Origin of the sequence: Janthinobacterium sp. LM6, assembly GCF_002002885.1 — a bacterium.
Taxonomy (GTDB): domain Bacteria; phylum Pseudomonadota; class Gammaproteobacteria; order Burkholderiales; family Burkholderiaceae_D; genus Janthinobacterium; species Janthinobacterium kumbetense.
In genome coordinates this window covers 6,176,299-6,233,969 of record NZ_CP019510.1, presented here as the reverse complement: position 1 = coordinate 6,233,969, position 57,671 = coordinate 6,176,299, and the positions used below count along the sequence as shown (strand labels likewise).

The following is a 57,671-nucleotide window of genomic DNA, read 5'->3' as shown; positions in this document are numbered from 1 at the left end:
GCCAAGCGCAATGGCGCTACCCTGATCGCCATCGACCCCTATCGTTCGCTGACGGCCGAAAAATGCCACCAGCATATCGCCTTGCTGCCGGGCACCGACGCCGCCCTGGCGCTGGGTTTGATGCATGTCTTGATTGTGGAAGATATGCTCGATCATGATTACATCGAGCGCTACACTATTGGTTACGAGGCCTTGAAACAACGGGCCCTGGAATGGCCGCCCGAGCGCGTGGCCGAGGTGTGCGGCATCACGGCCACGGAAGTGGTTGACTTGGCGTGCCTGTACGGCCAGGCATGCCGCTCCGGCGAGGGCGCCGCCATCCGGGCCAATTACGGTGTGCAGCGCGTGCATGGCGGCGGCATGGCCGTGCGCAACATCGCCTGCCTGCCGGCCCTGACGGGCGCCTGGCGCCATCCGGCTGGCGGCATGCAGCTGTCGAGTTCGGGTTCCTTCCCCATCAACCGCAAGGCCCTGCAGCGTCCCGATTTGCTCAAAGGCACGCCGCGCACCATCAATATGAGCACCATCGGCGACGATTTATTGAAAGAAAGTTCCGCCGATTTCGGCCCGCAAGTCGAGGCCGTGATCGTCTACAACTCGAATCCCCTGGCGGTGGCGCCCGATTCCTCGAAAGTGGCGCAGGGCTTTGCCCGCGAAGACTTGTTTACGGTCGTGCTCGAACACTTCCAGACCGATACCGTCGACTACGCCGACATCGTGCTGCCCGCCACCACGCAGCTGGAACACGTCGATACGCATGCCACCTATGGCCACCTGTACATGATGGCGAACAATGCGGCTGTGGCGCCGCTGGGCGAAGCGAAGGCGAATACGGAAATCTTCCGCCTGCTGGCCCAATACATGGGTTTTGATGATCCATGCTTCCAGGAAAGCGACGATGCGCTGGCGGCCAAGGCGTTCGACAACACGGATGCGCGCGCCGTGCATTTTGACTGGGAATCGCTGAAACGCACGGGCTGGCAAAAGCTGGCCATGGCCGAGGCGCCATTTGCCGAGGGTGGTTTCCCTACGCCATCGGGCAAGTGCGAGTTGTATTCGGAAGCCATGGCGCAGGCGGGACTCGATCCCTTGCCGGCGTATATCGCACCGCACGAGTCGCAAGCCAGTAATCCCGCGCTGGCGGCCCGCTATCCGCTGGCCATGATTTCCCCGCCGGCGCGCAATTTCCTCAATTCCACCTTTGTGAACGTGAAAAGCCTGCGCGCGGCCGAAGGCGAGCCGCACCTCGATATCCATCCCGACGATGGCGCCGCGCGCGGCATCGTGGCCGGCGACATGGTGCGCATCTTTAATGACCGCGGCAGCTTTGTGGCCAAGGCCAGGGTCACGGACAAGGCGAGAAAAGGCCTGGTGGTGGGCTTGTCCGTGTGGTGGAAGAAACTCGCCAGCGATGGCAAGAACGCCAACGAAGTGACCAGCCAGCGCCTGACGGACATGGGCCGTGCGCCGACCTTCTACGATACGCTGGTCGAAGTGGAAAAGGCTGCCTGACCATGGCGCGCTGGCCGGCCCGCTTGCTTGTCAGCACGGCGTGCCTGCTGCTGGGCGGCTGCACGCAATTGCGCTACTACACGCAAGCGGCGCAGGGGCAATATGCCCTGTGGTCCGGCGCGCGCCCTATCGGCGAGTGGCTCGATGACCCGGCCACCGAGCCGCGCCTGAAAGTGCGTTTGGCCAAGGCGCAGCAAATCCGCCGCTTTGCCGTCAGCGAGCTGGACTTGCCCGACAATGGCAGCTACAAGAACTATGCGGCGCTGCGGCGCCCGTTCGTGCTGTGGAACGTGGTGGCCACGCCGGAATTGTCGCTGCAGCCGCTGCAATGGTGTTTTCCCATCGCCGGCTGCGTCAATTACCGCGGCTACTACAGCAAGGAGGAGGCGCTCGCGTATGCCGACGAGTTACGCGCCCAGCATTACGACGTGCAAGTGGGCGGCGTGCCCGCGTATTCCACTCTGGGCTGGTTCGACGACCCGTTGCTGTCGACCTTTATCAATTACAACGATGCGGAACTGGCGCGCCTGATCTTCCATGAACTGGCGCACCAGGTGGTGTACGTGCCTGGCGATTCGGCCTTCAACGAGTCGTTTGCCAGTGCCGTGGAAGAGGCTGGCGTGCAGCGCTGGCTGGCGCGCGAGGGCAACGATAGCATGCGCGCGGCGTACGCCCAGTATGCGGCGCGGCGCCAGGATTTCCTGGCCTTGCTATTGAAATACCGGGGCGAACTGGAGTCCGTGTATGCGAGCGACGCCAGTGACGCGGAGAAGCGCGCGCGCAAGGCGCAGGTATTTGCGGCATTGCAAGATGCCTACCAGGTACTGAAGAAAAACTGGGGTGGTTTTGCCGGTTACGACCGCTGGTTCGAGCAGCCATTGAGCAATGCGCACCTGGCTTCCGTGTCTACCTACAATGAATTTTTGCCTGCCTTCAAAAAATTGCTGGAAGAAAAAAAGAACTTTCGTGCTTTTTATGCTGCAGTGCACACAATGGCCCAGATCAAGAAGCCTGAGCGCAGGCAGGCGCTGGAGCAATTGTCCAGCCCGTGACCCGTAAAGATTGTCCCGGACGTCAAGGCGAACGATCCTGCAACAGCGTATTTATCATGTTGCAGTGCAGCACAAAATACCCCTAGAGTTGCCGCTCGAATACTGTTGAAAGCGCTTGCATGGAAGCCCGGCGCCCGATAGCATCGCATTAGTAGCATAGAGCAATTGCTCGTCAGAATGCTCAAACTGACTGCAGGACGACAGAATCCGCAGCAATGATCCGCGCCGGCAGGGTGCGCCGGCTCCCCCACGATTATTCGAGACAAGAGGCACAGGATGGAAAAAATTTGGCTGAAGTCGTATCCTCCCGGCGTCCCCGCCGACATCGATCCTGATCAATATCGTTCGCTGGTGCATTTGCTGGAAGAAGCGTTTCAAAAATATGCGGACCGCAATGCCTATGTCTGCATGGACAAATTTCTCACCTATGCCGAACTCGACACTTATTCGCGCCAGCTCGGTGCCTGGCTGCAAAGCCGCGGCCTGAAGAAGGGGGCGCGTGTCGCCCTGATGATGCCGAACGTGCTGCAGTATCCGGTGGCCATCGCCGCCGTCCTGCGCGCCGGCTACACGGTGGTCAACGTCAATCCCTTGTATACGCCGCGCGAACTCGAGCATCAGCTCAATGATTCGGGCAGCGAAGCCATCATCGTGCTGGAAAACTTCGCCCATACCCTGGAGCAAGTGCTGGGCAAGACGGCCGTCAAGCATGTCGTCGTCGCCAGCATGGGCGAGATGCTCGGTGGCTTGAAGGGCATGATCGTCAATTTTGTCGTGCGCAACGTCAAGAAGATGGTGCCCGCGTATTCCTTGCCGAACGCCATGCGTTTCAAGCAGGCGCTGGCGCTGGGCAGCCGCATGAAACTCACGCCCGTCGAGCTGGGCATCAATGACCCTGCCTTCCTGCAATACACGGGCGGCACGACGGGCGTGTCGAAAGGCGCGACCTTGAGCCACCGCAATGTGATTGCCAATGTGCTGCAAAGCGAAGCGTGGTCGGGCGCGGCGCTCGACCAGAACAGCAAGGAACAGATGATCATCGTCTGCGCCTTGCCGCTGTACCATATCTTTGCGCTGACGGCGTGCGCGATGTGGGGCACGCGCGTGGGCGCGCTGAATATCCTGATCCCGAATCCGCGCGATATACCGGGCCTGATCAAGGAGCTGGGCAAGTACAAATTCAACCTGCTGCCAGCGGTCAATACCCTGTATAACGCGCTGGTGAATCACCCCGATTTCGCCAAGCTCGACTTCTCGGGCCTGAAGATCGCCAATGGCGGCGGCATGGCGGTGCAGCAAGCCGTCAACGACAAGTGGCTGCAAGTGACGGGCGTGTCCATCATCGAAGGCTATGGCTTGTCGGAAACGTCGCCTGTCGCCACCTGCAACCGCGCCGACAGTACGGCGTTTTCCGGCACCATCGGCTTGCCGATTCCGTCGACCGAGATCGCCATCCTCGACGACGACGGCAAGGAAGTGCCGCTGGGCCAGACGGGCGAAATCGCCATCCGCGGCCCGCAAGTGATGAGCGGCTACTGGAACCGTCCCGACGAGACGGCCAAGGTCATGACCCCCGATGGCTACTTCAAGTCGGGCGACGTGGGCATCATGGACGAGCGCGGCTACGTGAAGATCGTGGACCGCAAGAAAGACATGATTCTCGTCTCCGGCTTCAATGTGTATCCGAACGAAGTCGAAGCCGTCATCGCGGCCCATCCTGGCGTGCTCGAATGCGCCTGCGTGGGCGTGCCTGACGAACACTCGGGCGAAGCTGTGAAAGTGTTTGTCGTGCGCAAGGATCCGAACCTGACCCAGGCAGTGCTGGCCGCGTACTGCAAGGAACAATTCACGGGTTACAAGCGGCCGAAATACATCGAGTTCCGCGATGAACTGCCGAAGACCAACGTCGGCAAGATTTTGCGTCGCGCCCTGCGTGACGAAACAAAGATAGCAGCATAAACAGTGTGGGATGCGCCAGGAGGCGCGTCCCTTTTACAGATAAAGATGAGGCGAGATGGACAAGATTTGGTTGAAGTCGTACCCGGACAGCGTTCCCGCAGAGATTGATTGCACGCAATACCGTTCCGTCACGCATTTGCTGGAAGAGTCGTTCCAGAAATATGCGGACCGCAACGCTTTCGTGTGCATGGATAAATTCCTCACCTACCGCGAGCTTGACCAGCTGTCGCAGCAGATGGGCGCCTGGCTGCAAAGCAAGGGCCTGCAAGCGGGCGCGCGCGTGGCGATCATGCTGCCGAACGTGTTGCAGTATCCGGTAGCCATGGCGGCGATCTTGCGCGCTGGCTACACCGTGGTGAACGTCAATCCGCTGTACACGCCGCGCGAATTGCAGCACCAGTTGATCGATTCGGGCAGCGAAGCGATCATCGTGCTGGAAAACTTCGCCACCACGGTGGAACAGGTATTGCCGCACACCCAGGTCAAGCATGTGATCGTCGCCACCATGGGCGACTTGCTCGGTGGCTTGAAGGGCGCCATCGTCAACTTCGTCGTGCGCAAGATCAAGAAAATGGTGCCGGCGTTTTCCTTGCCGGGCGCCATCAGCTTCAACAAGATGCTGGCCGAGGGTTCCCGTTTGACCTTGACGCCGGTGCAGCAGGGGCATGACGATATTGTCTTCCTGCAATACACGGGCGGCACGACGGGCGTGTCGAAGGGCGCGATGTTGTTGCACCGTAACGTGATCGCCAACGTGCTGCAAAACGAGGCGTGGATGTCGCCCGTGATGACCAAGGAAATGCGCGCCACCTCGATGGGCTTCATGTGCGCCTTGCCCCTGTATCACATCTATTCGCTGACCGTCAGCGCCCTGATGGGCATGCGCCTGGGCGGCATGAGCGTGCTGATCCCCAACCCGCGCGACATCCCCGGTTTCGTCAAGGAATTGAGCAAGCACAAGATCGTCGTCTTCCCAGCCGTCAATACTCTGTACAACGCGCTGCTGAACAACGCCGACTTCGCCAAGCTCGATTTTTCCAGCTATAAAGTGTGCAATGGCGGCGGCATGGCCTTGCAGCGCAATGTGGCCGAGCGCTGGCTCAAATTGACGGGCTGCCCGCTGATCGAAGGCTATGGCATGTCGGAAACGTCGCCCGTGGTGACGGGCAACCGCGTCGATATCACGGAATTCACGGGCACCATCGGCTTGCCTTTCCCCTCGACGGAAGTGGCGATTTTGAATGACGATGGCGTGGAAGTGCCGCTGGGCGAACCGGGCGAAATCGCCGTGCGCGGCCCGCAAGTGATGGCGGGATACTGGCAGCGTCCGGACGAGACCGCCAAGTCGATGACGGCCGACGGCTATTTCAAGACGGGCGACGTGGGCGTCATGGACGAGCGCGGCTACGTGAAGATCGTGGACCGCAAGAAAGACATGATCATCGTGTCCGGCTTCAATGTGTATCCGAATGAAGTGGAAGACGTGGTCGCATCGTGCCCGGGCGTGCTGGAATGCGCCTGCATCGGCGTGCCGGATGCCAACGCGGGCGAAGCCGTGAAAGTGTTTGTCGTACGCAAGGATCCGAACCTGACGGTGGAACAGATCCGCGAGCATTGCAAGCATGAATTGACGGCCTACAAGAAGCCGAAATACATCGAGTTCCGCGATGAATTGCCGAAGACCAATGTCGGCAAGATCTTGCGCCGTCAATTACGCGACGAAAAGAAAGTCGCCTAATTCGCCGCCAGGGCCGTGTCCGCCGCCACGGCTTGCCGTGGCCGGGCGGGCAAGCCGAAGCAGGGGCGCAGCCAGTTCACTTTGCTGATCAGCAGCGAGGTCCCCAGCCAGCAGGTCGCCACCGTGCCTGCCAATATCAGCAGCGGTTCGAGCACGGGGCCCAGCTTTAACGGCACCAGCCAGTAGGCCAGCAGCACGATGGCGCTCTGGTGCAATATGTACCAGGGAAAGACGGCCTGGCGCGCCCATGGCAGCCAGGAAAATGGTTTATTCAGCAAGGTGTGCGACCAGCCCAGGATGGCGCAGATGGCCAGCCACATGTACAGGTTGCGCATGGGCCAGGAGCCGGCTGAGGCCCAGGTCAGCAGGTTTTCCGAAGCCACCAGGTCAAAACCCAGATACACGGCAAACGCGCAGGGCGCCAGCAGCAGCGCCTGCCAGCGCAAGCGCGCCAGTTCCTGCCACACTCCCTTGTCATTGCCCAGCCACCAGCCATACAGATACATGGTGAAATAGATGGCGTGCGCGTACCAGTCTTTCACCAGCGCATGGGTTTCCGGATAGCGCAGCTTCAGGAAGGCCGTTGCCGCCAGCGCTGGCAGGGCGGGCAGAATCAGCAGGCGCCAGCCGCGCAGCCCCGCAAACAGCGGTCTTGCCTTGGCCAGCAGCGGCTGCAAGGCCACCAGCACGATGGTGTACAGCAACAGGTACACCAGATACCACAGATGGTTCCACGTAAAACTGGTTTTCCAGCCCGTAAATGCGCCGGCCGGCCAGGCGTAGCCGCCAAAGTAATGCAGCAGGAATGCTCCATAGCCAGGCTCGACCAGGCCATTCGTGACGCCTTCGCAATACGGCTGCACGGGTATCACCACCAGTACGCCAAACAGCAAGGGCAGCAACAGGCGATGGAGCCTGCGCCGCAGGAAGGCCCCTCGGGACGAGTGCGTCATCATGGCGCAGGACACGCCGGAAATGAGGAATACGATTTCCATGCGCCACCGGTTGATAAAGACCATGGGAAAATTCAATGTTTCCGTCAAGTAAGTACTTTTCATGTGGAAGGCGGTGCCATCCAGGTACAGCATGGCCGTGTGGTAGACGATCAGCAGGCTGAAGACCAGAAAGCGCAAGGCATCGATATCGTAACGGCGGGAATCTGTGGTCATGGTCGCGGGATCCGTTGGTAAGGGAAGGCCCCAGCATAGGCAGGCCGCGCGGGACGAACCAGCGAAAAGTGATCAACGGCGGGCTGTTTGTGACGAGCGGTGATGCCGGGACTGCTTTGGGACCTTACAATCGTGCAACTAATTCACCGTCCGACACCATGCGCCTGTCTTCCACCGATTTATTGCAACGATATCAACGCTGGCGCCAGATTGCCGAGCCAGCTTTCTGGATCGTCCTGTATCTGCTGCAAACGTCGCTCAACTGCTGGATCAGCTGGGCCGACCGCCAGCGCGCCGGGCTCGCTACGCCTTTCTGGGAAGTGGCCGTGTGGGAGTGGAGCAGCAACCTGGTGTTGCTGGCGCTGGTACCGCTGGTGATCCTGGCCAACCAGTTGCGGCCGCTGCACCTGGTGTTCCAGCGGCAGAACCTGCGCTGGCACCTGGCCGCGTCGCTGGTCTACAGCCTCGTGCATGTGCTGGCCATGGTGGCCTTGCGCAAACTGGCGTACTGGAGCGCCGGCAGCGCTTACGATTTCGGTAACTGGTGGCGTGAATTGCCGTATGAATATGTCAAGGATGTGCGTACTTACTTCTCCATTTTATTGTTCACGGGTTTTTACCAGTTGCTGCTGATGCGCTGGCAAGGCGAGGCGACCCTGCTGGGCGAACCCGATGAAGGCCCGGCCGTGGAACCGGTACAGCAGCCGGAACGTTTCCTGGTGCGCAAACTGGGCAAGGACTTTTTGCTGCCCGCCGTTGAGATCGAATGGATACAGGCCTGGGGCAATTATGTGAATTTGCACGTGCGCGGGCACGATTACCCGCTGCGCTCGACCATGGCCGCCATCGAGCGCCGCCTGGACGGCAAGCGCTTTGTGCGCGTGCACCGCAGCTATATCGTCAATCTTGATTTTGTGCAGGCAATCACGCCGCTGGAATCGGGCGATGCGCGTGCCGTGCTGTCCACGGGCGGCGAAGTGCCCGTCAGCCGGCGCTACCGCGATGCCTTGAAAAGCATTTGCTAGCGTTCCTGCAAGCCAGCCTTGCCGTCGCGCACGACAAAGCTGGCCAGTGTCGCGATGGTCGACGTGCTGTCGCGCACGTTCTCCAGGCCCTGGAACAGGGTCGTGGTTTTCTCCGGTGTGATGTCCAGCAACATATAGCCGCGCTTGTCGCTGCGTCCGTAGCGGATGTGCGGGTTCATCGCCACGTACTGCTCCGTGCGTGCTTGCGGGCGGGAACTCGAGGTGATTGAGGTACCGCAAAACTCGGTGGCCAGCACGGGATTATCCTTGCTGGTGGGGCGCATGGCATTGCGGCTCAGTTCCGCGGCATAAAAGGTATGCACGTCGCCCGACAGTACCAGCGGGTTGCTGGCCTTGCTGCTGCGCAAGGCGTCGAGCAAGTGCTGGCGCGCCATCGGATAGCCATCCCAGCCATCGGTCCAGATGCGTTCGTCGCCGGGCCGCAGGATGGGCACCTGGCTCGATTGCGCCATCAGGGTTTGCTGGGCCAAAATGTTCCAGCGCGCGGGAGAATCATCGAGGCCGGCTTGCAGCCAGCGCTGCTGTTCCTCGCCCAGCATGGTGCGGCCGGGTTTGCGCAAATCGGGGCAGTTGCGCATGGTGATGGAATTGGAGCCGCCGCGGCCCGGCCTGGCGCACGCATGGTAGGCGCGGTATTGCCGGTCGTCCAGCACGTGGAAGCGCGCCAGGCGGCCCCAGTCATAGCGCTGGTAGATGCGTATGTCGACAAAGCCGCGCCGGCCCAGCGGCAGCAGGCGCAGCGGCATGTGTTCATAAAATGCCTGGTAGGCGGCCGCGCGGCGTTCAAGAAACGATGGCGTGAGCAACTCGTCGCGGTCATTGCCGTAATCGTTGGCCACTTCATGGTCGTCCCAGGTGACGATCCACGGCGCGGCCAGGTGCGCACCCTGCAAGTCGCGGTCGCTCTTGTACTGGGCGTAGCGGGCGCGGTAGTCGTCCAGAGTGAAACTTTCATGCGTGCGCACGGCCCGGCTCGGGTGTTGCAGCTGGTATGGACCCCATTCGTAGATGTAGTCGCCAAGGAAGGCCACCAGGTCGGGCGCGGCGGCGGCGATGTGCCGGTGCGCCGCATACGCGCCGAATTCCCAGTGCTGGCACGAGGCGACGGCCAGTTTCAGCGAGGCAGGCATGGCGCCGTGTTCGGGCGCCGTGCGCGTGCGGCCCACGGGGCTGACGGCGTCGCCAAGCATGAAGCGGTACCAGTACCAGCGTCCGGGCGCCAGGCTGCCCACATCGACGTGCACGCTGTGCGCGAGGGCGGGCGTGGCCGTGGCTTGCCCCTTGGCGGCGATGCGCCGGAACGCTTCGTCTTCGGCCACTTCCCAGCGGACGTTCAGGGCGATGGCGGGCGTGGCGCTGGCATGCAGCGGGTCGTAGCAGATGCGCGTCCACAGCACGACGGCGTCGGGCAAGGGCGAGCCGGAAGCGACGCCGAGTGCGAACGGGTAGCCGGCGCCATTCAGGCGCGTGGCGGCGCTCGCGCTGGAACCGGACAGCACGCTGCCGGCGGCGGCCAGCGCACCGATGCGGGCGGCGCTGTGCAGGAAGATGCGGCGCTGACTATCCATGCCGTCTGAAACGTGGGATTAATACGACAATCAGGACGCCAATAAGGTCTCGATCGGCGGCACCTTGCGCGGTTTGCGGTCGGAGTCCGTCGCCACGTAGATCAGGGTCGCTTCCGTGACTTTCACGATGCACGCCTGCAGGCGGTTGCGTTCTGCATACACCTCGACATTGACGGTGATCGAGGTATTGCCAACCTTGACGATGTCGGCGTAGAAGGAGAGCAGATCGCCGACGAAGACGGGGTTTTTGAAGACGAAGGAGTTGACGGCGATGGTGGCGACACGGCCGTTGGCGCGCCGCGTGGCCGGCAGGGAACCGGCGATATCGACCTGCGCCATGATCCAGCCGCCGAAGACGTCGCCGTACACATTGGCGTCGGACGGCGCGGGCATCATGCGCAATTCCGGCATTTTTCCGGCGGGCAGGCCGGAAGCGAGGCAGTTGTCGGGGCGGTCGGGGGAGGTGCTCATCTTTTATTCTCATGAAAGGCTACAATTGCCCCGATTGAACCATAAAAAGCCGACCTTCGCCATGCGCCGTTCCCAGACTCCCCCTCCGCCCCGCTCGCCAGCCTCCGCCAGCCACAGCGATTTCGCCACCATCAAGACCTTGCTGCCGTATCTCTGGGTCTACAAATGGCGAGTGCTGCTGGCGCTGCTATGCCTGGTGGGCGCCAAGCTGGCCAACGTGGGCGTGCCCCTGATCCTGAAAAAACTCGTCGACGCCATGACGATCACGGCGGCGCATCCGCAAGCACTGCTGGTGTTGCCGGTCGGCTTGCTGGTGGCGTATGGCTTGCTGCGCCTGTCGACCACCCTGTTTACGGAGTTGCGCGAATTCCTGTTTGCGCGGGTCACGCAGCGGGCCGTGCGCACCATCGCCCTGCAAGTGTTCCGCCACCTGCATGCGCTGTCCCTGCGTTTCCACCTGAATCGCCAGACGGGCGGCATGACGCGCGACATCGAACGGGGCACGCGCAGCGTCGGTTCGCTCATTTCTTACACCCTGTTCAACATCCTGCCGACCTTGGTGGAAATCACCCTCGTGCTCGGCTACCTGGTCTTGCACTACGACATCTGGTTCACCGTGATCACGGCCGTGGCGCTGGTGTCCTATATCGCGTTTACCGTGCTGGTGACGAACTGGCGCACGCATTTCCGCCGCACCATGAACGACCTCGATTCGAAGGCAAATACCAAGGCCATCGATTCGCTGATCAACTATGAAACCGTGAAATATTTCGGTAACGAGGATTACGAGGCGAAGCGCTACGACGAGGGCTTGCAGCGCTACGAATCGGCGGCCGTCAAATCGCAGACTTCCTTGTCCTTGCTCAATACGGGCCAGTCGCTGATCATCGCCACGGCCGTGACATTAATTCTCTGGCGCGCCACCGTGGGCGTCATCAACGGCACGATGACTCTGGGCGACCTGGTGCTGGTGAACGCCTTCATGATCCAGCTGTATATTCCCCTCAATTTCCTGGGCGTCATCTATCGTGAAATCAAGCAAAGCCTGGCCGACATGGAACGCCTGTTTTCCTTGCTGAACGAGAACCGCGAAATCGCCGATACGCCGGAAGCCAAACCGCTCGTCACGCGGGGCGCGGCCGTGCGTTTCGCGCATGTGGATTTCAGTTATGAAGCCAAGCGGCAAATCCTGTTCGACGTGGATTTCCAGATTCCCGCCGGCACCACGACGGCCGTGGTGGGGCATAGCGGCTCGGGCAAGTCGACCCTGTCGCGTTTGCTGTTCCGCTTCTATGAAGTCGATGGCGGCGGCATCACCATCGATGGCCAGGATGTGCGCGCCATCACGCAGGATTCCCTGCGCGCAGCCATCGGCATTGTGCCGCAGGATACGGTGCTGTTCAACGACACTATCGAATACAACATCGCCTATGGCAAGCCGGGCGCCAGCAAGGAAGCCATCGTGGCGGCCGCGAAAGCGGCGTCGATCCATGATTTTATTGAAAGCTTGCCAGATGGCTACAATTCCATGGTGGGCGAGCGAGGCCTAAAACTGTCGGGCGGCGAAAAGCAGCGCGTGGCCATCGCCCGCACCTTGCTGAAAGACCCGGCCATCCTGATCTTCGACGAAGCCACCTCGGCGCTCGATTCCAAGGCCGAGCAGGCGATCCAGTCGCAGCTGAAGGACATCGCCAAAAACCGCACCACCCTGGTCATTGCGCACCGCCTGTCGACGGTGGCGGACGCCCAGCAAATCCTGGTGCTCGACCATGGCCGCATCGTCGAGCGGGGCACGCATCCGCAATTGCTGGCGCTCGATGGCCTGTACGCGCAGATGTGGCAACGCCAGCAGGCAAATATGGACGACGAGGCGCAAGAGGACGAGTTGGCGGGGCTGGCGCCGGCAAAATAAATCGGGAAGGCGAAATCAGTAGGAAAAATGCTACAGCCGCGCCGATTCAGGCGCGCGTATAGCGCCTATTTGCGGGCAATCGCAGAAAACGGCTAGTCCAGCGCTGAAAATGAAATAAAATTAATTCTATTGGTGGCGTCTGCACCACAGTTGTTTCGTTCGGAGTCCATCCGGTTTGTCCGCCCAGGAGAATTTATGAAATTGACCAAAATCATCGCCACGCTGCTCAGCGTCGGTGTCATCAGCAGCATGTCGCCAGTCCAGGCTCAGGAATTGACCGGCACCTTGGCCAAGATCAAGAAAGCCGGTTCCGTCACCCTCGGTGTGCGTGACGGTTCCGTTCCCTTCTCCTATCTCGATGACAAGCAGCAATACCAGGGGTATTCGATCGACCTGTGCATGAAAGTCGTCACTGCCTTGCAAAAGCACCTGGGCCTGAGCGAACTGAAAGTGGTGATGAGCCCAGTCACGTCGGCCAACCGCATCCCGCTGATGGCCAACGGCACCATCGACCTCGAATGCGGCTCGACGACGAACAACCTGGAACGCCAGCAGCAGGTGGCATTCGCCCCTACCATGTTCGTCATTGGCAACCGCGTGCTGTCGAAAAAATCCTCGAATATCAAGACCCTGGAAGATTTGCGCGGCAAGACCCTGGTCGCCACGGCCGGCACGTCGACCATCAAGCAGATGACCATCCTGAACAAGGAAAAAAACCTGGGCATGACGATTGCCGTCGGCAAGGACCACCCTGAATCGTTCCTGATGCTGGAAACGGGCCGCGCGGTGGCCGAAGCCAACGACGATATCCTGCTGGCGTCGCAAGTGGCCAACTCGAAAAACCCGAACGACTACGAAATCACCAAGGAAGCGCTGTCGGTCGAGCCGTACGGCATCATGCTGCGCAAGGGCGATCCCGCCTTCAAGAAAGTGGTCGACGACGCGCTGATTCGCCTGTACAAGAGCGACGACATCAACCGCATCTACGCGAAATGGTTTACCTCGCCGATCCCGCCGAAAAACATCAACCTGAAATTCCCCATGCCGCCGCAATTGAAGGCGGTCTTCACGAATCCGACCGATTCGGGCGACCCGGCTGCTTATGCGGCCGTACCGGAAGCGCAGAAGACCTCGGACAAACGGAAAAAATAACAAGAGTGCGTAACAAATCGGGGGGCGCAAGCCTCCCGTTTTATTTACGGGACGGGTGGCGGACAAGCCGCTTTCCTTGAGCTGCATGGAAGGATGATCATGAATTACAACTGGAATTGGCGCATTTTCTGGGAGATTTCTCCCGATGGCGTGGGCACGTATATGGACACCCTGTGGTCCGGTCTCGTCTGGACCCTGGCCACGGCCGGTGCGGCGTGGATCATGGCGCTGATATTGGGCCTGGTGATCGGCACCATCCGCACCCTGCCGAACAAATGGCTGGTGGGCGTGGCCAATGCCTACGTCGAATTGTTCCGCAACGTGCCGCTGCTGGTGCAGATGTTCCTCTGGTATTTCGTCATGCCGGAGCTGCTGCCGCCTGACCTGGGCGCCTGGGTCAAGTCGCTGCCGAATGCGCCTTTCGTCACGGCCGTGCTGTGCCTGGGATTCTTTACTTCCTCGCGCGTGGCCGTGCAGGTAACGACGGGCATCGAGGCGTTGCCGCGCGGGCAGAAACTGGCCGGCACGGCGCTGGGTCTGACCCTGCCGCAAACCTACCGCTTCATTTTGCTGCCGATGGCCGCGCGCGTCATCATGCCGCCGCTGACCAGCGAATTTTTGAACATCATCAAGAACAGTTCCGTGGCGCTGACCATCGGCCTGATCGAACTGACGGCCAGCGCACGCGCCATCCAGGAGTTTTCCTTCCAGGTGTTCGAGGCGTTTTCGGCCGCCACCATCATCTACGTCGTCGTCAACCTGCTGGTGGTGGTGCTGATGCACCTGATCGAGAAAAAGGTCGCCATCCCGGGCTTCATCGTCGCCGGCGCCAAGACGGGAGGACACTGATATGTTCGGTAATTTCGACTTCGATGTCATCTCCCGCTCGTGGGTCTACCTGTTCCAGACCGGCATGGTCTTCACCCTGAAGCTGACGGCGCTGGCCATGGTCGGCGGCATCGTGCTGGGTACCCTGCTGGCGCTGATGCGCTTGTCCGGCAATCGCATCGTCTCTGGCGTGGCATCGAGCTACGTCAACCTGATACGTTCGATCCCGCTGGTGCTGGTGATCTTCTGGTTCTATTTCCTGGTGCCGTATATCGCCGCCTGGGTCATCGGCGCGAACGAACCCGTGAAAGTGGGCGCGTTTTCTTCCGCGCTGATCACCTTCATCATGTTCGAGGCGGCTTACTATTGCGAGATCATGCGCAGTGGCATACAGTCGATTCCCCGCGGCCAGGTGTGGGCGGGCCAGGCGCTGGGCATGAACTACGCGCAGACCATGGGCAGCATCGTGCTGCCGCAGGCCTTTCGCAACATGATCCCCGTGCTGCTGACGCAGACCATCGTGCTGTTCCAGGACGTGTCGCTCGTCTACGTGCTGTCGATCCCCGATTTCGTCGGCGCCGCATCAAAAATCGCGCAGCGCGACGGCCGCCTGGTGGAAATGTATGTGTTTGTCGCCGTCGTGTATTTCGTGCTGTGCTATGCCTTGTCGTTCCTGGTAAAACGCCTGCAGAAACGCGTCGCCATCATTCGCTAACCGTAAAAGAAAGAACAAGATGATTGAACTCAATAACGTCAGCAAATGGTATGGCCAGTTCCAGGTACTGACCGACTGCACCACCCAGGTCGCCAAGGGCGACGTGATGGTCATTTGCGGCCCTTCCGGCTCCGGCAAGTCGACCCTGATCAAGACCGTCAACGGCCTCGAGCCGATCCAGCAGGGACAGATCATCGTCGACGGCATCAGCGTCAACGATCCGAAAACGAATTTGTCGAAACTGCGTGCGCGCATCGGCATGGTGTTCCAGAATTTCGAGCTGTTCCCGCATTTGTCGATCCGCGAAAACCTCACCATCGGCCAGATCAAGGTGCTGGGCCGCAGCGCTGATGAAGCCAATGCCAAGGGCTTGAAATACCTGGACCGCGTGGGCCTGCTGTCGCAGCAGGATAAATTCCCGGGCCAGCTGTCGGGCGGCCAGCAGCAGCGCGTGGCGATCGCCCGCGCGCTGTCGATGGACCCGATCGCCATGCTGTTCGACGAACCGACATCGGCGCTCGATCCGGAAATGATCAACGAAGTGCTCGACGTGATGGTGGGCCTGGCGCAGGAAGGCATGACGATGATGGTCGTCACCCACGAAATGGGCTTTGCCAAGCGCGTGGCCAACCGCATCGTCTTCATGGACCAGGGCAAGATCATCGAGGATTGCAGCAAGGATGACTTCTTCAACACGACGCGCTCGGACCGCGCGCGCGACTTCCTGGCGAAAATCATTCACTGATCCCTGGTTTTATCGATAAAAGCGGCCGGTCTTCACCGGCCGTTTTTGCGTTGACAGTACGCCTGTGCCCGGTTTTCCTCTGGCAGCCTGGCCGCTAAGGCAGCCCCGCGGCTGGTAAAATGGCGCTATTCGCAATGACCGCCTGAGAGCAGCCGCCATGTCCACACTCGATCACACCCCAGCCTCCATCACCATCACCCGTCCGGATGACTGGCATTTGCATCTGCGCGACGGCGCCGTCATGGCCAGCGTGCTGCCGCACAGCGCGCGCCAGTTCGGCCGCGCCATCGTCATGCCGAACCTGAAGCCGCCCGTCACCACCACGGCCGATGCCGCAGCCTACCGCGAGCGCATCCTGGCCGCCGTGCCGCAAGGTGTGAACTTCGATCCGTTGATGGTGCTGTACCTGACGAACAACACCTCGCCCGACGAAATCCGCCGCGCGCAGGACAGCGGCATCGTGCAGGCCGTCAAATTGTACCCGGCCGGCGCCACGACGAATTCCGACCTGGGCGTGACGGATTTGAAGAATTGCTACAAGGTGCTCGAAGTGATGCAGGAAGTGGGCATGCCCTTCCTCGTGCACGGCGAAGTGACGGATCCGGAAATCGACATTTTCGACCGCGAAGCCGTCTTCATCGAGCGCGTGATGCGTCCGCTGCGCAGCGCTTTCCCGGCCCTGTCCGTCGTGTTCGAACACATCACCACCAAGGATGCGGCGCAGTACGTGGCCGAAGCGGAGGGCCCGATCGCCGCCACCATCACGGCGCACCATCTGCTGTACAACCGCAACGAGATTTTCAAGGGCGGCATCCGTCCCCATTACTACTGCCTGCCCATTCTCAAGCGCGAAGAGCACCGCCTGGCGCTGATGACGGCGGCCGCCAGCGGCGACGAGCGCTTCTTCCTCGGCACGGATTCGGCGCCGCACGCGCAAGGCGCCAAGGAAATGGCCTGCGGCTGCGCCGGTTGCTACACGGCCTTGCATGCGATGGAAATGTATGCGGAAGCGTTCGAACGGGCCGGCGCGCTCGATAAACTGGAAGCGTTCGCCAGCTTCCACGGCCCCGCCTTCTACGGCGTGCCGCGCAACACGGATACCATCACCCTGAAGCGCGAAAGCTGGACCTTGCCGGCTTCGCTGCCGCTGGGCGACAGCCATGTGATTCCGCTCAATGCGAGCGAGCAGATTAACTGGAAAATGGTGTAAATACTCCATGCTGCCATCGATAGACTGGACCCGCCCCTGGTTTGCCACGGTGCTGCCGGCGCGACGGCAGCTGGACCTGCAGCGCGACACGGTGATTGCCGCGCTGAACGGACGGGCGCGGGCGCTGGACTTGCGCAATCCATCCGGCCTGCCGCTGGCTTTCGTGCCGCAAGCGGACCTGCCCGAAGGCGTCGCCTACGAGGAGTTCATCGGCGCGACGGGCGGCGTGCCCACGCGCGACAATCTGCACGATTTTTTCAACGCGCTCGTGTGGCTCACCTTTCCCCGCATCAAGCGGCAGTTGAACGCGCTGCAGGCGGCGCAGATCGCGCTGTCCGGCGTCGGCAAATCGCGTGGTCCTGCGCGCGACGGCGCGACGATTTTCGACGAAAATTCCGCCCTGCTGGTGCTGCGCGACAGCGATGCGGGACGCGCGCTGGATGCGGCGCTGCGCGGGCATGACTGGCGCAGCGCGTTCATTGCGCAGCGCGACAAGTTTGACGCGGGCGGCGACGCCGAAGTCTGGCTGTTCGGCCACGCGCTGATGGAAAAACTGGTGGCGCCGCGCAAGGCCATCACGGCGCATACGCGCGTGATCTTCGCCGGCGACGCCTATTTCACCCTGGACGATGCGGCACGCCGCGCCTGGCTCGACGAGCGGGTGGCGCAGGATCTGGCGCAGCAAGGCCTCACCACGGCGGACTTCACGCCGCTGCCTGTGCTCGGTTTGCCCGGCTGGTGCGAGGGCCAGGACGACGATTTTTACAATGACGCGGCGGTGTTCCGCCCGAAGCGCAAGGTGGCTGGCGCAGAAAGAGATCAATAGCATGGAAAATACCATCCGCTGGGGCATCCTCGGCACCGGCAAGATCGCCCGCGCGATGGCCAATGGCTTGCGCGACGCGCCTGGAGCGCAGCTGGCGGCCGTCGCCTCGCGCAGCGCCGCCGGCGCGCAAGCCTTCGGCGCCGAATTCGGCATCGAACGCTGCCACGGCTCCTACCAGGCGCTGGCTGACGATCCTGGCGTGGACGTGATCTACATCGCCACGCCGCACACCCTGCATGCGGAAAATGCCCTGCTGTGCCTGGCCGCCGGCAAGCACGTCGTGTGCGAAAAACCGTTCACCATGAATGCGCGCGAAGCGCAGGCCGTGGTCGACCTGGCGCGCGACAAAAAACTGTTTTTGATGGAAGCCATGTGGAGCCGCTTCCTGCCCGCCGTGCAGGAAGCGCAGCGCATCATCGCCAGCGGCGAAATCGGCGTGCTGCAGCAGGTGCAGGCCGATATCGGCTTTGTCGCCAATTTCCCGCCCGAGCACCGCATGTTCAATCCGGAACTCGGCGGCGGCGCGCTGCTCGACGTGGGCATCTATCCGCTGTCGATGGCGGCCTTCTTCCTCGGCCCCGTATTGCAGGTGCAGGCGCTGGCCGAAATGGGCGCCACCGGCGTCGATGAGCAGGTCGTGTTTTCGCTGTTGCACGCGGGCGGCGGCACCTCGTCCTGCGCCTGCAGCCTGCGCGCGCAAACGCCGACGGAAATGACCATTTCCGGCAGCCTGGGGCGAATTCGCCTGCCCAACCGTTTTTACAAGCCCGATCATCTGATCGTCGAAACGATGGATGGCGCACGCCGCGTCGTCGCCATGCCGCACCTGGGCAATGGCTACGCGCACGAGGCGATCGAAGCGATGCGCTGCATCCGCGCCGGCCTGCTGGAAAGCCCCGTCATGCCGCATGCGGACAGCGTGGCGCTGATGCACAACCTTGACACCATGCGTGGCCAGATCGGCCTCGTTTACAGCGCCGACCAGGCGTCATCAGGAATCCCATGACATTGCACTCATCGCGTCCCAGCCTGAAAACCGTCCTGATCGCCAGCGGCATCGTGCTGACCCTGGCGATGGGCGTGCGCCATGGCCTGGGTTTCTGGATGCAGCCGATCTCGCAAGCGAATGGCTGGACGCGCGAAACGTATTCGCTGGCGCTGGCCATGCAAAACCTGATGTGGGGCGTCTTCGGCCCGTTCGCCGGCATGGCGGCCGACCGTTTCGGCACCATGCGCGTCGTCATCGTCGGCGCCATCAGCTACATGGCGGGCCTGGTGTGGATGGCGCTGGTGACGCAGCCCACCCTGTTCATCGTCGGTTCCGGCATCTTCATCGGCCTGGCGCTGGCTTGCACCGCCTTTGGCGCCATCAGCGGCATCATCGGCCGCAGCGCGCCGCCGGAGCAGCGCTCGTGGGCCTTCGGCATCTCGTCGGCGGCCGGCTCGTTCGGCCAGTTCCTCATGATGCCGGTCGAGCAGCAACTGATTTCTGCCGTGGGCTGGCAGAACGCCTTCTATGTGCTGGCCGCGCTGGTGTTGCTGGCCATGATTCCGATGGCCTTCTATTTGCGCGAGCCGCCCGTCTCGCACACCAGCGGTCCGCAGCAAAGCGTCGGCGCGGCCTTCGGCGAAGCCATCGCCAGTCGTTCGTTCTGGCTGCTGCTGGCAGGGTATTTCGTCTGCGGTTTCCAGCTGGTCTTCATCGGCGTGCACTTGCCCGCCTACCTGAAGGATCAGGGCCTGATGAATCCGAACATCGCCGTCACGGCGCTGGCGCTGATCGGCCTGTTCAACATCGTCGGCTCCTATTACGCAGGCAAACTCGGTGGCAAGATCGCCAAGCGCTATCTGCTGTCGGCCATCTACGTGACGCGCGCCGTGGTCATCACCGTGTTCCTGCTGGCGCCATTGTCGGCGTGGTCCGTGTACCTGTTCGCCGCCGGCATGGGTGTGCTGTGGCTGTCGACCGTGCCGCTGACGAACGGCATCATCGCCGGCATCTTCGGCGTGAAGCACCTGTCGATGCTGGCGGGAATGGTGTTCTTCTCGCACCAGGTGGGCAGTTTCCTTGGCGCGTGGCTGGGCGGCTATCTGTACGAACACCAGGGCAGTTATCACATCGTGTGGATGATCACCATCGGCCTGGGGCTGCTGGCCGCGCTGATCAACCTGCCCATCGACGAGCGCGCCGTCAAGCGCGTGGCGGTAGCCGCGTAATGGCCAGCTGGCGCACATGGTTATGGCGCCTGGCTGGCGCCGCGCTGCTGGCTCTCGTCTTCCTGGCCTATCTGCGTCCCGATTTCATGCTGGACCTGGCGAACCGCTTCTGGATGTGCATGTAGGGCGCTCCTAGACTTTCAGGAATTCCTCTTTCCCGCCCAGCCAGCGCGCCAGGTGCGCTTCCACGGTGGCTGCGGCAGCCGCCGTGGTGGCGTGCAGTAAATCGTGCGCCACGTCGCGCGCCTGGTCTACCAGCCATTGATCCGTTTCCAGGTCGGCGAAGCGCAGCATGGCCTGGCCGGACTGGCGCGCGCCGAGAAATTCGCCGGGGCCGCGGATTTCCAGGTCGCGGCGGGCAATTTCAAAACCGTCCGTCGTCTCGCGCATGGTCATCAAACGCTGGCGCGCCACGCCGCCCAGCGGGCCCTGGTACAGCAGCAGGCAGACGCTGGCTGCCGATCCGCGTCCCACGCGGCCGCGCAACTGGTGCAGTTGCGACAAGCCGAAGCGCTCGGCATGCTCGATCACCATCAGCGAGGCGTTCGGCACGTCGACGCCCACCTCGATGACGGTGGTGGCCACCAGCACGTGGATATGCCCGGCGATGAAGGCGTCCATTACCTCCTGCTTTTCCGCCGGCTTCAGGCGGCCGTGCACGAGGCCCACCTGCAGCGCGGGCAGGGCCTCAGCCAGCATCATGTAGGTGTCGGTGGCCGTCTGCAGCTGCAGCGCTTCCGATTCCTCGATCAGCGGGCAGACCCAGTACACCTGCCGGCCTTCCAGCGCGGCCGCGTACACGCGGGCGATGACTTCGTCGCGGCGGTTCTGGTCGATGGCGCGCGTGACGATGGGGCTGCGTCCGGGCGGCAGCTCGTCGATCACCGACACTTCCAGGTCGGCGTAATACGTCATGGCCAGGGTGCGCGGAATCGGCGTGGCCGACATCATCAGCTGGTGCGGCACGGCGGCGCTGTCGCCCTTGTTGCGCAAGGTCAGGCGCTGGCCCACGCCGAAGCGGTGCTGCTCGTCGACGATCACCAGGCCCAGTTTCGCAAACAGCACGTTATCCTGGATCAGCGCATGCGTGCCGATCACCAGCTGCGCTTCGCCCGATTCGATCAGGGTCAGCGCCGCCGTCTTTTCTTTTTTCTTCAGGCTGCCCGTCAGCCAGGCCACCTTGACGCCCAGCGGCTCCATCCAGGCGGCGATCTTGCGGAAGTGCTGCTCGGCCAGAATCTCCGTGGGCGCCATCAGCGCGGCCTGGTAGCCGCTGTCGATGGCTTGCGTGGCCGACAGGGCGGCGACGACCGTCTTGCCGCTGCCGACGTCGCCTTGCAGCAGGCGCTGCATCGGGTAGGGCTGGCGCAGGTCGGCGCGGATTTCCTCGAGCACGCGCGCTTGCGCGCCCGTCAGCTTGAAGGGCAGGGCTGCGCCGAAGGCATCCGACAGCGTGCCGACGACGGGCAGCGAGGCGGCGCCTTTCGAGCGGCGCGCGCGCTGGGCGCGTTTCAGCGACAGCTGCTGCGCCAGCAGTTCATCGAACTTCATGCGTACCCAGGCCGGATGCGAACGGTCCATCAGCGCGCTTTCATCGATGTCCTGCGGCGGATAGTGCAGCAGGTGCACGGCGGCGCGGAAAGGCGACAGCTGCATGTCGTGCAGCAGCTGGTCCGGCAAGGTGTCCTGCCAGTCGATGCGGCGCATGGCGTCGGCGATTTCGCGCCGCAGGACGTGCTGCGACAGGCCTTCGCCGGACGGGTACACGGGCGTCAGGGCCGTGGGCAGCGGCGCGCCCTCGTTGACCACTTTATACGTCGGGTGCACCATCTCGGCGCCGAAAAAACCGTGTTTGAGTTCGGCGCGCGCACGCACCCGCGTGCCTTCGGCCAGCTGCTTGACCTGGCTGCCGTAGAAATTCATGAAGCGCAGCAGCAAATTGCCCGTTTCATCGGCGATCGTCACCAGCAACTGCTTGCGCGGCTTGAAATTGACTTCGCACTTGGTGACGATACCCTCGACTTGCCACGACTCGCCGCCGCGCAGGCAGGCGTCGCGGATGGAATAGACCTTGGTTTCGTCCTCGTAGCGCATCGGCAGGTGCAGCACCAGGTCCATATCCGTGCGCAAGCCCAGTTTGGCCAACCGGCTTTCCGTGCTGACCACTTTTTTGGCGGCTTTCGGCTTCGCGGCGGGCTTGGCTGCGGGAGGAAGATCGGGCTTTGGATCGGACATATGCAAGGTTTTGGTGCCGCTAGCGTAAAATAGAGGGTTGTCCGGCACACCCTGTGCGTACCGCAGTCGTAGTTGTTGCGGCGGATTATTGTAATGCCTGTATAGGCGCACAGTATAGTGCCAGATGTTCCATTGCGCACTCCTAATCATTTTTGACGTACTTTTGAAGCAAAACGCATGTATTCGCTTTCCGATTTCGATTTTAATTTGCCGCAAGAAAACATTGCGCAAACTCCGTTGGCCGAGCGCAGCGCCTCGCGCCTGTTGCATCTGGACGGCGACGCCCTGCTTGACCGCAGCTTTGCCGATATCGTCGGGCTGTTGCAGGCGGGCGACCTGCTGGTGATGAACGATACGCGCGTGCTCAAAGCGCGCTTCTTCGGCGTCAAGGAAAGCGGCGGCAAGATCGAGGCGCTCGTCGAGCGCGTGCTGGACGACCGCACCGTGCTGGCCCAGGTCCGCGCCTCGAAGTCGCCACCGCCCGGTTGCCGCATCCGCCTGGCCGACGCCTTCGACGTGACGGTCGGCCAGCGCGCCGGCGAATTTTTTACGCTGCACTTCGACGCCGACGTGTTCGAGCTGATCGAGGCGCATGGCCGGCTGCCGCTACCTCCCTACATCGAGCACGATGCGGACGAATTTGACGAAACGCGCTACCAGACCGTGTTCAACAAGGTACCCGGCGCTGTCGCCGCACCGACGGCCGGCCTGCATTTCGACCAGGCCCTGCTCGACCAGCTGAAAGCGAAGGGCGTCAACTTTGCCTATGTGACCCTGCACGTGGGCGCCGGCACCTTCCAGCCCGTGCGCACGGAGGTGTTGGCCGAACACAAGATGCATACCGAGTGGTACACCATGCCGCAGGAAACCGTCGACGCCGTGCGCGCCGCCCAACTGGCCGGGCGCGACGTGGTGGCCGTCGGCACGACCAGCCTGCGCGCGCTGGAATCGGCCTCGCAAAGCGGCCAGCTGCTGGCGGGCAGCGCCGATACGGCCCTGTTCATCACGCCCGGCTATGCATTCAAGACGGTGACGCGGCTGATCACCAACTTCCATTTGCCGAAGTCGACCCTGCTGATGCTGGTGTCGGCCTTTGCCGGCTATGAGCCGATCCGCCGCGCCTACGCGCATGCGATCGCGCAGAATTACCGTTTCTTCAGCTATGGCGATGCGATGCTGCTCACCACGCAATCGCGCGCTGCGCTGAACCTTGATACTCCCGTGAAAGACTGATATGCTGGAATTTAAACTACTCAAGACCGACACGAGCGGCCTGACCAAGGCACGCCGCGGCACCTTGAAACTCAACCATGGTATCGTGCAGACGCCGATCTTCATGCCAGTGGGCACTTACGGTTCCGTGAAGGCCATGTCGCCGCTGGAACTCAACGAGATCGACGCGCAGATTATCCTGGGCAACACGTTTCACCTTTGGTTGCGTCCAGGCAACACCGTTATGGAGAAATTCGGCGGCTTGCACGGCTTCATGGGCTGGAACAAGCCGATTTTGACGGATTCGGGCGGCTTTCAGGTGTTTTCGCTGGGCGCCATGCGCAAGATCACGGAAGAGGGCGTGCATTTCAATTCGCCCATCAACGGCGATAAACTGTTCCTGTCGCCGGAAGTGTCGATGCAGGTGCAGCGCGTCTTGAATTCCGACATCGTCATGCAGTTCGACGAATGCACGCCGTACGAAATCCAGGGCCGTCCGGCCACCATCGAGGAAGCGGCCAAGTCGATGCGCATGTCCTTGCGCTGGGCGCAGCGCTCGAAGGACGAGTTCCACCGCGGCGAAAACCCGAATGCGCTGTTCGGCATCGTGCAGGGCGGCATGTTCGAAATGCTGCGCGACGAGTCGCTGGCCAAGCTGGAAGAGATCGATTTCCCCGGCATCGCCATCGGCGGCCTGTCCGTGGGCGAGCCAAAGGAAGACATGATGCGCATGCTGGCCCACGTGGGTCCGCGCTTGCCGGCCAACAAGCCGCATTACCTGATGGGCGTGGGCACGCCGGAAGACCTGGTGGCGGGCGTGTCGAACGGCATCGACATGTTCGATTGCGTCATGCCGACGCGTAACGCCCGCAATGGCTGGCTGTTCACCCGTTTTGGCGACATCAAGATCAAGAACGCCAAGTACAAGGAAGACCAGGCGCCGCTCGACGAGACCTGCAGCTGCTACGCCTGCCGCAATTTCTCGCGCGCCTACCTGCACCATCTGCACCGCTCCAAGGAAATCCTCGGCGCGCGCCTCAATACCATCCACAACCTGCATTATTATCTGGACTTGATGCGCCAGATGCGCGAGGCGCTGGACGAAGACCGTTTCCACGCGTTTACCCTGCAATTCCATGCGGAACGCGCACGCGGAACTTAAGAAAAGCTTAGCTTGATGGCTGGCGGCAGCATGGCCGGAAGTTTTGTGTATTGGTGCTTGGACGGGGGCGATAAAGCATTGCATAATGCTTTTTTAGCCCCATTTAAAGTTGCCATGGCTGCAATTCGGGTTATGACGTATAGCCAATGCTAGAATACAGCGCTATTTTTTCAAACTGATTAGAACTGGAGTCACCGTGTTTTTCATTTCCAACGCTTATGCGCAAGCCCCAACCGAAGCCCTGGGCCTCGGCGGCAACCTGACCAGCTTCCTGCCGCTGGTATTGATGTTCGTGGTCATGTATTTCCTGATGATCCGCCCACAGCAAAAACGCGCCAAAGAACAACGGGCGATGATGGACGCGCTGGCCAAGGGTGACGAAGTCGTCACCGCCGGCGGCATGCTGGGCCGTGTTTCCAAGGTAGTGGACGCTTACGTCACCATCGAAGTGGCGGCCGGCACCGAAATCACGGTGCAAAAGAGCTCCATCACCACCTTGCTGCCTAAAGGCACCCTGAAGGCGCTGTAATTCCTCGCTGTCATTGCCTCTGCAATGATAGACCCGGGGCGGCTATCCGCCGCCCCTCGCGACGCCTCCGACGCTCAACACTGAACGCTGAATCACTATGAATCGCTATCCTGCCTGGAAATACATCATCATCGTCGTCGCCTTATTGCTGGGCGCACTCTATACGGCGCCCAATTATTTCGGTGAGTCACCGGCGCTGCAAGTAACCAGCGGCAAGTCGACCGTCAAAGTGACGGGCGAGCTGATGACGCAAGTCGAGCAAATATTGACGAAAGAGAACGTCAAGTCGGAAGGTGTCACCATGGATGGCGCCGGCAATCTCGCCTCCGTGCGCGTGCGTTTTGCCGATCCCGATACCCAGTTCAAGGCAAAACTGGTGCTGGAAAAGGATCTGAACCCCGATTCCACCGATCCCGCGTTCATCGTGACGGTCAACCTGCAAGCCAATACGCCGATGTGGATGCAAAAATTGCATGCCTTGCCCATGTTCCTGGGTCTGGATTTGCGTGGTGGCGTGCACTTCCTGATGCAGGTCGATGCGAAAGCAGTACTGAACAAGAAAGTCCAGGGCGTCCAGTCCGCCGCGCGTAGCGTGTTGCGTGACAAAAATATCCGCCACGCCGGCATCGAACGCGTGGGCGACAGCGTGCAAATCAACTTCCGCGACGCCGAGACGCGCCTGAAGGCAAAAAATGTCCTGTCCGACCAGATGACGGAACTGGCGTTCGCCGATGCGGGCGAAGGCAGCGATTTGAAACTGAACATCACCCTGAAACCGGCGGCCCTGAAGGCAACCATCGACGAAGGCGTCAAACAGAATATCTCCACCCTGTCCAAGCGCGTCAACGAGCTGGGCGTGGCCGAGCCGCTGATCCAGCAGCAAGGTCCCGACCGCATCGTGGTGCAACTGCCTGGCGTGCAGGACGTGGCCCGCGCAAAAGCCATCATCGGCCGCACGGCCACCCTGGAAGTGCGCCTGGTCGACGAAAGCATCGTGCCCGGCACGGAACTGTCGAGCGCCATCCCGTTCAACTCGGAACTGTTCACTGTCGGCAAGGGCGTGCCTGTCGTGCTGGCGAAAGACGTAATCCTGACGGGCGACTATATCTCCAGCGCCACTGCCAGCTTCGACCAGAACCAGCAAGCGGCCGTGTCGATCGACCTGAACGGCGACGGCGGACGCAAGATGCGCGAAGCGACGCGCGAACGCGTGGGCAAGCGCATGGCCATCGTGCTGTTTGAAAAGGGCAAGCCGGAAGTGCTGTCGGTTGCCACCATCCAGCAGGAACTCGGTTCGCGCTTCCAGATCACCGGCATGGGCGGCGCGGAAAACGCGAATGAACTGGCGCTGCTGCTGCGCTCGGGCGCCCTGTCCGCACCGATGACCGTCATCGAAGAACGCACGATCGGACCGCAACTGGGCGCGGAAAACATCGCCAAGGGCTTCCACTCGACCTTGTACGGCTTCATCGCCATCGCCATCTTCATGATCGCCTACTACATGCTGTTCGGCGCCTTCAGCGTGCTGGCCCTGGCCACCAACCTGTTGTTGCTGGTCGGCTTGTTGTCGATGATCCAGGTGACCTTGACCTTGCCAGGTATCGCCGCTATCGCGCTGGCGCTGGGCATGGCGATTGACGCCAACGTGCTGATCAATGAACGTATCCGTGAAGAGCTGCGCGCAGGCAATACGCCGCAAGCGGCGATCGCCGCCGGCTTCGACCGCGCCTGGGCCACGATTCTGGACTCGAACGTGACCACCCTGATCGTCGGCCTGGCACTGCTGGCCTTCGGCAGCGGTCCCGTGCGCGGCTTCGCTGTCGTGCATTGCCTGGGTATCCTGACCTCGATGTTCTCCTCCGTGTTCGTGTCGCGCGGCGTGGTCAACCTCTGGTATGGCCGCAAGAAAAAGCTGACGACCTTGTCGATCGGCACGGTGTGGGTGCCGGGTGCCAGCAAATAAGCAACGGCCCAGCCTTACCCAATAGCGTCAACAGCGATCGCGTCCGGTGGCCCAGCCGCCGGACGCACAGAATAGAACTCAGAGGATTTCATGGAATTTTTCCGGATCAAAAAAGATATTCCCTTCATGCGCCATGCGTTGATTTTCAACGTGATTTCGGCCGTGACCTTCCTTGCCGCCGTCTTCTTCCTGTTCCACAAGGGCTTGCACCTGTCCGTGGAATTCAAGGGCGGCACCCTGATGGAGGTCAAATACCCGAAAGCGGCCAACCTTGAAGGCATACGCGGCACCCTGATCGGCCTCGGTTATGAAGAGCCGGGCGTGACCAGCTTCGATACGGCGCGCGACGTGATGATCCGCCTGCCGGTGGAAAAGGGCGTCAGCGCCGCGAACACCTCGCAGCGCGTGTTTGAAACGCTGTGCAAGGCCGAGCAGGGCACGACCAAGGGCATTGACACCGTCACCGACAAGGGCGAGCACGTCATCAAGACCGCCTGCGTGGACGCTGCCGGCAACGAAGCGCTGGTGCTGCAGAAAGTGGAATTCGTCGGCCCGCAAGTGGGCGAGGAACTGACGCAGAACGGCTTGAACGCGCTGGTGATGGTTGTCGTGTTTGTGATGATCTACTTGGCCGTACGCTTCGAATGGAAATACGCTGTTTCGGCGATTATCGCCAACTTGCATGACGTGGTGATCATCCTGGGCTTCTTCGCCTTCTTCGAATGGGAATTCTCGCTGACGGTGCTGGCGGCCATCCTGGCGGTGCTCGGTTATTCCGTCAACGAATCGGTGGTGATCTTTGACCGTATCCGCGAAAACTTCCGCAAGCAGCGCAAGGCTTCCGTGCATGAAGTGATCGACAACGCGATCACCAGCACCATTTCGCGTACCATCATCACCCACGGTTCGACCCAGATGATGGTGCTGTCGATGCTGGTCTTCGGCGGCCAGACCTTGCACCACTTTGCACTGGCGCTGACCATCGGTATCTGCTTCGGTATTTACTCGTCCGTGTTCGTCGCGGCCTCGATCGCCATGTGGCTGGGCGTCAAGCGCGAAGACTTGATCAAGCCGATCAAGGAAAAAGACGAAACCGACGGCGCCGTGGTGTAAGCGCAGGTTTTTTGCAGGTCGAATGAAGAACGATCACCGTTTGCGGTGGTCGTTTTTTTTATGGTGGATGACGATGAAGCGTTTGATAGTGATGGGCATCATGGCAGGCATCGGCACGCTGGCCGGCGCCGCCGATTTCAGCCGCACTGGCAGTGACAGCATTGCCCTGCGCGGCCCGATTGCCGAGGGCGACGTGGACACGCTGCGGCTGCTGGCCACGCCGGGTACGACGCTGTTGCGCGTGAATAGCGATGGCGGTGATCCGCAGGCGGCCATGCAGCTGGGCCGCTACCTGCGCCAGCAGCAATGGCGTCTCGCCATCGACACGGTGTGCGCGGGCAGCTGCGCCCTGTACGTCTTCCCGGCCGCGCACCATATGCACATCCCCGCCGGTGCCGTGCTGGCGCTGCAGGAATCGGCGTTCCTGCGCGCGCAGGCTGGCCCGGAGCGCATGCGCCGCAGCCTGGTCGAGGCGGGCGTGCCGGCCGATGAGCTTGACCGTGAAACGGCGGCGCTGGCGGCCCAATTGGCAGAGACGGCAGCACTGGAAACGGCGTATGCCGCGGAGCTGGGCATCGCACCTGCCTTTTACCGCGATTTCCGGCAAGTGGCGGGGCAGGCCGAGAGCGTTCGCCAGCGCTTTCCCGACCAGGAGGCGGCCGTTTACTGGTGGCCAGCCGCTGCGCGGCTGCAGCGCTGCTACGGCATCGCCGGCGTGCAAGAGGGGACGCGCGCATCGCGCCTGGCGCCCGACGGCTATCTGTACGTGCCGGCGCTGTCGGCCCTCGTCATGGGCGACCAGGCTTTGCAGGCCTGTCCATGAGCCGCAGCGGCCGCCTGTTCCTGCTGATGGACGCCATGCGCGCCAGGCGCGTGCCCGTCACGGCAGCCCAGCTGGCGCAGCAGCTGGGCGTTTCCGAGCGCACGATTTACCGCGATATCCAGACCCTGGCCGAATTGGGCGCGCCCCTGCAGGGCGAGGCCGGCATCGGCTATGTGCTGCGCCGTGGCGCCTTCCTGCCGCCGTTGATGTTTGGCGCCGATGAACTGGAAGCGCTGGTGCTGGGCGCGCGCTGGGTGCGCCGGCAGGGCGATGCGGGCCTGGCGCAGGCGGCCAGCAATGCCCTGGCCAAGATCGCGGCCGCCTCGCCGCGCGACTTGCGCGACAGCATGGCCGAGACCAGCCTGTGGGTGCCGTTGGGCCGCCCCGCCGATGGCACGCAGCCGGCCGACCGCTACGTGCAGCCCGTGCGCGAGGCCATCCGCTACGAACAGAAGCTCACCCTGGGCTACCAGGATGAGCATGGCAGCGCCACCTCGCGCACGGTGTGGCCGTTTGCCCTGGCGTTTTTCGAAGGCAAGCGCCTGCTGGCCGCGTGGTGCGAGCTGCGCGGCGATTACCGGCATTTCCGCATCGACCGCATCGCCAGCGTGCAGCAGCACGACGAACGCTATCCCAGGCGGCGCCATGTGCTGCTGGATGCCTGGCGCAAGATGCACGAGATTGATCCGGAAAGCTAGCGACCCGGAATCCTGACATCCGCTCCTGACAAAAACTGTCAGTGACTGGTTCTACGATGGTGGCTTCTTCACTCACCGGAGCCATCTACCATGCGCCTGTACCACCACCCCATGTCTTCGAATGCCCGCCGTGCACTGATGACGGCGATCCACCTCGGCCTGCCGCTGGAACTGGCCGAAGTCGACCTGATGAATGCGGACGACCGCCGCCGCCTGCTAGAACTGAACCCGAACGGCAAGGTACCCGTGCTGGCCGATGGCGCTTTCCTGCTGTGGGAATCGTGCGCCATCATGCAATACCTGGCCGAGCAGGTGCCGGGCCAGACGCTTTATCCGCAGGCGCCGCAAGCCCGCGCCGACGTCAACCGCTGGCTGTTCTGGGCTGCGCAGCACTTCGCGCCCGCCATCAGTGTGCTGGCCTGGGAACGCGCCTGGAAGGGCATGACGGGCAATGGTCCGGCGGATCCGTTGGAAGAGGCGCGCGGCGAGCGCGACCTGCATGAATGCGCCGTGGTGCTGGATGCGCATCTGGCGGGACGCGGCTGGCTCAGCGGCGAAGACGTTACCCTGGCCGACTTCGCCGTGGCCGCGCCGCTGATGTACAGCGAGGCCGTGCGGCTGCCGCTGGCGCAGTACCAGCATGTCCAGGCGTGGTTTGCCCGCGTGCGGCAGCTGCGCGCCTGGCAGGAAACGGACGTGCAGCTATCGCCGGGATAATCTGCGCGCTAAGTGTGCCAGCGCACGGAGCCGGCGCGGCGCACCGCATAAGATAGGGCTGTCTCTTTCAGGACATCCCTAGCTTTGGACTTTACCCGCTTTCGAGCGGGTTTTTTTTTCGCTTTCGAGCGGATTTTTGTCCGGCGCTTGAAAAATGGCTTGATAAATTGCCAATTGCTGCCCATATGGGCGTATCCCACTTCCAGCAGGTACGCCATGTTCATGCCACGCCATCCGAAACCCCTGTTGAGTACCAAGGCGGTTGCCACGCAAGTCGTCCAGCAAATGCAGGGAACGCAGGCCATGGACAAGCATGTGCTGATCGTCGACACGGTCAAGCCGGCGGCACCGCCGCCAGCGGGCAAGAAGCCTGCTGTTTGATGGACGAACACCTTCAGCAGCGCCGGCACCGCACCGTCCCATTCTTGACTTTTTCCTGGACCAGGGGGATGGTCCGGGCGCAACTATGCAGGGGTGCGCAATTACCCGATTCGAAACGGAAGTCATTTTTAAACATGGTGAGGTATTTACAATAAAATCCTGGTGATTTTTAAATTTACCATTCCGTGATAATTCGATAGATTTCTTTTGTGGGATTAATGTAGAATTTTCTTTTGATTGTCAAATTTCCAAAGATGTTTTTTTTGGCATGAAGAATAGGTAAATTTCAAATGGCTTGAAAATCAGGATATTTTCATCATATTTTTTAGAAAACATATGGGTTGCTTATGCATAAGATTATTTCTTGATTTTTTGGATGCTATTTTGATAAAATTGAATATTTTATGCCAATGAAAATAACCATCGTATTGCATTCTGAAAGACAGGGGCATATGGTTTTGGAATGCGGGGTCACGGTCTGATTTGTAAAGTCCGGCACTCTTGCATAACAAGGTTCAGTTTTGGCTGATTAAAACTATTTTTCGAAAAGTCCATCATATTGCGTGACCAGCCCAGCGTTCCCGCCGCCTCCAGCCCCTCCCCGCCCACCCAGTCCCTGTTCCGCCAGCAAGCCATTGAGCATCTGGGCAATAAACAATACGGTACGGTATTGCTGGCGCGGCCAATCAGCCATGTATTCCTGACCTGGCTGTTTCTGGCTATCGCGCTGGCCATCGTCGCTTTCTTCATCTTCTTCAGCACCACGCGCAAGGCGCAATCGCAGGGAGTGCTGCTGCCGACCAGCGGCGTGATCCGTGTCATGCCGGGCCAGGCTGGCGTCATCGCCGGGGTGCGCGTCAAGGAGGGGCAGGCCGTGTGCGCGGGCGAAGTGCTGTTCGTGCTGTCGGGCGAGCGCAGCAGCGCCAATGCGGGGGCGCCCCAGCAAGTCGTCTCGGATCTGCTGAAAAGCCGGCGCGACAGCTATGACGCGGAATTGCAGCAGTCGCGCCTGCAATCGCGCCAGCGCATGGCGGCGGGACAGCGCCGTGCCAGCGACCTGGCGGCGGAAATCGCCCGCATGGACGACCAGATCACGCTGCAGCAGCGTCGCATTACCTTGGCGGAACAGTCCTACCAGCGCTACGGCGATCTGCACGCCACCCATTACATTTCGTCGGCGCAACTGCAGGATAAGCAAGCCGAGCTGCTGGACCAGCACCAGCGCCTGGCGGAATTGCAGCGCATCAAGTCGGCCAGCGGCCGCGATCTGGCCACCACGGAAGCGGACGTGCGCGACTTGCAGGTGCAGGCCCAGCGCGACACGGAAGGCTTGCAGCGCAATGTCTCCGCCATCGAGCAAGACCTGACGGAAAACGAGGCGCGCCGCGAAATCCTCGTGCGCGCGGCGCAGGATGGCATGGTCACGGCCATCACCACGGAACTGGGCCAGACCGTGGCGGCCAACAGCGTCCTCGCTTCCGTGCTGCCGCAAGGCGCCCAGCTGGAGGCGGAAATCTACGCGCCGTCGCGCTCGGTCGGCTTCATCAAGCCAGGCATGACAGTATTGCTGCGCTACCAGGCGTATCCGTACCAGAAATTCGGCCAGTATCCGGCGCTGGTGCGCGAAGTGGCCAGCACCTCGCTGCGGCCCGACGAGCTGGCAGTGCCGGGCGCCGTCAGCGGCACGAATGGCGAACCCTTGTACCGCATCCGCTTAGCCTTGCAGCGCCAGAGCGTGCAGGCGTATGGCGAAACCCTGCCCCTGAAGTCGGGCATGCTGGTCGACGCCAGCGTGCTGCTGGAACAGCGGCGCCTGTATGAATGGGTGCTCGAACCCCTGTTCAGCATTTCCGGGCGCTTGTAAGCCTCATATTGATTTTCCACAATACTCATGCATCTCCCTGATCTTGCCCACCTGTCCTTCTGGCGCAGCCAGCGCCTGCCCGTCCTGCTGCAAACAGAAGCGGCCGAATGCGGCCTGGCCTGCTTGTGCATGGTGGCCAGCTACTGGGGCCACCAGACCGATATTTCCAGCATGCGCCGGCGCTTTTCCGTCTCCCTCAAGGGCGTCACGTTAAAAGGGCTGATGGCGATGGCGCAGGGCCTGGCCCTGCATACACGGCCCTTGAAACTCGACATGCAGCATTTGCCCGAGCTGAAGCTGCCCGCCATCCTGCACTGGGACTTGAACCATTTTGTCGTGCTCAAGTCCGTCTCCGGCAGCCATGCCGTGATCCACGACCCGGCCGTGGGCGAGCGCCGCCTGCCGCTGGCGGAAGTGGCGAAACATTTTACGGGCGTGGCGCTGGAACTGATGCCCACCGCCGAGTTCAAGAAGGCCGAAGAAAAGCAGCAGTTTTCCCTGCTGTCGCTGATGGGGCGCGTGGTGGGCCTGAAGCGCGGCTTGCTGCAATTGCTGGTGCTGGGCCTGGCCCTGCAGGTGTGCGCGCTGGTGGCGCCGTTCTACATGCAGTGGCTGGTCGACGAGGCGCTGCTGGCCGCCGACCGCGACCTGATCACCGTGCTCGGTTGCGGCTTTTTGCTGCTGGTGCTGGTGCAGACGGCCATCGGTGCCGTGCGTTCCTGGATCACCACGGTGCTGGCCACCAATCTGAACTTGCAATGGCTGGGGAATGCCTTTGCCCATTTGCTCAAGTTGCCGCTGCCGTACTTCGAGAAGCGCCACACGGGCGACATCGTCTCGCGCTTCAACTCCATTCAGACCATGCAGCGCAGCCTGACGACGCAATTCGTCGAAGGCGCCATCGATGGCGTGCTGGTGCTGGCCACCTTGGGCATGATGCTGTTCTACAGTCCCCTGCTGGCGGGCGTGGCCTGCATCGCGGTGCTGCTGTATGTGTTGCTGCGCTGGATCCTGTTCAATGCCATGCGCGAAGCGACGGCCGAACAGATCATCCATGCGGCCCGGCAGCAGACGCATTTCCTCGAATCCGTGCGCGGCATCCAGAGTATCCGCCTGTTCGGCCGCGCCGCGGAGCGCCGTGCCAGCTGGACCAATGCGCTGGCCGACCAGTTCAATGCCGACCTGCGCATCGCCAAGCTGTCCGTGTCCTACCAGACGGCCAATACCTTGCTCTTCAGCGCCGAACGGGTGATCGTCATCTGGATGGCGGCACTGGCCGTGCTGGACAACCGCTTTTCGGTGGGCATGTTGTTCGCGTTCATCAGTTACAAGGATCAGTTCAGCCAGCGCATGGCCAGCCTGGTCGATAAACTGTTCGAGCTGCGCATGCTGCGCCTGCATGGCGAGCGCGTGGCCGACATCGTCCTGACCGATGCGGAAACCGATGGCAGCGACGTCGAGGTCGACATGGACGATATCTCGCCATCGATCGAGATCCGCAACCTCACCTTCCGCTACGCCGCCAGCGAACCGAATGTCTTGAGCGGCCTCAATCTGAGCATTCCTGCGGGCCAGTGCATCGCCGTCACCGGCCCGTCCGGCTGCGGCAAGACGACCCTCATGAAATTGCTATTGGGCTTGCTGGAACCGACGGAAGGCGAAATCCTCATCGGCGGCATCCAGTTGGGCAGCCTGGGCTTGACGAACTACCGGCAATTGCTGGGCACGGTTATGCAGGAAGACACCCTGTTTGCCGGTTCGATCGCCGACAATATCAGCTTCTTTGCTCCCTCCCCCAATTACCAGCAGGTGCAGGCCTGTGCGCACCTGGCGGCCGTGCATGCGGAAATCGCCGCCATGCCGATGGCTTTCAATACCCTGGTGGGCGATATCGGCAGCGGCCTGTCGGGAGGCCAGAAACAGCGCATCCTGCTGGCGCGCGCCCTGTACAAGAATCCGAAACTGCTGGTGCTCGACGAAGCGACCAGCCACCTGGACACGCGCAACGAGCAAGCGGTGAATGCCGCAATCCAGAAAATCGCCCTCACGCGCGTGATCGTTGCACATCGCCCGGAAACCATCGCCATGGCGCAGCGGGTGGTGGTATTGCAGCAGGGAGTAATCGTGCAGGATGTGATGCAGCAGATTCAAGAAGCTGCATAGCCGACGCTGTCGGATAAAATATGGAACGGGTGTTCCATTATATTCAAGTTGGCTTGCTGGAGGTGGTCGATGAAAAATCCTGGCCGATGCAGTGAATTAAAACACGCACTATGAAGTTTGATTGGCCAATATCCCCATTGTTTATTTTACTTTCCAGGGGCTGTTCAAAAAAGGAAGGTTAAATATTTTCCTGGGCTTGATTGATTTTTTTCAGGGGGAAGTAATGGCTCCATTGAATAGAATGTTTTCTATCCAATAAGTACCATGTTATTCATGGATTATTGTTTATCTCTGTTTCGGCTTTTTATCTTCAATATCGGATAAGTCGCCAAGAGATGGTTTGGGAATCTGGTGAAAATGTGACGCGGTAGAGAGCACATTGCCAGAGCCATGCATCCCTCATGCAGCAATGAGACGCTGCAGGCGCCGATACCTTCAACGGCCCCGCTCCGGAGTGGAGTGAGCGCGAGAAATAAGGCTATGCCCATGAGCTGCATGAGCCAGTAACGGGCAGCCAGAGAGGGCAGGAACTCAGCTGGCCGGCATCGGCCATGCCCGCTGAACCATGCCTAGTGCACAAGCACCTTCAGCAGCGACTGCACTTCATCGTCCGATTCTTCCATAATGCTCGACAGCGTCGCATCGTCGCCGATCAGGCAATCGATGCTGCGCGCGGCGCGGGCGGCCCGCACGGCGATGGCGGCCGGGCTTTCGTTGAGGGGCGACGATACCGGCGCCAGGTCATTTGCCAGCAGCAGGGTGTCGCCCAGCGATTCGGGTGGAATGGCGCGCAAACCTTCCCACAGCGCATCGATGGCGCCCATCACCGCTTCCGGTACCTTCAGTTTGGTCAGGACGCCATGGCCGATGGCCTGTTCGCCATGTTCGACCCAGTCCTCCGGTTCGCCGTCGAGGATGCCGGGGAATTCGGCCGCGCGCGACAGCAGATAAAAGCCGCCCACTTCATGCATGATGCCGGCAAACAGGGCCGTATCGGGGTCCACCTTGGTGACGCGGCGGGCCAGCACCTGCGACAGGGCCGCCACATGGGCCGTATGCTCCCACAACTGGTTGGCCTTCGCTTGCAGCACGGGATCGGTGATGGTGCTCCCCAGCTGGCGCACGATCAGCGATGCCACTACCGATTGCAGGGTACGCACGCCAAGCCGCTGCACGGCGTTGCGCACGCTGGTGATTTCATTGCCGGAGCGGTTGAACGCCGCGGAATTGGCGATGGCTACCGTGCGCGCCGCCAGCAGCGGGTCAGCCTGCACCAGCTTGGCTGCGGCTTCGATATGGCAGTCGGGATCGGCCAGCGCCTCTTGCAGCTTGAGCGAAGCGTCCACATTGGCAGGAAAGGTCAGCTCGCCACGAGCGGCTTGTGCGGCGATGCTTTTAAAGGCGTCGAGTCTGTTCATTGAAAAAATTATACTCGCAATATTTCCGTGCGGAACTTTTTAACCATGATCTTTTCGCAAACAGCTTAGCAAAAGGCAAGCAAAGCCCCGTAAACGCAAAATGGGCACGCGTACAGTCGACGCGTGCCCATTTTGAACGACGAAATTCCGAACGCTTAACAAAACCATTGCGAGCGGATGGGATTTGTGGCTAAGAAGCGCAACCGTACTTTAGTACTTTAGTACGGTGAGCATCGCAGGCCGCAAAGTGCACCGCGCAGCAGGTTTTGTTACGCGTTGTTAGAGAGATTCGCTGAAGATGGCGTCACAGCCTTCAACCAGCTCGTCGCTGTCTTCCAGTTCATCCGTCAGGCCCAGGTCGAACAATTCCTCGACGGCGTTCATGAAGCTGTTGTGCTTGGTGGCGCCGATCAGGCGGTAGATTTCGCCGTCTTCGTTGCGCACGCCGATGATCAGCTTTTCCTGGCGCACCAGTTCCGGCGTGCTGGCGTTGAGCAGCAGGTTGCCGATGATGTGTTTATCGAAATGAGCGGGCTTTTTGCCTTCGAGCAGTGAGGTTTTCAACTTGGTTTCCTTTGTCTTGTTTGAATGTCTGTGCTTGGTGAATGGTCAGCCGTGGCCGTTGGCGATGGCGTGCTTCAAGCCTGCCAGGGTGGTTTCCAACCGCATGAAATCGTCTTCGGTATAGCCGTCGAACAGGTGCTGGCCCTGCTTTGTCAGCTTGGGGAACACGTCATGGAACACCTGTTCGCCCGCGCAGCTCAGGCGCACGTAATAGGAACGCTTGTCGCGTGGACAACGTTCGCGGATCACCAGCCCCTTTTGTTCCAGCCGGTCCACCACGCCCGTCAAGGTACCCTTGGTGATCAGGGTTTTCTGGCCCAGTTCCTTGTAGGACATGCCACAGGTGTTGCCGAGCGTGGCGATGATGTCGAATTGCGCATGCGTCAAGCCGTACTGGCGCACGAAGTCGCCAGAAAACCGCTCGAAGCCTTGCATGCATTCGGCCAGCAGCCGGATACTTTTTAAATATCGTTCACCCATGGGGGAGATTATATCCTTCCGCCCCGCTTTTTTCCGCCGCGCCAGGATGTGCCCTTGCATGAGGGGCTCGATGGGGCGGAAGTCCGGTATCATGTGGGCAACTCAGCCCTTGCCCCTGGCCCGCCTCGCCGATGTCTTTCGCTAATCTTTCCCGTATCGGCCTCGACAAACCGCTGCGTTTGCTGCTGGTCCATGCCGGCGATGCCGAATCGATTACCTGGGCAGGCCTGGTGCAGCCGCTGCGCCTGTGCGCGCGGGCGCTGGGGCCGGAAGCCCTGCAGCTGGACGTGCGCACGCCGGAACAGGTGGCTGCGCAGGGCGGCAACTGGCATATCGCACTGCTGGTGGCCGATGAAACGGAGGCGCCGCTGCGCGCCGAGCTGTGCCGGGCCGTGATCGAACGCTGCCGCTCGGCGCCATTCTGGGGCGGCGTGGGCGCTGCCGTGCTGTGGCTGGCCGACGCGGGCGTCATGGATGGCGTGCGCATCGCCTTGCCGTGGGCCTTGTACGCCGATGCGGAAGCGAAGGCCGAACGGGCCATCCTGACGCCGCATTTGTTCGATATCGACGGTCCGCACGTCACCTGCTGTGGCGGCGCGGCCAGCATTGACTTTTCGCTGACCCTGATCGAGACCATCTTTGGCGCCGACGTGCAGGCGCTCGTCAAGGAAGCGTTGTGCGTAGACAAGGTGCGCGGCAAGGAAGAGCGCCAGCGCGTGGCCCTGCAAGCGCGCTTCGGCGTGCTGCAGCCGAAATTGTCCGAGGCGGTGACTTTGATGGAAGCCAATATCGAAGAGCCGCTGTCGACCGACGACATCGCCAGCCTGGTGGGCCTGTCGCGGCGCCAGCTTGAGCGGCTGTTCAAGCAATACCTGGGCAGCTTGCCGTCGCGCTACTACCTGGAGCTGCGCCTGCAGCGCTCGCGGCAATTATTGCTTGATACACATTATTCCATCGTGCAAGTAGGCCTGATGTGCGGCTTTTCTTCCGGCTCGCACTTTTCCACGGCGTTTGGCACCTTGTTTGGCAATACCCCGCGCGAAGAGCGGCAGCGCAAGCTGATGCCGCCGGTTTAACGTCTGGTGAAATCTACTGCGCGTCGCGATTTGCGGCCTCCGATGCTCACTGCCTCGGCGGCCCCGTGCTTCGCACAGCTCCGCTTCTCAGCCACAACTCGCTGCCGCTCGCTACGATTTCGCCAGGCGTTCTATATTTCGCACTATCGTGCGATAAGTATGGCTGTGATGAATTGTGAAAATCCTTGTCGCAGATTCAAAAGAGTTTTAGCATCCCGCTTTTTATAATGCAGTACACACGTAGCTGTCGTAGCTGCGGAGTACCTAACATATTGATGGGGAAATGCTATGAATGCCAAGCTTGATTCGACCATAACGGCTCGTCCAGTCACCCGGGAAACCTTTGACCAGGTCCTCGTTCCTACCTACGCCCCTGCTGCCATGGTGCCCGTGCGCGGTTCCGGACTGGATCTGTGGGACCAGTCAGGCAAGCATTACCTCGATTTCACCTCCGGCATCGCTGTCAACAGCCTGGGCCATTGCCATCCGGCCCTGGTCGACGTGCTGACCAAGCAAATCAATAATTTGTGGCATCTGGGCAACGGCTATACCAACGAGCCTGTCCTGCGCCTGGCGCTGGCCCTGACGGAAGCGACCTTCGCCGACCGCGCCTTTTTTTGCAACTCGGGCGCGGAAGCCAACGAAGCGGCCCTGAAACTGGCGCGCAAGTACGCCCACACCAAGTTTGGCGCGCACAAGTCGCGCATCATCTCGTGCTTCAGCTCCTTCCACGGCCGCACCCTGTTTACGGTGTCCGTCGGCGGCCAGGCGAAGTACACGGAAGGCTTCGAGCCGCTGCCGCCGTCGATCGACCACATCGCCTACAACGACATCGAAGCGGCGCGCGCCGCCATTGGCGATGACGTGTGCGCCGTGATCGTCGAGCCGGTACAAGGCGAAGGCGGCGTGGTGCCAGGCAATCCGGAATTCCTCAAGGAGCTGCGTGCCCTGTGCGACAAGACGGGCGCCCTGCTGATTTTCGACGAAGTCCAGAGCGGCATGGGCCGCACTGGCGCGTTGTTCGCCTACATGGGCTACGGCGTCACGCCGGACATCCTGACGGCCGCCAAGGCGCTGGGCAACGGCTACCCAATCGGTGCCATGCTGACCACGAATGAACTGGCGCAAACCCTGGCCGTCGGCACCCACGGCACCACCTACGGCGGCAACCCGCTGGCCGCCACCGTGGCCCTGACCGTGCTGGAAACGATCAATACGCCGGCGTTCCTGGCGCGCGTCAAGGAAGCGAGCGTCAACACCATCGCCATGCTGCAAGGCTTGATCACGGATTACCCGCAAGTGTTCTCCGTCGTGCGCGGCAGCGGTTTGCTGCTGGGCCTGGTAGTTACCGATGCCTTCAAGGGCCGCGCGAAAGACATCCAGAAAGCGGCCGAAGCGCAAGGCTTGATGGTGTTGATCGCCGGCATGGACGTGGTGCGTCTGGCGCCGGCCCTGATCGTCTCGGACGAACAGATCGCCGAAGCGGGCCGTCTGCTGCGCGTCGCCATCGACGGCATGCTGAAAGCCTGAGGCTAGCCTCGCTCCCTGTTTGATCACCGGCCCGCCGCTTTGCTGCGGGCCGGCTTGGTTCTACCCGGGTTTTCAGCCCATGTATCGTCAGCATTGAAGGAGTACCCATGTATGTTGTCCGTCCGGTAGAAATTGCGGATATCGCAGCCCTCGAAGCGCTGGCCGCGGTAACCATGCCGGGTGTCCATACCCTGCCGAAGACGCGCGAGAAAATCGCCGCCTCCGTCGAGCGCTCCATCGCCTCGTTTGCCGCCCATGTCGACATCCCCAGCGAAGAGTCGTATCTCTTCGTGCTTGAATCCCTGCTCGACAAGAGCATTGCCGGTACGGCCGCCATCTTCGCCTCGGCCGGCTCGAACGGCACCTATTTTTCCTTTCGCAACGACGTCATCCAGCAAGTCTCGCGCGACCTGAACATCAGTCACAGCGTGCATGCGCTGACCCTGTGCTCGGAGCTGACGGCGTACTCGCAGCTGTCCGGTTTCTTTGTGCGCAACATGGAGCAGGCGGGCCTGGAAGCTGCCCTGCTGTCGCGCGCGCGGCTGCTGTTCGCCGTGCTGGCGCCGCACCGCTTCGGCGACCGCTTCTTCGTGCCGCTGGCGGGCATCACGGACGCCAACGGCCAGTCGCCGTTCTGGGATGCGCTGGGCCGCAAATTCTTCCAGATGGATTTCCTCGATGCCGAAAAAGTCATCGGCGGCGCCCGCAACCGCACCCTGATCGTCGAACTGATGCCGCATTATCCCGTGTACGTGCCGCTGCTGCCCGGTGACGCGCAGGCTGCCATGGGCCAGATCCACCCGAGCGGCGAACTGGCGTTCAATCTGCTGACGGAAGAGGGCTTTGAAGCCGACGATTACATCGACATCTTCGATGGCGGCCCGATCCTGCAGGCGCACAAGCATGCGCTGCGCTCGTTTACGGGTTCGCTCACGCGCCGCGTCGTCGCCGGCGTCACGCCCAGCCGCACTGGCCTGAAAGTGCATTACGCGGTCGCTTCGGGCGCGGAGCGCAACTTCCGCGCCGTCACCTTCACCTGCGATGCGCTCGAAGCGCAGGACACCGTCGGCTTGCCGCCAGAGCTGCTCGAGGCGCTGGCCGTGGCCGAAGGCGACAGCGTCATTTGCGTACGCATTTAACCGAGAGAACATTATGCTAGTAGTACGCGCCATCAACGCTTCTGACCTGGACGCCCTGTACGGCCTGGCCAGCCAGGTCGGCACCGGCATGACCACCCTCAAGCCGGACATGAAAATGCTGGGCGACCGCCTGGCCATCGCCTGCGCCTCGTTCGCCGAAACCATCCCGCCCGAAAAGCGCGACTACATGTTTGTCATGGAGGATACGGATACAGGCCGCCTGGCCGGCGTGTGCGCCATCAAGGGCGCCGTGGGCCTGGAAGAACCGTTCTATAACTACCGCATCGGCACTCTGGTCCATTCCAGCCGCGAACTTGACGTGTTTACGCGCATGGAAACCTTGTACCTGTCGAACGACCTGACGGGCAGCACGGAACTGTGCTCGCTGTTTTTGCACCCCGATTACCGCAGCGGCAACAACGGCAAGCTGCTGTCGAAAAGCCGCTTCCTCTTCATCGCCCAGTTCCCCCACCTGTTCACGGAAAAACTGATCGCGGAGATGCGCGGCTACCAGGCGCCGGACGGCAGCTCGCCGTTCTACGAGGGCCTGGGCCGCCACTTCTTCAAGATGGATTTCCACCACGTCGACGACTTGACGAGCCTCGGTAAAAAATCGTTCATCGCCGAGCTGATGCCGCGCCAGCCCATGTACGTGGCCTACCTGCCCGACGAAGCGCAGGAGGTCATCGGCAAGGTGCATCTGAGCACGGCGCCCGCGCGCCGCCTGCTGGAGCAGGAAGGCTTGCACTTCGAGGGTTATGTCGACATTTTCGACGCCGGTCCCGTGCTGCAGGCGCGCGTGTCCGAACTGCGCGCCATGCGCGACAGCATGCCGGCCGTGCTCGACGCCGAGGCTGCTCCTGAAGTGGACGGCGACGCCGTCCAGGCCGAGCCTTACCTGGTGTCGAACACCGACCTGAAAGATTTCCGCATGATCGTCACCAGCGCCAATCCGCACGGCGGCAAGATCGCGCTGGACGACGATGAACTGCATTTGCTGCGCTGCCATCACGGCGACACCGTGCGCACCTTGTCACTCAACCCGAGGAAGCATTCCCATGTCTAAATCGTCTGACCTTAATCCATCTACCGCAGCATCGAACTTCATCAACGGCGCCTGGCTGCCAGGCACGGGCCGTGAACTGCTCACCATCGATCCGTCGAACGGCAAGCAGACCTGGGCTAGTCTGGAAGCGACGGAACACGAAGTCGAACAGGCTTGCCAGGCCGCCCGCGCCGCCTTTGAAGTGTGGGCCGATACGCCCGTCGAGGAACGCATCGCCATCTGCGTGCGCTTTCGCGAACTGCTCAAAGTTCATGCCGAAGCGCTGGCGCTCCTGATCTCGGAAGAAGTGGGCAAACCGCTGTGGGAATCGCGCACGGAAGTGGCCACCATGGCCAACAAGATCGATATCTCGGTGCAGTCGTACCACGCGCGCACGGGCATCACGCAAAGCAAGATCGCCGACGGCGACGCCGTGCTGCGCCACCGCCCGCATGGCGTGTTCGGCGTCTTCGGCCCGTACAATTTCCCTGGCCACCTGCCGAACGGCCACATCGTGCCGGCCCTGATCGCCGGTAACACCATCGTCTTCAAGCCCAGCGAATATGCGCCGCGCACGGCCATCAAGACCGTGCAGCTGTGGCAGCAGGCCGGCTTGCCCAATGGCGTCGTCAACCTCGTCAACGGCGGGCGCGACACGGGCGTGGCCCTCGGCGCCAATGCCTTGCTCGACGGCGTGCTGTTTACGGGTTCCTGCCAGACGGGCATCAGCCTGCACCGCCAGTTCGGCGGCCAGCCGGGCAAGATGCTGGCGCTGGAAATGGGCGGCAACAACGCCCTGGTCGTGTGGAACGTGAAGGACGTGGACGCGGCCGTGCACCACGCGATCTTCTCCGCCTTTGTCTCCGCTGGCCAGCGCTGCACCTGCGCGCGCCGCCTGGTGGTGCAGGACAACGCTGCCGGCGCTGCGTTTGTCGCGCGTTTGGTGGAAGTGGCTGCGAAACTGGGCATCGGCGCCTCCGACGCGCAGCCGCAGCCATTCATGGGCCCTGTCGTATCGAGTGCCGTGGCCGCGCGCCTGGTGCAGGCGCAGGCGGACATGGTGGCCAAGGGCGGTACCACCTTGCTGCAGATGCGCCAGCTCAATCCCGAGGCGGGCTTTGTCACGGCCGGCATCGTCGACGTCACCGATGCCGCCGGCATCCCCGACGAAGAATGGTTCGGTCCACTGCTGCAGGTGATCCGCGTGGCCGATTTCGATGCGGCCCTGAAGGTCGCCAATGCCACTGAATTCGGCCTGGCCGCGGCGCTCTTGTCCGACGATCCGGCCCTGTGGCAAATTTTTCAAACGCGCGCGCGCGCCGGCATCATCAACTGGAACCGTCCGACGACGGGCGCGGCCAGCACGGCGCCGTTCGGCGGCATCGGCAAGTCGGGCAACCACCGTCCAAGCGCGTATTACGCGGCCGATTACTGCGCCTACCCGGTCGCCTCGATCGAGAACAGCGCATTGGAACTGCCGGCCAAGCTGTCGCCCGGCCTGAATTTTTAAGGAATCCTCATGCACAGCACGCGCGAATACAATTTTGACGGCCTGGTCGGGCCATCGCATAACTATGCCGGACTGTCGTTCGGCAACGTGGCCTCGTTCAGCAATGTGAGAAGCGCTTCGAATCCGAAGCAGGCCGCCTTGCAGGGCCTGGCCAAGATGCGCGCGCTGGCCGCGCGTGGTTTTGCGCAAGCCTTGCTGCCGCCGCAGGACCGGCCGAATTTCCGCCTGCTGCGCTCCATCGGTTTCACGGGCACGGACGCCGAGGTGCTGGCGCGCGCCTACAAGGAGTCGCCCGTCGTCCTGGCCTGCGCCTATTCCGCCTCGCCCATGTGGACGGCGAATGCCGCCACGGTCAGCCCGTCGGCCGATACGCAGGACGGTCGCGTGCATTTCACGGCCGCCAACCTGAATAACAAGCTGCACCGCGCCTTCGAGCACGCGCAGTCGGCGCGCAGCCTGCGCGCCATTTTCAGCGATGACCAGCACTTCGCCGTGCACGAGGCGCTGCCGTCGACGCCCGCCTTTGGCGACGAGGGCGCGGCCAACCACACGCGTTTGGGCGCCAGCCACGGCGCGCCGTCCGTTGAATTGTTCGTGTATGGTCGCGTGGAGTTCGATCCTTCCGCGCCGTCGCCGAAGCGCTACCCGGCGCGCCAGACCCTGGAAGCGTCGCAAGCCGTGGCGCGCCTGCACGGCCTGGATGCGAAGCGCACCGTGTACGTGCAGCAGAACCCGGAAGTGATCGACCAGGGCGTGTTCCATAACGACGTCATCGCCGTCGGCAATGGCAACGTGCTGTTCTATCACGAGCAGGCGTTTGCTGATGAAGGGGAAAGCCTGTCGCAGCTGCGCCGCGCCGTCGCCGCCACCGGGACGGAACTGCAAGCCTTGCGCGTGGACACGGGCCAGGTGCCGATCCAGGATGCGGTGACCAGCTATCTGTTCAACAGCCAGCTGCTGACGAAAGAGGGCGGCAAGATGGCGCTGGTGATCCCGCAGGAATGCCAGGAAAACCGCGCCGTGTCGCGCTACCTGGAAGGCCTGGTGGCTGGCGGTGGCCCCATCGATGAGCTGATTCATTTCGACCTGCGCCAGAGCATGCGCAACGGCGGCGGGCCCGCCTGCCTGCGTTTGCGTGTGGCCCTGACGGAAACCGAGGCGCGCGCCATGCACCAGGGCGTGATCATGACGGAAACGCTGTACCATCGGCTGGTGCAGTGGGTGGAAAAACACTACCGCGACCATCTGGAACCGGGCGACCTGGCCGACCCGCAGCTGGCGCTGGAAGTGTATGCGGCGCTTGAAGAATTGACGATCATCCTCAATTTACCTGGATTGTACGACTTGTAGGCGATAGAAAAACACACAGAAAAAATCCGAGACAGACTATCCGCAATACAGAATTGGACGGGCGACCCCCGTCTCTTGACACCGCTGCCGCCCAGCCACAAGCCCGAACGACAGCGTTGGACATTCACATTACCGTAATGGAGATGCAAGATGAATCACACGCCACAAGATTTGCGTACACAAACGCTGGAGCTGATTAACGCGGCTGGCAATGCGGGCAAGGCGGCAGCGCCTGTCGTGCAGCTGGTGCAGGCATGGCTCGACTCGCTCGACGCCGAAGACCTGGCCGACATCGCGCCCGGCAGCCTGGCACCCGTGCTGGTCGACGGCTTCACGCAAGCGGCCAAGCGCACCGGCAGCGGCTGCCAAATCGCCACCCTGCGCTATGCGGATGGCCGTGGCGCCATGGCGAGCGCCTTGCTGATCCTGAACGAAGACATGCCTTACCTGGTCGATTCCATCGTCATGGCCATGCGCCGCCAGCACCTGGCCGTGCGCGGCGTGATGAATACCGTGCTGCCCGTGCGCCGCGCCGCTGACGGCAGCGTCGAAGCGGTGCGCCAGCCTGGCGATCCGCTCGAATCGTATGTGCTGGTGCTGCTCGACGAAGAGCTGGCGCCGGAAGCCCTGGCCGCGCTGGTCGCCGCCCTGGAAACGGTCGCGCGTGACGCTGCCGTTGTGCGCCGCGATGCCGCCGCCATGAGCGAGCGCTTGGCCACCGTCGCCACGGCCGCATCGCAGCATGGCGAAGAAGGCGCGGAAGTGGCCGCCTTCCTGGAATGGGCCCGCAGCGGCGGCTTTGAAGTGTTTGGCTACGCCTATTACCGCGTCAAGCCGGGCGTGCGCGAACTCGAACGCGACATTCCTAGCCGCATCGGCGTGCTGCAGGATACGGCGCACCCCGTGTACGGCACCTGCCTGGCAAATATCCCGGGCGATTTCGACACCCTGGCCAAGCGCGACTCGGCGCTGTCCATCGTCAAGGCCGACGTGGCGGGTACTTTGCACCGCGACCAGCAGCTGGACTTCATCGGCGTGCGCGACATGGATGCGCAAGGTGCGATCCTGGGCGAGCATTGCTTCGTCGGCTTGTTTACCCGCGCCGGCAACTCCACTCCGCTGGCGGCGCTGCCATTTGCGCGCGGCCGTGTGGCCAAGGTACTGAGCTTGGCCGGCGTGCGCCAGCAAGGCTTCCGTGCCGAGAAATTCCGCGAAATCCTCGAATCCCTGCCGCGCACGGAAGCGCTGGAAGCGGATCTCGACTGGCTGGCGCAAGTGTGCGGTTCCGTCGTTTCGCTGTACAAGCAGCCGCGCACCAAGGTCTTCGCGCGCCGCGACGTGTATGCGCGCCACCTGAACGTGCTGGTCTACCTGCCGCGCGAGCGCTACAGCGCCAGCGTCGCATCGAGCCTGGCGAAAGCCCTGCAAGCCAGTTCCGGCGCCACGCATGTGAGCACGCAGACCCTGGTGGCCGACGGCCCCCTGGCGCGCGTCTACCTGATCGCCCACGCCGCCCGCTACCCGCTGGACCTGGAAACGGATATCGAACAGCCGTTGCTGGGCGTGCTTGATGGCTGGCATAACGGCTTTGCCGCCGTGGCCGACGCCGTGCCCGACGTGGCCCTGCGCACCAGCCTGCGTAAACTCTGCGCTACCTTGCCGCTCGATTACGTGGCCGCCACCGCGCCGGCCATCGCCTTCCGCGACCTCGACACCATTCTGCGCAATACCGACCCGGCGCACGTGGCCGTGCGCATCGAGACGGGCACCGTTACCACCATCCGTTTGTACTCGGCCAACAAGGTACCGCCGCTGTCGACCATCCTGCCGGCCCTGCACAACGCGGGCGTGGCCATCGATCGCGAACAGGCGTATTCGGTTTCGCTGTCCGACGGCACGCGCTATTTCGTCACCAGCCTGACGGTCGATGCCGCCAGCGCGGCGAAACTGGCACAGCCATCCGTCGTCGCCGTGGCGCAGGAATTGTTTGCTTCCCTGTTCAACGACACGGCCGAAGATGGCCGCCTGAATGGCCTGGTCATCGAAGGGGGCTTGTCGACGCGTGAAGTGCAACTGGTGCGCGCCTACACCAGCTACTGGCGCCAGACGGGCAGCCGCTTCTCGGTGCGCTACATTGCCGAAAGCCTGCGCAAGCAGCCGGCCCAGGTCAAAGCCCTTGTCGACGCTTTCCTGCAGCGTTTCGATCCGGCGCTGTCCGACGCGCAGCACGCGGCGGCTCTGGAGGCCATCGCCGCCATCAAGGCCAGCCTGCCTTCCGTGAACCATGCGGACACCGAGGAAATCCTCGGCGCGCTGGCCGACCTGATGGCTGCCACCCTGCGCACCAGCTATTTTCAGAACAATCAAGCCGGCGACAAGATCATCTTCAAGTTCGACACCAGCAGCCTGGCGCTGGTGCCGGAACCGCGTCCTTACCGCGAGATTTTCGTCTTCTCGCGCCGCTTTGAAGGCGTGCACCTGCGCGGCGGCCCTGTCGCCCGTGGCGGCTTGCGCTGGTCCGACCGCATGGAAGACTACCGCACCGAGGTGCTGGGCCTCGTCAAGGCCCAGATGGTCAAAAACGCCGTCATCGTGCCGGCCGGTGCGAAGGGCGGTTTTGTCTGCAAGATGATGCCGAAGGACGCCGTGCGTGAAACCATCGCGGCCGAAGGCGAAGCCGTCTACCGCCTGTTCATTTCCAGCCTGCTGGAAGTGACGGACAACCGCTCGCTGGGCAATATCGTCCCGCCAGTCGACACCGTGTGCTTCGACGACGCCGATCCATACCTGGTGGTGGCCGCCGACAAGGGCACGGCCACGTTCTCGGACATCGCCAACGGCATCGCCGTGCAGCGCGGCTTCTGGCTCGGTGACGCGTTTGCCTCGGGCGGCTCGAACGGCTACGACCACAAGAAGCTGGGCATCACGGCCAAGGGCGCATTCGAAGCCGTGAAGCGCCACTTCTATGAAATGGACCACGACCTCAGTACCACCCCGATCACCATGGTCGGCGTGGGCGACATGTCGGGCGACGTGTTCGGCAATGGCGTGCTGCTGTCGCGCCAGCTGAAACTGGTGGCCGCGTTCGACCACCGTCACATCTTCCTCGACCCGACACCGGACGTCGCCGTCTCGTTCGATGAGCGCGCGCGCCTGTTCGCCTTGCCGCGTTCCTCGTGGGACGATTACAACAAGGACTTGATTTCGGCAGGCGGCGGCGTGTATCCGCGCTCCGCCCGCACGATCGAACTGTCGCCGCAAATCCGCGCCGCACTCGATATCGCCGAAACCTCGCTGCCGCCGGAAGAACTGATGCACCGCATCCTGAAGTCGCCCGTGGACCTGTTCTACAACGGCGGCATCGGTACCTACATCAAGGCGTCCACCGAGACGCACGCACAGGTGAAGGACCGCGCGAATGACCATATCCGCGTCAGCGGCAATGAGCTGCGCGTAAAAGTCGTGGCCGAAGGCGGCAACCTGGGGGCGACCCAGGCCGGCCGTATCGAGTTTGCACTGACGGGCGGACGCATCTTCACCGATGCGATCGACAACTCGGCCGGCGTGGATTGCTCGGACCATGAAGTCAACGTGAAAATCTGGCTGGACGTGGAAGTCAATGCGGGCAAGCTGACGGAAGCCGACCGCAATCGCGAGCTGTATGCGATGACGGACGACGTCGAGCGCCTGGTCTTGCGCGACAATACGCAGCAGACGCATTTGCTGGTGCGCGAATTGCAGGCGCAAAGCGAAAGCGCCGTGCAGGACGGCTATGCCGCGCTGATCGCCAGCCTGGAAGAAGAGGGCGCCCTGTCGCGCGAACTGGAGCAACTGCCGTCGGTGGCCGAACTGGCACGCAGGAAGAGCGATGGCCGCGGTCTTACCACGCCGGAACTGGCGGTGGTGATCGCTAACGTGAAGAACCGCTTCAAGCGCATTCTGTCCGCCTTGCCGCTGACGGACGAAACGTGGGCCGAACCGGTGCTGAAACCGTACTTCCCGTCGTTGCTGGTGGAAACCCGTTCGGCGCTCGACCACCCGCTGGCCAACGCCATCCTGGCGACCGTGCTGGCCAATGAAGTGATCAACCGCTGCGGTCCGCTGATGATCCGCAACCTGGCGGCGGAACACGGCGTGGACGAATCGACCGTGATCCTGGCCTGGGGCCAGGCATGGGTGGCGCTGAACCTGGCGCCCGTGTTCGACGCGCTCGATGCGGACGCGCTGACGATCCCACGCGACGTGTCGATCAAGGTCGATGCGCAAACGCGCGTGCTGCAGCAAACGATGATCGCCGGCGTGCTGTCGGTGCCTGCCGAACAGTTGCGCGGCGCCGGCCTGGCCGAATTGACTGGCCTGTTCGGCGCGGAATCGAAGCGCGACCTGCTGAAAGCCGTCGGCATCAAGTCGGAAGCGGCGCAGGTAGCCGGCCTGACGCCAGCCTTCGTGCAGGCGTGGGATGCGGTCGATGCGCTGGAAGTCGTCGCCGGCTTCCTGTTCCCGGCCCTGTCCGTGCCGCGTCCTGCTTCGATGGACCTGGCGGCCTTCCTGCAAGTGGGCCTGGCCCTGCGCAGCCAGGCGGGCATCGGCACCCTGGAGCGTGGCTTGAAGCTGGCCGCGCAAGGCAAGTCGCAGGAGCAGTTGCGCAACTACGCGCAGCAAGCCCTGCGCCGCACGCAACAGCGTCTGCTGACGCAGGTGCTGGCGCGCGCCGAGCAAGGCAATGCAGGTCAGGCCGTCGATGCCGTGACGGGCGCGCTGGGCCTGTCGGCCTATGTAGCGGCGACGGAACTGGAGCAAGCCATGCTGGACGTGTGGACCTTGTCGGAAGCCGTGAATAAAATCACGGCGAAACCCACAGCGGAAGCGGCGGTGTAATGACGCAGGCAGTAACCCAGGTAGTACCGGGCGCTGGCGGCTTGCCGCCAGCCGTGCAGGCGCTGGCGCAGGCCGATTTCAGCGGCGTGGCGCAGCTGTTTGCCAACGCCGGTTTCACGGTGGCCTTGCCGGCGCCCGGCATGCTGCAAGTCGTCAAGCCGCAGGCCGATGCGGGACGCGCCAGCGTGGCCGTCTCGGTGGGCGTGCATGGCGACGAGACGGGGCCGATCGAAGTGCTGGCGCATCTGCTCGACGCCCTGTCGCGCGATGCGTCGAAGCTGGCCGTCGACCTGCTCGTTTGCGTGGGCAATGTCGATGCGATCCGGGCCGGCAAGCGTTTCATCGACGCCGACCTGAATCGCATGTTCCGTCCCGTGCGGGGGAGTTTGGCGCAAGCGGCGGAAAGCGCGCGTGCCGATGAAATGATCGCTGCGACAAAAGCGTTCTTTGAAGCGGCGGGCCCCGTGCGCTGGCACCTGGACTTGCACACGGCCATCCGGCCTTCCGTGTACCCCACGTTTGCCATCGTGCCCGACCTGGTGGCCGACGACGCCAAGGCACAGCTGATCGACTGGCTGGGCCAGGCGGCCATCGGCGCCATCATCATGAACCCGCAGTCGGCCGGCACCTACAGCTATTACTCGGCCGAGCATTTCGGCGCGGCCGCCAGCACGGTGGAGCTGGGCCGCGTGGGGACCCTGGGACAGAACGATTTGTCCCTGTTCGACGACGTGTCGCGGGCGCTCGATGGCTTGCTGCGCGGCTTGCCTGCGCAGCCCGTCAAGGCGCAACCGCACGTGTTCAAGGTGGCGCAGGAAATCATCAAGCACAGCGATGAATTCCGCATGGCGTTTGATCGCAGCACGCAGAATTTCACGTCCCTGCCGCAGCACGCCGTGATCGCCAGCGATGGCGACCACGTCTACACGGTGCAGCATGCGGAAGAGCTCGTGGTGTTTCCGAACCCGGACGTGCGCGTGGGCTTGCGCGCCGGCTTGATGGTGGTGCGTACTTCCTGATCTTTCAGTCATGCATAGCATCAGGCGCCAGCCGGGGAAACCCGCCTGGCGCTTTTTTGCAAAAAAGATGCCACACAGAAATAATTATCCATTAAGCAATCACTTGGTTTAAAATATTTGCCCTTTTGTAAATTCTTGGATCGATCATGTTGAAACGCCTGCTGACAGCACTGCTGTGCCTGACCCTCTCCGGCCTGACGGCTGCCGCCCCTGCCGAAGAGAAGGCAGCCGCGCCGGAAATGACGGCCGAGCAATTCCTCGCCCAGTTGCACCTGCAGCGCGGCAAGATCACTTTGCCGGGCGGCATCGCCACCCTGGATTTGCCCGCCAACTTCCGATATTTGTCGCCGGCGGACGCCGAACGCGTGCTGGTCGATGCCTGGGGTAACCCGCCGGGCATGGAATCGCTGGGCATGATCGTGCCCGCCAAGACCAGCGTGCTCGAACGCGATAGCTGGGGCGTCATCGTCACGTATGAAAAGGAAGGGCATATCAAGGATGACGATGCGGACAGCATCAAGTACGACGAATTGCTCAAGGATATGCAGGCGTCCGTGCTGGAAAACAATGCGGAGCGCAAGAAACAGGGCTATCCCGGCATCCATTTGATGGGCTGGGCGGAAAAACCCAGCTATGCCAAGGATACGCACAAGCTGTACTGGGCCAAGGACTTGATGGTCGATGGCGGCGAGCACTCGCTGAACTACAACGTGCGCGTGCTGGGCCGCGAAGGCGTGCTGAACCTGAACGCGATCGCCAGCATGCAGCAGATCGAGGCGATCAAGAAAGAGATGCAGCAAGTGACGGCGTTCACGGAATTTACCGAGGGTAACCGCTACACGGATTTCGACAGCAAGACGGACAAGGTGGCCGAATACGGCCTGGCGGCGCTGGTGGCGGGCGGCGTGGCCAGCAAGCTGGGCCTGTTTGGCAAACTGCTGGCGCTGTTGCTGGCCTTCAAGAAAGTGCTGATCCTGGCCGTGGTGGGCGGCGGTGCGGCCATCGTCAAGTTTTTCGGCGGCAAGCGCAAGGATAAACAGGCGCTGCAGCCGCAGCCCGCACCGCAGCCTGAAGCGGCGGAACAGCCCGGCCATGCGCCGGATGGCAAGGTGAACCTGGACAAGTAATAGCAACTGGGCCGCTCGGTGCGCTGGCGCACAGGAGTGGCATGGTGCGCGCTGCCGGAAGACGGCGCCTCGGGTACACTGGCTCATCGATCACTATCAGGAGTCCGCCATGTCCGTGTCCATGTATCAGGCAACCATTCCCGTCTTCATCCGCGGCTTGCGGGTCGTCTCGGCCCTGCTGGAAAAAGCGCAAGCCCATGTGGAGGAAGATGGCATCGTGCCCGAGATTTTACTGGGCGCGCAGCTGGCGCCCGACATGCTGGACTTGACGGCACAGGTGCAGCGCGCCAGCGATACGTCGAAGATGTCGGTCGAGCGCCTGAGCGGCGTGCCGGCGCCGAAGTTTGAGGATAACGAAGCGTCGTTCGAGCAATTGCAGGAACGCATCGCCAGCACCATCGCCTACATCGACAGCGTGAATGCGGGCCAGATGGCGGGCAGTGCGCAGAAGGAAGTCGTGCTGAACTGGACCGACGAGGGGACAAAATTCTCGGGCGACAATTACCTGCTCAGCTTTGCCTTGCCGAATTTCTATTTTCACGTTTCCATGGTCCACGCCATTTTGAGAAACAATGGCGTGGCCGTGGGCAAGCTCGATTATCTGGGACCGTACGATTAACGCTGTGGCTGCTGTTGGACCTGGTTCTGCACTGCATTGCCCAGCATGCCGCCGCCGATGACGCCGGCCACCGTCGCCAGCGCCTTGCCGCGGCCGCCACCGACCTGATTGCCGATCAAGCCGCCGATGACGGCGCCCGTGCCGATGCCCACGTAGTTCGGTTGTGCCGGCGCCGGTGCAGGCACTGGCTGCGGCTGGCGTACGGGTTCGCGGTAGGCCGTGTCGCGGTAGCCATCGTCATTGTAGGCAGGCCGTGCCTGTGCCACTTGCGTGTGGTGCACGACGCGCTTGTGCACGACGGGTGCCGGGGCTGGTGCCGGGGCGGCTTGCGCGACGACAGGCGCGGCTACCGGTGCAGTCACGGGAGCAGTCGCGGGCGCTGCCAGGGCAGCGGCGCCGGCCGGCGTCATGGCGGCCACGTCGGCAGGGATGGCTGGCGTGGCAGGCACATTCGCCCGCGAATTGGGCAGGATGCCGGCGATGGACGCTGCGCCCACCAGGCACAGGACCGTCACGGAAATGGCGGCGCCGGCCATCAAGGGGTGGATGCGGCTGGCGGTAGTCGTCGTGTTCATGTGTTCTCCTGGTGTGGCACTGCGGGTGTTATTGATGTGTCCAGATTAACGGTCTCCTCGCCGCAAGGCTAGACGGTGCGCTGTATCAAACGTAAGCAGGTGTAAGGCTCAGATCGCCAAAGCGCAGTAGAATCGGTGCATTCCCCTTTCCGGAGTCCGCCATGAGCCAGTTATTCACGCCATATGCACTGGGGCCGCTGCTCGTGGCCAACCGTATCGCCATCGCGCCCATGTGCCAGTACTCGGCCGACAACGGCAACGCCACCGACTGGCACATGATCCACCTGGGCCACCTGGCCTTGTCCGGGGCGGGCTTGCTGATGACGGAAGCGACGGCCGTCTCGCCCGAGGGACGCATCTCAGCCGAAGACCTGGGCCTGTGGTCGGACGCGAACCAGGCGGCGCTGGCCAACGTGGTGCAGGCGATCCGCCGCCACGCGCCGATTCCGCTGGTGGTGCAACTGGGCCACGCGGGACGCAAGGCGTCGAGCCGCGCGCCCTGGCAGGGCGGCGCCTGCGTGCACCTGGCCGAGGGCGGCTGGCAAACGGTGGCGCCGTCCGCCATCGCCCACTCTCCCGGAGAAACCGTGCCGATCGCCCTCGACGAGATGGGTTTGTTGCAGATCAAGGGCGCGTTTGTCGCGGCCGCCCAGCGCGTGCATGCGCTCGGCATTGAAGGCATCGAACTGCATGCGGCGCACGGTTATCTGCTGCACCAGTTCCTCTCGCCCCTCTCCAACCACCGCACCGATGCGTATGGCGGCAGCCTGGAAAACCGCATGCGCTTTCCGCTGGAAGTGTATGAAGCCGTGCGCGCCGCCGTGCCCGACAGCGTGGCCGTGGGCGTGCGCCTTTCCGCCACCGACTGGGTCGAGGGCGGTTGGGAAATCGAGCAAAGCGTGCGCTTCGCGCAGGAACTCAAGCAACTGGGCGCCGACTTCATCCACGTCTCCAGCGGCGGCATTTCGCCGCAGCAGCAAATTCCCGTGAGTCCCAGCTACCAGGTGGCGTTTGCCGAGCGCATCAAGCGCGACAGCGGCTTGCCCACCATCAGCGTGGGCTTGATCACGGAAGCGCAGCAGGCGGAAGACATCATCGCCAACGGCCAGTCCGACATGGTGGCGCTGGCGCGCGCCATCCTGTTCGACCCGCGCTGGCCCTGGCATGCGGCGGCCCTGCTGGGCGCGCAGGTGTCGGCGCCACCGCAGTACTGGCGCTCGCAGCCGCGCGAATTCAAGCACCTGTTCGGCGACACGACCCTGGGCCAGCGCTAACGTGTCTCGTCTGCTACACTGACGCTTCTTCCCCATTTCTCCAGGACGCTTCGACATGCGCCATTGATACTGCCGTGCTGTGCACGGCCTCGCCCTTCCCGCCACAGTGCCTTTGCGCCGCGCGGGTTCGCCAGCCCTGTCTGCACGTACAAGGAGTATCCATGCCCGCATTACTACAACTCGACCGTCTTTCCTTTGTGCTGCCCGATGGCCGTGCCCTGTTTTCCGATTTGCAATTTTCCTTTGCTCCGCAACGTATCGGCCTCGTCGGCGATAACGGCGTGGGCAAGAGCGTGCTGGCGCGCCTGCTGGCGTGCCGGGCGCAGCCGTCTTCTGGCGCCGTGCGCTGTGACGGCGCCGTGCATTACGTGGCGCAGGAACTCGATCCGCAGCGCTATCCCACCGTGGCGGCCCTCGCTGGCGTGGCCAGCTTGCTGGCGGCGCTGGCGCGCATCGCCGAAGGCAGCATCGACGAGGCCGACTACGCTCTGGTGGGAGACCGCTGGGATGCCCACGCGCGCTTGCGCCAGGCGCTCGACGCCCTCGATTTGCGCCATGTCGACGCCGACACGCCGACGGCTGGCCTGAGCGGTGGCGAGCGCCAGCGCATCGCCCTGCAAGGCGCCTGGCTGTCGCAGGCGGACTGGCTGGTGCTCGATGAACCGAGCAACCATCTTGATGCCCATCAACGTGCCCGCCTGGTGGCGCAGATGGCGCGCTGGCCCGGCGGCTTGCTGCTGATCAGTCATGACCGCGGCTTGCTGCAGCACGTCGATGAAATTGTCGAGTTGTCGCCGCAGGGCTTGCGCAGTTATGGCGGCAATTACGCGCTGTATGCACAGCAGCGCGCGCTGGAGCAGGCCGGCTACGCCGTCGCCCTGCAGGCAGAAAAGGCCGGCGCCAGGCGCGAACAGCGCGAAGCGCAGCAGCAGGCCGAGCGCCAGCAGCGCCGTGTCGGACGTGGCGAGCGCGAGGGCCGCGAAGGCAACCAAAGCAAGCTGCTGCTTGATGCAAAAAAGGAGAAAAGCCAGGATAGCCAGGGCAAGCTGCGCGTGCGCGCGCAAGAGGCGCAGCAGGCGCGCCAGCAAAGGGTGATGGACGCCAGCGCCCGCTGCGCGCCCGAGGCCGAACGGCTGCTGCTGGCGCCCGAGAGTGGCGTGCCGAACGGGAAACTGATCCTGGAGCTGCGCGAATTAGTCTTGCCGCATGGCCAGGCGCACGCCATCAACCTGGTACTGAGTGGCCCGCGCCGCCTGGCCGTGACGGGAGACAATGGCAGCGGCAAGTCGACCCTGCTGCGCGTGATCGCCGGACAGCTGGCGCCCGCCAGCGGCGCGCTGCGCTGCCACGCGCAGGTGGCGTGGCTGGACCAGCATGCTGGGCTGCAAGACGGCGAGTGGAGCGCCGTGCAACGCTTGCAGGAACGCAACAGCATTGTGCCGGAAGGCGAGCTGCGCACGCGGCTGGCGCTGCTGGGCATTGCCGGCGCGCGCGCCACCATGCCCAGCCGTTTGCTGAGCGGGGGCGAGCGCATGAAGGTGGCGCTGGCGGCCGAACTGTATGCGCAGACGCCGCCGCAATTGCTGCTGTTAGATGAACCCGACAATCATCTGGACCTGGCCAGCCTGCAGGCGCTGGAGCAGATGCTGCTGCAATATCCGGGGGCGTTACTTGTGGTTTCGCACGATCAGGCATTTTTGCAGGCGATAAACCTTGACCCGGAGGGCTTGACATTGCATAAGTGATAATTTAATGAAAAAAGTCACGCTCGATGCCTGTAGAGCATGCTTCATGAACCGATGCTGAATTTTGTTTGATTGTCGGTATAATCCACTGAATAACCGGGCCTATTTGTGAACTAAAACTGCTGGTTCACCAATATGATGACGTTTAATCTGGCACTGTTGTCGGTCACTACCGCGCTGCCAGGGCGTCATCCTCCGTGCCCTGCCGTGCATGAATTTTGGTTTCGCTTATATTGTTTTCTTGGAGAAATAGCATGTCGTTTTACGAAAAACTCAAAGCCCTCAACATCGAATTGCCAGTCGTTGCCGCCCCAGCTGCCGCCTACGTGATGCATGCCCGCACGGGCAACACCGTCTTCCTGTCCGGCCACCTGGCCAAGAAGGATGGCAAGGTCTGGGTGGGTCAACTGGGCAAGGATGTCACCACGGAAGAAGGCAAGATCGCTGCACGCGGCATCGCCATCGAACTGATCGCCACCCTGCAAGACGCCTGCGGCGGCGACTTGAACAAGGTCAAGCGCATCGTCAAGGTCATGAGCCTGGTCAATTCCACCTCCGAATTCACGGAACAGCACCTGGTGACCAATGGCGCCTCGGAACTGTTCGTCGAAGTCTTCGGCGACAGCGGCAAGCACGCCCGCTCCGCCTTCGGCGTGGCGCAAATCCCGCTGGGCGCTTGCGTCGAGATCGAGCTGATCGCCGAACTGGCCTGACGCAGTAGCCTGACCACATGAGCATGCCGGCGCTCAGCCGCCGGCTCGCCTTTTCTTCCTTTCCAGCAAGAGCGGAACCGCCATTGGGGTGGAGGGATCGGTGTATTCAAGAAAAAAACGGAGACACGTAATGAAAACGACTGAACAAGGCTTGCACCGCGGCCTGGGCGAGCGGCAGATTCGCCTGATGGCGCTGGGCGCCGCGATTGGCGTGGGCCTGTTTTTGGGTTCCGGCAATGCCATCAAGATGGCCGGTCCCGGCATCATGCTGTCCTACATCATCGGTGGCGCGGTCATCTTCATGATCATGCGCGCGCTGGGCGAAATGGCCGTGCACAACCCTGTGGCCGGCTCCTTCAGCCGCTATGCCCAGGATTACCTGGGACCCCTGCAAGGCTATCTGACGGGCTGGAACTACTGGTTCCTGTGGCTGGTCACCTGCGTGGCGGAAATTACCGCCGTCGCCATCTACATGGGCATCTGGTTCCCCGACGTGCCGCGCTGGATCTGGGCCCTGGCGGCCCTCGGCTCCATGGGCGCCATCAACCTGCTGGCCGTGAAAGCCTACGGCGAATTCGAATTCTGGTTTGCCCTGATCAAGGTGGTCACCATCATCCTGATGATCGTCG

General features: G+C 62.3%; 49 protein-coding genes (2 of these 49 only partly in view). 40 read left to right on the top strand and 9 right to left on the bottom strand.

The features are described 5' to 3' along the window. The 4 genes from BZG29_RS27380 to BZG29_RS27365 form a co-directional block, all read left to right on the top strand. Positions 1–1,512 carry the 3' portion of a molybdopterin oxidoreductase family protein gene (locus tag BZG29_RS27380; RefSeq protein WP_077408861.1) on the top strand. Its footprint begins 564 nt before the window's first position, so the window shows 1,512 of its 2,076 coding nt (coding positions 565–2,076); its start codon lies beyond the left edge, outside the window; the stop codon is at positions 1,510–1,512. Positions 1,513–1,514: 2 nt separating this feature from the next. Then, entirely contained in the window at positions 1,515–2,564 is a 1,050-nt protein-coding gene (locus tag BZG29_RS27375) for an aminopeptidase (RefSeq protein WP_077408860.1), read from the top strand. A gap of 276 nt (positions 2,565–2,840) precedes the next feature. Continuing rightward, positions 2,841–4,523 (top strand): long-chain fatty acid--CoA ligase, encoded by a 1,683-nt coding sequence (locus tag BZG29_RS27370; protein WP_077408859.1) that lies wholly within the window; start codon positions 2,841–2,843, stop codon positions 4,521–4,523. Between the two features lie 55 nt (positions 4,524–4,578). Then, a complete protein-coding gene (locus BZG29_RS27365; RefSeq protein ID WP_077408858.1) occupies positions 4,579–6,261 on the top strand; it encodes a long-chain-fatty-acid--CoA ligase in 1,683 nt (560 codons plus the stop codon). Here the strand turns inward: BZG29_RS27365 and BZG29_RS27360 are convergent. Then, entirely contained in the window at positions 6,258–7,430 is a 1,173-nt protein-coding gene (locus BZG29_RS27360; protein ID WP_077408857.1) for an acyltransferase family protein, read from the bottom strand. The two genes, BZG29_RS27365 and BZG29_RS27360, sit on opposite strands and share 4 nt — an antisense overlap. Before the next feature lie 158 nt (positions 7,431–7,588). Here BZG29_RS27360 and BZG29_RS27355 point away from each other — a divergent pair, with 158 nt between their 5' ends. Then, positions 7,589–8,455: a LytTR family DNA-binding domain-containing protein gene (locus BZG29_RS27355; protein ID WP_077408856.1), complete on the top strand. Its 867-nt coding sequence runs from the start codon at positions 7,589–7,591 to the stop codon at positions 8,453–8,455. On the opposite strand, the gene BZG29_RS27350 is transcribed toward BZG29_RS27355, so the two are convergent. After that, complete coding sequence (locus BZG29_RS27350) at positions 8,452–10,044, bottom strand: alkaline phosphatase D family protein (RefSeq protein ID WP_077408855.1); 1,593 nt, start codon at positions 10,042–10,044, stop codon at positions 8,452–8,454. The two genes, BZG29_RS27355 and BZG29_RS27350, sit on opposite strands and share 4 nt — an antisense overlap. Before the next feature lie 30 nt (positions 10,045–10,074). Beyond that, positions 10,075–10,440, bottom strand: coding sequence for an acyl-CoA thioesterase (locus BZG29_RS27345; RefSeq protein WP_226939493.1), 366 nt, complete (start codon positions 10,438–10,440; stop codon positions 10,075–10,077). A gap of 136 nt (positions 10,441–10,576) precedes the next feature. On the opposite strand from BZG29_RS27345, the gene BZG29_RS27340 reads away from it, so the two are divergent. The 10 genes from BZG29_RS27340 to BZG29_RS28710 all read left to right on the top strand — a co-directional run bounded on the left by BZG29_RS27340 (position 10,577) and on the right by BZG29_RS28710 (position 20,245). Further along, positions 10,577–12,427: an ABC transporter ATP-binding protein/permease gene (locus tag BZG29_RS27340; protein ID WP_077409319.1), complete on the top strand. Its 1,851-nt coding sequence runs from the start codon at positions 10,577–10,579 to the stop codon at positions 12,425–12,427. 195 nt (positions 12,428–12,622) lie between these two features. Continuing rightward, positions 12,623–13,579: an amino acid ABC transporter substrate-binding protein gene (locus BZG29_RS27335; RefSeq protein WP_034778971.1), complete on the top strand. Its 957-nt coding sequence runs from the start codon at positions 12,623–12,625 to the stop codon at positions 13,577–13,579. A gap of 99 nt (positions 13,580–13,678) precedes the next feature. Next, positions 13,679–14,428 carry an amino acid ABC transporter permease gene (locus BZG29_RS27330; protein WP_077409318.1) on the top strand — a complete coding sequence of 250 codons (750 nt, stop codon included), beginning with the start codon at positions 13,679–13,681 and terminating at the stop codon, positions 14,426–14,428. 1 nt (position 14,429) lies between these two features. Beyond that, the gene (locus tag BZG29_RS27325) at positions 14,430–15,122 is read left to right on the top strand and encodes an ABC transporter permease subunit (protein ID WP_077408854.1); all 693 of its coding nucleotides are present in this window, start codon (positions 14,430–14,432) and stop codon (positions 15,120–15,122) included. A gap of 19 nt (positions 15,123–15,141) precedes the next feature. Then, positions 15,142–15,867: an amino acid ABC transporter ATP-binding protein gene (locus BZG29_RS27320; RefSeq protein ID WP_077408853.1), complete on the top strand. Its 726-nt coding sequence runs from the start codon at positions 15,142–15,144 to the stop codon at positions 15,865–15,867. A 157-nt stretch (positions 15,868–16,024) separates the two neighbouring features. Further along, a complete protein-coding gene (pyrC, locus tag BZG29_RS27315; RefSeq protein ID WP_077408852.1) occupies positions 16,025–17,077 on the top strand; it encodes a dihydroorotase in 1,053 nt (350 codons plus the stop codon). A gap of 7 nt (positions 17,078–17,084) precedes the next feature. Then, the gene (locus BZG29_RS27310; protein ID WP_077408851.1) at positions 17,085–17,903 is read left to right on the top strand and encodes a DUF3025 domain-containing protein; all 819 of its coding nucleotides are present in this window, start codon (positions 17,085–17,087) and stop codon (positions 17,901–17,903) included. 1 nt (position 17,904) lies between these two features. Beyond that, positions 17,905–18,909, top strand: coding sequence for a Gfo/Idh/MocA family oxidoreductase (locus tag BZG29_RS27305; protein WP_077408850.1), 1,005 nt, complete (start codon positions 17,905–17,907; stop codon positions 18,907–18,909). Next, positions 18,906–20,120 carry an MFS transporter gene (locus BZG29_RS27300; RefSeq protein ID WP_077408849.1) on the top strand — a complete coding sequence of 405 codons (1,215 nt, stop codon included), beginning with the start codon at positions 18,906–18,908 and terminating at the stop codon, positions 20,118–20,120. Before BZG29_RS27305 ends, BZG29_RS27300 begins: the two co-directional genes overlap by 4 nt. Further along, positions 20,120–20,245 (top strand): hypothetical protein, encoded by a 126-nt coding sequence (locus tag BZG29_RS28710; RefSeq protein WP_255206293.1) that lies wholly within the window; start codon positions 20,120–20,122, stop codon positions 20,243–20,245. The genes BZG29_RS27300 and BZG29_RS28710 overlap by 1 nt, the downstream gene beginning before the upstream one ends. Positions 20,246–20,252: 7 nt before the next feature. On the opposite strand, the gene recG is transcribed toward BZG29_RS28710, so the two are convergent. Beyond that, the gene (gene recG / locus BZG29_RS27295; protein WP_077408848.1) at positions 20,253–22,355 is read right to left on the bottom strand and encodes an ATP-dependent DNA helicase RecG; all 2,103 of its coding nucleotides are present in this window, start codon (positions 22,353–22,355) and stop codon (positions 20,253–20,255) included. Between the two features lie 177 nt (positions 22,356–22,532). Here recG and queA point away from each other — a divergent pair, with 177 nt between their 5' ends. From queA to BZG29_RS27255, 8 genes are all read left to right on the top strand, one after another. Continuing rightward, on the top strand, positions 22,533–23,588 hold the full coding sequence (gene queA, locus BZG29_RS27290; RefSeq protein ID WP_077408847.1) for a tRNA preQ1(34) S-adenosylmethionine ribosyltransferase-isomerase QueA: 1,056 nt from the start codon (positions 22,533–22,535) through the stop codon (positions 23,586–23,588). 1 nt (position 23,589) lies between these two features. Beyond that, the gene (tgt, locus tag BZG29_RS27285) at positions 23,590–24,729 is read left to right on the top strand and encodes a tRNA guanosine(34) transglycosylase Tgt (RefSeq protein WP_077408846.1); all 1,140 of its coding nucleotides are present in this window, start codon (positions 23,590–23,592) and stop codon (positions 24,727–24,729) included. A gap of 196 nt (positions 24,730–24,925) precedes the next feature. Further along, entirely contained in the window at positions 24,926–25,258 is a 333-nt protein-coding gene (gene yajC, locus BZG29_RS27280) for a preprotein translocase subunit YajC (protein WP_077408845.1), read from the top strand. A gap of 97 nt (positions 25,259–25,355) precedes the next feature. Continuing rightward, on the top strand, positions 25,356–27,221 hold the full coding sequence (secD, locus tag BZG29_RS27275) for a protein translocase subunit SecD (protein ID WP_077408844.1): 1,866 nt from the start codon (positions 25,356–25,358) through the stop codon (positions 27,219–27,221). A 90-nt stretch (positions 27,222–27,311) separates the two neighbouring features. Then, entirely contained in the window at positions 27,312–28,334 is a 1,023-nt protein-coding gene (gene secF / locus BZG29_RS27270; protein WP_077408843.1) for a protein translocase subunit SecF, read from the top strand. Positions 28,335–28,407: 73 nt separating this feature from the next. Then, positions 28,408–29,157 carry a hypothetical protein gene (locus tag BZG29_RS27265; RefSeq protein WP_150131069.1) on the top strand — a complete coding sequence of 250 codons (750 nt, stop codon included), beginning with the start codon at positions 28,408–28,410 and terminating at the stop codon, positions 29,155–29,157. Continuing rightward, positions 29,154–29,855, top strand: coding sequence for a YafY family protein (locus BZG29_RS27260; RefSeq protein WP_171985119.1), 702 nt, complete (start codon positions 29,154–29,156; stop codon positions 29,853–29,855). The genes BZG29_RS27265 and BZG29_RS27260 overlap by 4 nt, the downstream gene beginning before the upstream one ends. A gap of 111 nt (positions 29,856–29,966) precedes the next feature. Further along, on the top strand, positions 29,967–30,572 hold the full coding sequence (locus BZG29_RS27255) for a glutathione S-transferase family protein (protein WP_253192728.1): 606 nt from the start codon (positions 29,967–29,969) through the stop codon (positions 30,570–30,572). Positions 30,573–30,580: 8 nt separating this feature from the next. On the opposite strand, the gene BZG29_RS28020 is transcribed toward BZG29_RS27255, so the two are convergent. Continuing rightward, a complete protein-coding gene (locus BZG29_RS28020) occupies positions 30,581–30,790 on the bottom strand; it encodes a hypothetical protein (RefSeq protein ID WP_150131068.1) in 210 nt (69 codons plus the stop codon). On the opposite strand from BZG29_RS28020, the gene BZG29_RS28295 reads away from it, so the two are divergent. The 3 genes from BZG29_RS28295 (at position 30,789) to BZG29_RS27240 (ending at position 34,980) form a co-directional block, all read left to right on the top strand. Next, on the top strand, positions 30,789–30,953 hold the full coding sequence (locus BZG29_RS28295; RefSeq protein ID WP_171985118.1) for a hypothetical protein: 165 nt from the start codon (positions 30,789–30,791) through the stop codon (positions 30,951–30,953). The genes BZG29_RS28020 and BZG29_RS28295 overlap by 2 nt on opposite strands. Positions 30,954–31,512: 559 nt before the next feature. Further along, positions 31,513–32,817, top strand: coding sequence for an HlyD family efflux transporter periplasmic adaptor subunit (locus BZG29_RS27245; RefSeq protein ID WP_253192726.1), 1,305 nt, complete (start codon positions 31,513–31,515; stop codon positions 32,815–32,817). 27 nt (positions 32,818–32,844) lie between these two features. Further along, entirely contained in the window at positions 32,845–34,980 is a 2,136-nt protein-coding gene (locus tag BZG29_RS27240; protein WP_077408838.1) for a peptidase domain-containing ABC transporter, read from the top strand. Between the two features lie 569 nt (positions 34,981–35,549). Here the strand turns inward: BZG29_RS27240 and BZG29_RS27235 are convergent. From BZG29_RS27235 to BZG29_RS27225, 3 genes are all read right to left on the bottom strand, one after another. Then, entirely contained in the window at positions 35,550–36,398 is an 849-nt protein-coding gene (locus tag BZG29_RS27235) for an HDOD domain-containing protein (protein WP_077408837.1), read from the bottom strand. A 279-nt stretch (positions 36,399–36,677) separates the two neighbouring features. Beyond that, positions 36,678–36,962, bottom strand: a complete 285-nt coding sequence (locus BZG29_RS27230; protein WP_034778933.1) for a hypothetical protein — start codon at positions 36,960–36,962, stop codon at positions 36,678–36,680. A gap of 45 nt (positions 36,963–37,007) precedes the next feature. Beyond that, positions 37,008–37,442: a MarR family transcriptional regulator gene (locus BZG29_RS27225; RefSeq protein WP_171985117.1), complete on the bottom strand. Its 435-nt coding sequence runs from the start codon at positions 37,440–37,442 to the stop codon at positions 37,008–37,010. Positions 37,443–37,573: 131 nt separating this feature from the next. On the opposite strand from BZG29_RS27225, the gene BZG29_RS27220 reads away from it, so the two are divergent. From BZG29_RS27220 to BZG29_RS27175, 10 genes are all read left to right on the top strand, one after another. Further along, complete coding sequence (locus BZG29_RS27220; protein ID WP_077408836.1) at positions 37,574–38,518, top strand: helix-turn-helix domain-containing protein; 945 nt, start codon at positions 37,574–37,576, stop codon at positions 38,516–38,518. Between the two features lie 312 nt (positions 38,519–38,830). Then, complete coding sequence (astC, locus tag BZG29_RS27215; protein ID WP_290440893.1) at positions 38,831–40,048, top strand: acetylornithine/succinylornithine family transaminase; 1,218 nt, start codon at positions 38,831–38,833, stop codon at positions 40,046–40,048. Positions 40,049–40,155: 107 nt separating this feature from the next. After that, positions 40,156–41,187 (top strand): arginine N-succinyltransferase, encoded by a 1,032-nt coding sequence (locus BZG29_RS27210; protein WP_077408834.1) that lies wholly within the window; start codon positions 40,156–40,158, stop codon positions 41,185–41,187. A 13-nt stretch (positions 41,188–41,200) separates the two neighbouring features. Continuing rightward, on the top strand, positions 41,201–42,253 hold the full coding sequence (gene astA / locus BZG29_RS27205) for an arginine N-succinyltransferase (protein ID WP_077408833.1): 1,053 nt from the start codon (positions 41,201–41,203) through the stop codon (positions 42,251–42,253). Beyond that, entirely contained in the window at positions 42,246–43,742 is a 1,497-nt protein-coding gene (gene astD, locus BZG29_RS27200; RefSeq protein ID WP_077408832.1) for a succinylglutamate-semialdehyde dehydrogenase, read from the top strand. The genes astA and astD overlap by 8 nt, the downstream gene beginning before the upstream one ends. Positions 43,743–43,751: 9 nt before the next feature. After that, positions 43,752–45,092: an N-succinylarginine dihydrolase gene (astB, locus tag BZG29_RS27195; protein WP_171985116.1), complete on the top strand. Its 1,341-nt coding sequence runs from the start codon at positions 43,752–43,754 to the stop codon at positions 45,090–45,092. Positions 45,093–45,242: 150 nt separating this feature from the next. Further along, positions 45,243–49,970 carry an NAD-glutamate dehydrogenase domain-containing protein gene (locus BZG29_RS27190; RefSeq protein WP_077408830.1) on the top strand — a complete coding sequence of 1,576 codons (4,728 nt, stop codon included), beginning with the start codon at positions 45,243–45,245 and terminating at the stop codon, positions 49,968–49,970. Next, positions 49,970–50,989, top strand: a complete 1,020-nt coding sequence (locus tag BZG29_RS27185; RefSeq protein WP_077408829.1) for a succinylglutamate desuccinylase — start codon at positions 49,970–49,972, stop codon at positions 50,987–50,989. Before BZG29_RS27190 ends, BZG29_RS27185 begins: the two co-directional genes overlap by 1 nt. A 146-nt stretch (positions 50,990–51,135) precedes the next feature. Beyond that, positions 51,136–52,116, top strand: coding sequence for a DUF2167 domain-containing protein (locus tag BZG29_RS27180; RefSeq protein WP_077408828.1), 981 nt, complete (start codon positions 51,136–51,138; stop codon positions 52,114–52,116). Between the two features lie 109 nt (positions 52,117–52,225). Next, positions 52,226–52,735: a DUF1993 family protein gene (locus BZG29_RS27175; protein WP_171985115.1), complete on the top strand. Its 510-nt coding sequence runs from the start codon at positions 52,226–52,228 to the stop codon at positions 52,733–52,735. Here BZG29_RS27175 and BZG29_RS27170 read toward each other — a convergent pair. Further along, positions 52,732–53,310, bottom strand: coding sequence for a glycine zipper 2TM domain-containing protein (locus tag BZG29_RS27170; RefSeq protein ID WP_077408827.1), 579 nt, complete (start codon positions 53,308–53,310; stop codon positions 52,732–52,734). The two genes, BZG29_RS27175 and BZG29_RS27170, sit on opposite strands and share 4 nt — an antisense overlap. Positions 53,311–53,471: 161 nt before the next feature. Here BZG29_RS27170 and BZG29_RS27165 point away from each other — a divergent pair, with 161 nt between their 5' ends. From BZG29_RS27165 to BZG29_RS27150, 4 genes are all read left to right on the top strand, one after another. After that, a complete protein-coding gene (locus tag BZG29_RS27165) occupies positions 53,472–54,584 on the top strand; it encodes an NADH:flavin oxidoreductase/NADH oxidase (RefSeq protein WP_077408826.1) in 1,113 nt (370 codons plus the stop codon). Between the two features lie 161 nt (positions 54,585–54,745). After that, on the top strand, positions 54,746–56,329 hold the full coding sequence (locus BZG29_RS27160; protein WP_077408825.1) for an ATP-binding cassette domain-containing protein: 1,584 nt from the start codon (positions 54,746–54,748) through the stop codon (positions 56,327–56,329). A 254-nt stretch (positions 56,330–56,583) separates the two neighbouring features. Then, the gene (locus tag BZG29_RS27155) at positions 56,584–57,042 is read left to right on the top strand and encodes a RidA family protein (RefSeq protein ID WP_034745569.1); all 459 of its coding nucleotides are present in this window, start codon (positions 56,584–56,586) and stop codon (positions 57,040–57,042) included. Between the two features lie 130 nt (positions 57,043–57,172). Then, on the top strand, positions 57,173–57,671 hold the start of the coding sequence (locus tag BZG29_RS27150) for an amino acid permease (RefSeq protein ID WP_077408824.1). Its footprint extends 932 nt past the window's final position; 499 of the gene's 1,431 nt are visible here — the first part of the coding sequence; the start codon lies at positions 57,173–57,175; its stop codon lies off the right edge, out of view.

Coding starts and splice junctions, on each gene's coding strand:
- BZG29_RS27375 (WP_077408860.1), top strand. CDS start 1,515: ATGGCGCGCTGGCCGGCCCGCTTGCTTGTCAGCACGGCGTGCCTGCTG.
- BZG29_RS27370 (WP_077408859.1), top strand. CDS start 2,841: ATGGAAAAAATTTGGCTGAAGTCGTATCCTCCCGGCGTCCCCGCCGAC.
- BZG29_RS27365 (WP_077408858.1), top strand. CDS start 4,579: ATGGACAAGATTTGGTTGAAGTCGTACCCGGACAGCGTTCCCGCAGAG.
- BZG29_RS27360 (WP_077408857.1), bottom strand. CDS start 7,430: ATGACCACAGATTCCCGCCGTTACGATATCGATGCCTTGCGCTTTCTG.
- BZG29_RS27355 (WP_077408856.1), top strand. CDS start 7,589: ATGCGCCTGTCTTCCACCGATTTATTGCAACGATATCAACGCTGGCGC.
- BZG29_RS27350 (WP_077408855.1), bottom strand. CDS start 10,044: ATGGATAGTCAGCGCCGCATCTTCCTGCACAGCGCCGCCCGCATCGGT.
- BZG29_RS27345 (WP_226939493.1), bottom strand. CDS start 10,440: ATGATGCCCGCGCCGTCCGACGCCAATGTGTACGGCGACGTCTTCGGC.
- BZG29_RS27340 (WP_077409319.1), top strand. CDS start 10,577: ATGCGCCGTTCCCAGACTCCCCCTCCGCCCCGCTCGCCAGCCTCCGCC.
- BZG29_RS27335 (WP_034778971.1), top strand. CDS start 12,623: ATGAAATTGACCAAAATCATCGCCACGCTGCTCAGCGTCGGTGTCATC.
- BZG29_RS27330 (WP_077409318.1), top strand. CDS start 13,679: ATGAATTACAACTGGAATTGGCGCATTTTCTGGGAGATTTCTCCCGAT.
- BZG29_RS27325 (WP_077408854.1), top strand. CDS start 14,430: ATGTTCGGTAATTTCGACTTCGATGTCATCTCCCGCTCGTGGGTCTAC.
- BZG29_RS27320 (WP_077408853.1), top strand. CDS start 15,142: ATGATTGAACTCAATAACGTCAGCAAATGGTATGGCCAGTTCCAGGTA.
- pyrC (WP_077408852.1), top strand. CDS start 16,025: ATGTCCACACTCGATCACACCCCAGCCTCCATCACCATCACCCGTCCG.
- BZG29_RS27310 (WP_077408851.1), top strand. CDS start 17,085: ATGCTGCCATCGATAGACTGGACCCGCCCCTGGTTTGCCACGGTGCTG.
- BZG29_RS27305 (WP_077408850.1), top strand. CDS start 17,905: ATGGAAAATACCATCCGCTGGGGCATCCTCGGCACCGGCAAGATCGCC.
- BZG29_RS27300 (WP_077408849.1), top strand. CDS start 18,906: ATGACATTGCACTCATCGCGTCCCAGCCTGAAAACCGTCCTGATCGCC.
- BZG29_RS28710 (WP_255206293.1), top strand. CDS start 20,120: ATGGCCAGCTGGCGCACATGGTTATGGCGCCTGGCTGGCGCCGCGCTG.
- recG (WP_077408848.1), bottom strand. CDS start 22,355: ATGTCCGATCCAAAGCCCGATCTTCCTCCCGCAGCCAAGCCCGCCGCG.
- queA (WP_077408847.1), top strand. CDS start 22,533: ATGTATTCGCTTTCCGATTTCGATTTTAATTTGCCGCAAGAAAACATT.
- tgt (WP_077408846.1), top strand. CDS start 23,590: ATGCTGGAATTTAAACTACTCAAGACCGACACGAGCGGCCTGACCAAG.
- secD (WP_077408844.1), top strand. CDS start 25,356: ATGAATCGCTATCCTGCCTGGAAATACATCATCATCGTCGTCGCCTTA.
- secF (WP_077408843.1), top strand. CDS start 27,312: ATGGAATTTTTCCGGATCAAAAAAGATATTCCCTTCATGCGCCATGCG.
- BZG29_RS27265 (WP_150131069.1), top strand. CDS start 28,408: ATGAAGCGTTTGATAGTGATGGGCATCATGGCAGGCATCGGCACGCTG.
- BZG29_RS27260 (WP_171985119.1), top strand. CDS start 29,154: ATGAGCCGCAGCGGCCGCCTGTTCCTGCTGATGGACGCCATGCGCGCC.
- BZG29_RS27255 (WP_253192728.1), top strand. CDS start 29,967: ATGTCTTCGAATGCCCGCCGTGCACTGATGACGGCGATCCACCTCGGC.
- BZG29_RS28295 (WP_171985118.1), top strand. CDS start 30,789: ATGTTCATGCCACGCCATCCGAAACCCCTGTTGAGTACCAAGGCGGTT.
- BZG29_RS28020 (WP_150131068.1), bottom strand. CDS start 30,790: ATGGCGTACCTGCTGGAAGTGGGATACGCCCATATGGGCAGCAATTGG.
- BZG29_RS27240 (WP_077408838.1), top strand. CDS start 32,845: ATGCATCTCCCTGATCTTGCCCACCTGTCCTTCTGGCGCAGCCAGCGC.
- BZG29_RS27235 (WP_077408837.1), bottom strand. CDS start 36,398: ATGAACAGACTCGACGCCTTTAAAAGCATCGCCGCACAAGCCGCTCGT.
- BZG29_RS27225 (WP_171985117.1), bottom strand. CDS start 37,442: ATGGGTGAACGATATTTAAAAAGTATCCGGCTGCTGGCCGAATGCATG.
- BZG29_RS27220 (WP_077408836.1), top strand. CDS start 37,574: ATGTCTTTCGCTAATCTTTCCCGTATCGGCCTCGACAAACCGCTGCGT.
- BZG29_RS27210 (WP_077408834.1), top strand. CDS start 40,156: ATGTATGTTGTCCGTCCGGTAGAAATTGCGGATATCGCAGCCCTCGAA.
- astA (WP_077408833.1), top strand. CDS start 41,201: ATGCTAGTAGTACGCGCCATCAACGCTTCTGACCTGGACGCCCTGTAC.
- astD (WP_077408832.1), top strand. CDS start 42,246: ATGTCTAAATCGTCTGACCTTAATCCATCTACCGCAGCATCGAACTTC.
- astB (WP_171985116.1), top strand. CDS start 43,752: ATGCACAGCACGCGCGAATACAATTTTGACGGCCTGGTCGGGCCATCG.
- BZG29_RS27190 (WP_077408830.1), top strand. CDS start 45,243: ATGAATCACACGCCACAAGATTTGCGTACACAAACGCTGGAGCTGATT.
- BZG29_RS27185 (WP_077408829.1), top strand. CDS start 49,970: ATGACGCAGGCAGTAACCCAGGTAGTACCGGGCGCTGGCGGCTTGCCG.
- BZG29_RS27180 (WP_077408828.1), top strand. CDS start 51,136: ATGTTGAAACGCCTGCTGACAGCACTGCTGTGCCTGACCCTCTCCGGC.
- BZG29_RS27175 (WP_171985115.1), top strand. CDS start 52,226: ATGTCCGTGTCCATGTATCAGGCAACCATTCCCGTCTTCATCCGCGGC.
- BZG29_RS27170 (WP_077408827.1), bottom strand. CDS start 53,310: ATGAACACGACGACTACCGCCAGCCGCATCCACCCCTTGATGGCCGGC.
- BZG29_RS27165 (WP_077408826.1), top strand. CDS start 53,472: ATGAGCCAGTTATTCACGCCATATGCACTGGGGCCGCTGCTCGTGGCC.
- BZG29_RS27160 (WP_077408825.1), top strand. CDS start 54,746: ATGCCCGCATTACTACAACTCGACCGTCTTTCCTTTGTGCTGCCCGAT.
- BZG29_RS27155 (WP_034745569.1), top strand. CDS start 56,584: ATGTCGTTTTACGAAAAACTCAAAGCCCTCAACATCGAATTGCCAGTC.